The organism is Coleofasciculus sp. D1-CHI-01 (assembly GCF_040218875.1).
GTDB lineage: Bacteria > Cyanobacteriota > Cyanobacteriia > Cyanobacteriales > Coleofasciculaceae > Coleofasciculus.
The window spans coordinates 1-57,671 of sequence record NZ_JAVJQP010000116.1; the positions used below are offsets into that span (position 1 = coordinate 1).

Genomic DNA, 57,671 nt, shown 5'->3' on the forward strand with positions numbered 1-57,671 from the left:
AACAAAAAACCAAGTAGCCATCTTTGAAGATTGGTTAGAGCAAAACCGCCGTGTATACAACTATGCGCTAGTAGAGCGGAGAGATTGGTTTAGATCCCGTAGCTGTCAAATTAACGCTTGCTCACTCCGATCTGAATACATTATCCCGGCTGATGCTCCTAGACCAACATTTGCCAATCAGTGTAAAGCTTTAACCGCATACCGGAAAACGAGTCCCAACCTAAAGCGGGTACACTCACAGGTACTCCAGCAAACACTTAGACGGCTAGAAAAAGCGTTTGTCAGTATGTGGGAGCAAGGACACGGGTTCCCAAGGTTTAAGAAAGCTGGCAGGATGCGGTCATTCGTCTTTCCACAGTTGGGGGTTGAACCAATCCAAGGCACGGCGGTTAAATTGCCAATGATCGGGCTGGTAAAATTCAACCAATCGCGCCCAATACCTGATGGGGCAACCATCAAACAAGCCCGTGTTGTCAGGAGGGCATCAGGTTGGTACATCATGCTAACCCTACAGTGGGATCTAGATGTGCCTCAGCCAATGCCTCACGGGGAAGCCATAGGAATAGATGTAGGAATCAGTCACTTTGTAGCGGTGTCAAACGGTAGGTTATTCCCTAACCCTAAGCCATTCCGGAAGCTAGAACGCAAGATTAAATTACTGCAAAAGCTAGTATCTAGGAAGCGCCCAGGGAGTAACAACCGGAAAAAGGCACAAGCCAAAGTTAGTAAATTGCACGAACGGATAGCCAACATTAGGAAAAACTACCACTGGGAGTTAGCTCATAATCTCTGTGATTGGGCGGGTATGGTATTTGCTGAATCGCTCAACCTCAAAGCACTAGCCAAAGGAATGCTAGGCAAGCACTGCCTAGACGCTGGTTGGGGTCAGTTTCTCCAGATACTAGAGCAATGCTGCTTTAAGCGGGGAGTCTACTTCCAAAAAGTAGAGGCTAAAAAGACTAACTACTTTTGCCCGGAATGCCTAACGGAAACGGGTAAGAAACTCCTATCTGAGCGAGTCCATTCATGTCACCATTGTGGCTACACAACCAATAGGGATGTAGCAGCCGCTCAAATAGTCTGTATTAGAGGACTTGCAGCCGTGGGACACACGGTCAAGATGCTTTCCGAGGGTAAATTCATTGGAATCCCTACGACGAAAGAATCACCCCTCTTATAGGGGGGTGAGTGTCAAACCTTGACAGATTGAGCGACTTGTGATCTCGCTTTAAAGTGATTGATTAAGCCGCCACAAAGCATAATTTCTACCTGACGGGGACTCAAGCTATGAGTCATGGGATATACGATGTCCTTGGTGAGGTTCTTTACAGGAATTGAACGCCCTGCCTCTAACGCATCCCGTAAACCAATAATTTCCAGTTCATCCCCTTCGCTGATACTGTCGTAATCCTGAGGATTGACAAACTCCAAGGGCATAATTCCAAAATTCACCAGATTTTGCCAACCAATCCGGGCATAAGATTTAGCTAAGACAGCCACTTGTCCCAAATAACGGGGTGCGATCGCGGCGTGTTCCCGGCTAGAACCCTGAGCATAGTTACTTCCGCCAACAATAACATGACCCCCAGATTTTTCTTTCGCTGCTTCTGCCCGTTGCCAAAAGGTGTCATCCTTCATGTAATAGACAAACTGGCTAATGCCAGGGATATTACTGCGGTAGGGTAGCACCCGCGCACCAGCAGGTAAAATTTCATCGGTGGAAATATTATCCTCCACTTTCATCAGCACAGGCACAGAAATGTCATTGGGTAAAGCGGCAAATTCGGGGAAAGATTTAATATTGGGTCCCTTTTCCAGTTCCACTGTCCTGCCATCCGCTGCTGGAGCCACTAACATATCGGTATTAATGATTTCAGTTTCTGGGGCAATGAATTGGGGATAGGTGATACCAAAACGCTGTTCCAACTCACGCGGATCAGTTATTTCTCCGGTGATAGCCGCCGCTACAGCCGTTTCTGGACTACACAAATAGACTTGATCATCAGCAGTTCCAGAACGCCCAGGGAAGTTACGCGGCATAGTCCGTAAAGAGATTTGATCAGAAGCAGGTGCTTGTCCCATGCCGATACAGCCTAAACATCCTGCCTGATGAAATCGTACCCCAGCATGGATTAAATTCATAAAGGCATCATCCATTGCCGCTAGATTCTCAATCACCTGGCGGGAGGTTGGGTTAACATCAAAGGATACGCGATCGTGAACAATTTGTCCTTTCACAATTTGGCTAACTATCCAGAAATCACGCAACCCTGGATTTGCTGAGGAACCAATCACCACCTGATTCACAGGGCGTCCCTGCACTTCGGCAACCGGAACAACATTTCCCGGACTACTGGGACAGGCAATTAAGGGAACCAGTTCCGACAAATTAATCATGTCATAGACATTGTATTCAGCGTCCTCATCGGCGACAAGTTCTACCCAATCCTGTCCTCGCCCTTGAGCCTCTAAAAATCGCTTAATTTCAGTATCAGAGGGAAAAACAGTCGTCGTGGCTCCCATTTCCGTTCCCATATTGGCGATAACGTGGCGATCCATGGCACTGAGTTGGGCAAGTCCAGGTCCATAATATTCAATAATCATGCCCCGACAGCCGTGGACATCGTAGCGGCGCAACATTTCCAGGACAACATCTTTGGCACTAACCCAATCGGGTAATTTCCCTAAAAGTTTCACACCCAAGACTCTGGGCATTTTCACAAACATGGGTTCCCCCGCCATTGCCATTGCCACATCAATTCCGCCAGCACCAAATGCTAGCATTCCCAGGGAACCTGCGGCTGGCGTGTGACTATCGGAACCGATTAAGGTTTTGCCGGGAATGCAAAACCGTTCCATCTGAACGGGATGGCTAACACCATTGCCAGGACGACTATACCAAACGCCAAACCGTTGACAGGCGGATCGCAAAAACAGATGATCGTCGGCATTCTTATAGTCGGTTTGCAGGAGATTGTGATCGACGTATTGTGCTGAAAGTTCAGTTTTAACCCGATCAATACCCATGGCTTCTAACTCCAGCATGACCATGGTTCCTGTGGCATCCTGGGTCAAAGACTGATCGATTCGGAGGGCTATTTCTGCACCAGGTTCCATCGTACCGGAAACCAGATGGGATTGAATCAGTTTTTGGGTGACATTCAAGGGCATGAGTTGATCTCCTGCTATTTATACTGAGTCGTTGGTTAGACAATAGCAGGTTAAGGTTTAGGTAAATCTCTATCCAAAGAGTAGTTCAAAGCCTTCTATGCCAAATCATAGATTATGGCTGGGTTGCTGATCGCAGGACGAGGTAAAAACTATAATCCAAAATTGGAGGGATGATAGATAATTAAGATAATCAGGGATAACTCACCACCAGGACAGCCATGACCCAACGCCACTGGCTCGATATTACCGAATATGTTTGTATCGGGGGTTCATTTTTGGGAACCGCGATCGCAGCCGCGACTCAGCAAGTTATCTACGCCGCTACCCCCCTAACCTTGACGCTGGGGGTGAATGTTCTGAATCGTCAACGGTTGCATCAACTCAACCGTCAGCACCAGGATACTGCGATCGCGCAGGTGTATGAAAATCTAGAGCCGATTCACGAGCAATTCTCTCAACTGGATATCCAGACTCAGGAGCGTATCGATCACCTTAAGGATGTTAATGCTCAACAGTATAAGGCAGCGATCGCGAAAATTCATCAGCTAATCGAACCCCTGAATCAACAACTGATTCAACTGGATAGCCGTAGCCAAAATCAACTGAAACAATTCAATACCGAGAATCAGCAACAACACACGGAAATTATCGCCCACATCTATCAACTCATCCATCCTCTACAGCTGCATCTGACTCAACTCGACGAGACAACCCAACAGCGCGATCGCCAAACCCAAGCCCAACTGGATCAATTACACGCATTACAACACCTGCAAGCCGAAGGTATTCTGGCGTACATTAACCCCCTCATCGACACCCTCAACCAGGAACTAATTCGCCTGGATAGCCAAACTCAACAGCGATTTGCTGAATTTAGCGTCGCTAACCAGCAACAGCATGATGCGATTATTGTCCAGGTTCAGCAACAGCTTGAACCTCTCAAAACTCAACTCGACACCTTAACACCACAGGTTACGAATCAAGGATTACAGCTTGGACAATTAAAAGACGCGATCGCGAAATGGTATGACTACCTTGAACCCCTGAACCAGCAAGTCTCTCACCTAGAAACCAACGCGCAACAGGTAAATTCCCAGCGACACCAACAGATTGAACAACTCAAGGAGACAATTGTTCAACTTCAGACGACAATCTATAAACTGCAAGACATTAAAGATAAAAATCGATTACCCTCACCGCCCAAAAACGCCCCAGAAACACCAGAACCCTCATCCCTTTCCCTGGCAATGTTAAGACATGAACTCGACGCCGGACTTCAGGGAGTGGGCAAAACGATGCATCAAATTGGTAATTCTCTGCAAGATGTATGGACGGGGCTAACGACACTGGAAACTCGCACCGAGTCTGGTTTAATTACCCAAAAATGGCATTGCGTGCAAACCTTAACTGCCCATTCGGGTAAAGTTAATACTGTGGCGATTAGTCCCCAGGGAGAGATTTGTGCCAGTGGAAGTGATGACCAAACCCTGCGACTCTGGCAATTAAAAACGGGTCAGGAGATGGGGATTCTGGCTAAAAATTTTGCCTGGTTTAATGGCGTAAAATCAATTGCGTTTAGCCCCGATGGGAAATGGCTTGCCTGTGGGAATGATGATTATACGATTAAGGTATGGGCGACAAAAACGGGACAGGAACTCTATACCCTCATGGGACATTCGAGTTCGGTTAAATCCATTGTCTTTAGTCGAGATGGGCAACGTTTAATTAGTGGGAGTGATGATCGAACGATTAAACTGTGGAACCTGGAAATTGGTAAAGAAATTCCCTTATCGATTCAGCATTCCGATTGGCTAGGGCGAGTTAACGCTGTGGCGATTAGTCCTAATAGTCAGATTCTTGTCAGTGGAAGTGATGATAAGACGATTAAGGTTTGGGATTTAACCACTGGTCAATTGATGATGACATTGAGTGGGCATAAAGCGGCGGTTAAGTCAGTGGTATTTAGTCCTGATGGTAAAATAATTGCTAGTGGTAGTGCCGATCAAACGATTAAGCTTTGGTATTTGGGAACGGGTAAAGAAATGAGTACCTTGTCGGGGAATTTTGGTTCGGTTAATTCACTTGCTATGAGTCGGGATGGAAAGGTTCTGGTGAGTGGGAGTTCGGATGAGACGGTTCAGCTTTGGCAATTAAGTACAGGGAAAATTATTGATATTCTTAAAGGGCATAACAGTGCGGTGTATTCTGTGGCGATAAGTCCGGATCGAAAGACTGTGGTGAGTGGAAGTTCGGATAAGACGATTAGGATTTGGCGGTGTTGATCAGGTTGGTATCGGGGTTATATTTTAACGCAGAGGAACGCAGAGGTACGCGCAGAGGGACGCAGAGAATTGGAGGTATTTGAAGTGAAATGTTATGAAATTGGAGAAATAATCGGAAATGATATAGCTGGATAGCAGGTGAGTTGAGCGATTAGTTATTCATAATGATACCTACACCCTTGGCTTACTCTGTTCAGATTCAGTTTTCTTTTTCTTTTTCTTGCTCAATCCCTAACTCCTGCTCAAGTTCTTCAATTGTTTGAGGTTTAATTTTTCCGGTTTTAGATTCCTCTATAGCATCCAATAACCGACGAGCATTGGTAGGTGATCTAAATAGATAAACAGTTTCAACTAAACTGGTTAAATCAGACTCTGAAATCAAAGCAACATTTTCACCATCACGGCGGTTTATGATATAGATCTGATGGTTTTGTACCACCTGTTCTAATAACTGGAAAAAACCATTTCGTGCCTCTGTTGGGGATGTGATTTCGTAGGGAAGCATAAGCTGATGTACATAGTTATGTTCATTTATTATAAGCAATGCGCCCTGATCAAGCCAAAATAGAGACGAAGGCTTTATATCCCTTGGCTGATGAGCTATTGTCTCAATCCTAACTGCGATCGCCCCCAAAACCCGGATGGGATGCGCTTTTGCCGACGTTGTGGTTCTAAACTGTTGCTGCGAGAACGTTACCGCAGTCTGGGATTGATTGGACAAGGGGGGTTTGGCAAAACGTTTTTGGCGGTGGATGAGGATAAACCCTCGAAACCCCAATGTGTGATTAAACAGTTTTTCCCTCTCTACCAGGGGACAAGCGATGTCCAGAAAGCGACAGAATTATTTGAACGAGAAGCTGTGCGCTTGGATGAGTTAGGGAAACATTCCCAGATTCCGGAATTGCTGGCTCATTTTACCCAGGATAATCGCCAATATTTAGTCCAAGAATTTATTGATGGGCAAAATTTAGCCCAAATCTTGGCAAAGGAAGGGGTATTTAACGAACAGCAGATTCGGGAGATGCTGCGAGATTTGCTAGCTATCCTTGAGTTTATCCACTCGCGTTCTGTGATTCATCGCGATATTAAGCCAGAAAATATTATTCGTCGCAGGCATATTTATACTGGGGATACAGGGGAAACTGAAGCAGGTATGATCAAGGGGAATTTAGTTTTAGTTGATTTTGGTGCGGCTAAACATGCCATTGGTACAGTAAAAACGGGAACGACTGTGGGGACACCGGACTATATCGCCCCAGAACAAGCGAAAGGAAAAGCAATTTTTGCCAGTGATTTGTATAGTTTAGGTGTTAGTTGTATTCATTTACTCACGCAAATATCTCCTGAACAACTGTTTGATACAGGCGAGGATACCTGGGTATGGCGGCGTTACTTAAAAACTAATCCGATTAGTGATGAATTAGGCTATATTTTAGATAAACTACTGAAACGAGCCACCAATTACCGTTATCAATCTGTCGCTGAAGTTCTGCGGGATTTAAATCAACTCCCCTCGATTTCGTTAGCTCAACGTTCTACCTCATCGCTATCGCCTCAATCGATTAGCCTGTCAGGGTTTCAGGGGACAGGGCGTCAAAGTGCGGCATCAACTCCGGCGCATTCCCTCATCCTCCAGCCTCCCTCTAATCCTCCCTTAACTAACTGGCAAGTGGTGCAAACCTTAGATGGACATTGGGGTTCGGTGGAAGCGGTAGCGATTAGTTCCGATGGCTTAATTTTGGCTAGTGGTAGTGCAGACGCCACAGCGATGTTATGGCAGTTACCCGAAGGACAAGAGTATCATACTTTAAATGGTCATCTTGAACGAGTCTGTGCTGTCGCCTTTACACCGGATAGTCAATATTTAGCCACAGGAAGTTATGACCAAACGATCAAACTTTGGCAGGTACAGAATGGACAACTTATTTTAACCCTAACGGGTCATAAAAAATGGATTAGTTCTCTCGCCATTAGTCCCGATGGAGAGATAGTAGCCAGTGGTAGCAATGATGGCACAATTAAGTTATGGCATATCCAACAGGGTAGGGAATTACAAACGCTCACCGGACATACTTCCTATATTAATGATGTTGCCATCAGTCCCGATGGAGAAAGGATTGCTAGTGTTAGTGGGGATGGAACGGTGAAATTATGGCAAATAAGTACAGGCGAAGAACAGGATAGTTTTGGTGATAGCCAGTTACGTTTCGGCTTTTTCTATTCTGTCGCCTTTAGTCCCGATGGGCAACTCCTCGCCACCGGAAAAAGCGATGGCACCATTACATTATGGCAGGTAGGAGAAAGACGGGAACTCGGTACTCTCAGGGGTCATACTCAACGAGTACGGACATTAGCATTTAGTCCCGATGGTTACACGTTAGTCAGTGGTAGTATGGATAAAACGATTAAGATCTGGCAACTGTATGATAGGCAAAGTCTGGCTACTTTGAATGGGCATACTTGGGAAGTTTATGCTGTTGCATTCAGCCCCGATGGTGAGACACTTGTGAGTGGCAGTATGGATAAGACGATGAAAGTTTGGCGTTGTGATAAAGGTAGTTAAACCAGGGCAGAATAATTGACCATAAATAGTATAGGTTTGAGGGGAGAATGTCGCTAACTTAAGCCCTCAACTAAAGTTGGGGCTAAAAGCTGAAACCCGTTGAAACGGGTTCAAAGAGTTAATTCATTTATTTCCAGGTTATGCGAGTCAGCGCCATTTAGTTTAAGTCCAATGGTACTGATTTAAAGGTGGTGGGCAATGCCCACCCTACGCCATACTTTTCGGATCAGCTCTAAATTTAATTTGGGCTTGCTGTAGAAAGCCCAAACCCTTAGCTATCAACACTTGGAGCCGTAGAGAAAGTTGTTCATCTTCAAGGAAATTTGAGACTATCTATCAATACCTCGACCCTTCGACACGCTCAGGACATCGCTTACCTCGACTTACCAGTAACACGCTCGGTGTTGAAAACTATGGCGATAGAATCACGGAAAATGTACCATTGCTCCCTCTGCTCCCTTTGCTTCCTCTGCTTCCCCTGCTCTCTAACCCCACCACAAAACTTATTCAGCAGACCCTAATTTTTCCTCCCCCCGGCTTTCCCGGCTTACCCGACTTGAACCCGTTTAAACGGGTTTCAGCTTTGAGCCAGAACTTTAGTTCTAGGCTAAAGCTTACCACTTCAGCAAATTAAATTGCTCCATATCAATCGTGTCGCGATTGCGATAAATCGAAAGCACAATTGCCAACCCAACCGCCGCTTCAGCCGCAGCTACTGTAATCACAAACACAGTAAATACCTGACCTTTAATTCCCACAGGGTCAATAAAATTAGAAAACCCCATTAAATTCAAATTGACCGCATTCAACAGCAGTTCAATGGACATTAACACGCGCACAGCATTGCGGCTGGTAATTAAGCCATAAATACCAATGCAAAACAGAGCCGCCGCTAGCAGTAAAAAATATTGAAGTTGTAGTTCCATGAATTGACGTTTAATGTTTGATGTTTGACAATCGGGCGGGTTTTGTTGCTCACTTATCAGTCACAAAGTCTATTGAAAGGCTAAACCCGTCCCTACACCCGCCCCTACACCCGCCCCTATTACTGCCCCTACCATAATACGTTTTATCGAGTGCTTTTTTGAGACTCTCCACCGACAGATGCCAACTGACGCTGACGTTCGGGTAAGGTTGAAAACTCGGTTTCTGATGTATCGCGAGGCACCAAACTCTCTGGAATAAAATCGCGACGTGCCAAAATAATCGCACCCACCATCGCCATCAATAACAGTACTGAGGCGAGTTCAAAGGGTAGTAAAAAGTCAGTGAAGAAATGCTTCCCAATCGCCACCACTGACTCTTCACCGAGAACCGCTGTACCTGAATAAATCGACCAAGGTGTCGCTAATACCATCGTCCCCAGCAGCGCAAATAACCCCAAACAAACCAGCGCGGTTGCACCTTGACGAATCCAAAGATTTGTGATCGGCGTAAAATCTTCTCGCTTGTTCACCAACATAATGGCAAACAAAATTAGCACATTCACCGCACCCACATAAACCAAAATTTGCGCGGCGGCGACAAAATCAGCATTGAGCAACAGGTAAAATCCCGCCATACTGATGAAGACACCACCGAGTAAAAATGCTGAATAAACGATATTACTGAGTAGGACAACGCCTAAGGCTGACCCAATCATCATCACCGACAAAATCGCAAATGAAACAAACTGAACCCCATGGGCTAGATCCACTGTACCTTCACTCCTTGCACTCTAGTTAAAATGACACATTAATCCCACGGAAATAGACTCCGTGGGATCAGCTTTAAGCATTCTTCGCTGTTTCTTCTTCTTTTTCTGCTTCAGCCGGTTCCATTTGCTCGACAATTTCTTCCGGACGCAAACCAGCACGTCGAGAACCTGGCGGTAAATCGTGGGGATCTGTGACTCCCTTGGGTAGGTAAGCCAGTTCCCGTAATGGCGTAACCATCGGATCTTGTGTCACCTTGTACGGCAGGCGTCCCATCGCCACATTATCATAGTTGAGTTCGTGGCGATCGTAGGTAGACATCTCATACTCTTCTGTCGCCGACAGACAGTTGGTGGGACAGTATTCAATGCAGTTCGCGCAGAAAATACAAACCCCGAAGTCAATACTATAGTGCTTGAGATTCTTTTTCTTACTGGCTTTATCGAACTCGTAGTCTACCACGGGCAGATTAATCGGGCAAACTCGCACACAGACTTCGCAAGAAATACACTTGTCAAATTCAAAGTGAATCCGACCCCGATACCGTTCAGAAGGAATCAGTTTTTCATACGGATACTGGACGGTAACGGGACGGCGCTGCATGTGGTCGAAGGTTACAGATAAACCTTGACCAATATAACGGGCAGCTTGAGCTGTTTCTTTGGCGTAATCGCCAACTTGTTTGAGGAACTTGAGCATAATTTGTTATTCGTCATTTGTCATTCGTCATTGTTCATTGGTCATTCGTTTTTAACTATGACCAATGAACAATGACCAATCAGCAATCAACCCCCGAATGCAACCGGAAAGGTGAGTTTAAGAGCAGCAGTGAGCAACAGGTTCACTAATCCAATTGGTAAAAGGAACTTCCAGCCCAGATTTAGGAGTTGGTCAATCCGTACACGGGGAACTGTCCAGCGCAGCAGAACCGCAATAAAGAGGAGAAAGTAAGCCTTGAGTAAGGTCATGGTAATTCCCAGAGAAGCGGTAATTACCTGTAACCAGGAACTGGTTTCACTTACACCTAACCAAGTGGCTAATCGGTCAAGGGGAATCGGGAATTCCCAGCCGCCTAAGTACAGCACCGCTACTAATATGGCAGAAAGGATTAGGTTAACGTAAGATCCGATATAAAACAAACCAAATTTCATGCCGGCATATTCGGTTTGATAGCCAGCCACCAATTCCTCCTCGGCTTCGGGTAGGTCAAAGGGAAGTCGCTCACATTCGGCTAAGGCGGCAATCCAAAAAATCAAAAAGCCAACGGGTTGACGCCAAATATTCCAGCCTAAGATGCCATAACCGGATTGCTGTTCCACAATATCGATGGTACTTAGGCTATTGGACATCATCACCACTGCCAATACCGCCAGCGCCAGGGGAATTTCGTAACTAATCGACTGTGCCGCTGCTCTTAACCCCCCAAGTAGGGAATACTTGTTGTTGGAGGCATACCCTGACATCAGCAAACCAATAGGCTGAATACTCGACAGGGCAATCCAGAGAAATATCCCCAGTCCTACGTTAGTAATAATCAGGTTCTGTCCAAAGGGGACAATCAGGTACGACAAAAAGACGGGGATGACGACGAGTATGGGTCCGAGAGTAAATAGCCATCGATCTGCTTTGGCAGGGACGATATCTTCCTTAAACACCAACTTGAGACCATCGGCGACGGCTTGCAGAACACCCAGAGGTCCAGCATATTCCGGACCAATCCGCTGTTGAGCCGCAGCAGAAATTTTTCGTTCCAGCCAGACTATGACAAGGACACCCACGGTTGCACCGATAATCATCAGGAACATCGGCAGGGGCATCCACATCGCCTTGGCAGCACCACTGGGGATGCCAAAATCTTTAAGCGATTCAATAAAACTTCCTTGAAGGTCAATTCCTGCGTTCATCTTGGCAGCTACGTGATATTTACTGAGGTAATTTGACACTTACTGTATCAAATTATGCTATCGGTTTGATTTGTGAAGTTTTTTTGACAGCCTCACTGCCTAGTATATCGTTCGACGTGATCCCCTTAGCCAAGACAAGCGAGAATTTAAGTTGATTGCAGCGAATAGGCGATAACAATTAAATTAGATCCTTACTGAACCCTGATCGCGAAGCAACGATGGTACAATCCCCCAGCGAAATGGAAACCCTATCTCTTGAACTCCCTCGTGCGATCGCACTGCACGTCAGACCCGAACAGTGTAGTGTTATTCGCCAACCCTAAGTAGGGGTAAAGGTAGCGAAGATACGGTGTTTATCTGTCAAGCAAGTGTAGGTAATACGGAACAGATTCCTCGTTCTCAGGTCAGTAAGACAATCGCACTATGAGGCTAAGTCAACTATGCTAGATCTTCTGGCTGTATCGGTAGTAACCATCGCTACTTCTGCTGACACCCCAGTGAAAACACAGCCGCCTCATGTGAACGCTACCACTTCAATTGATATTGTCGATCCAGGATTTTTTGCGCCATACCCTCCAATCTCTCATCCTGTTGCTACATGCCCCCCTGGTGAATTTGCTTCAGCCTTTTCAGATGTGTATCCCACCGATTGGGCTTATCAAGCAGTAAGTCAGCTGGCTAGTACGCCAACTCAATGTTTTGATTTACCGAATAAAGAATCTGGCGAATTTCCTAGAGACTGGGCATTTTGAAGCGGAAGTTCCCCCCGTTCAAATGTACTAAAATAGCCAAAAGGCTTAAACTGAAGGGGTGTCAAGCTTTTGATCTGCTTGTCACCCCTTCAGCACGAAGACTTAGGAGAAGCCTTTGACTCCTCCACAGGGTTTAAACTACCCAATGACACCAACCGTTCCCCTGATGCATTCGGGGTGAGGCGGGAACCTGAGGTGTCGGCTGAGGGTGTACTCCCTAGATTTGTTCTCCATCTCAGGCGAGTGTGGCGGTGACAACAGGCAAGTGACGGCTTAATTTCTGCGATCGCCTTCTATGGTCTTCATCATTATTTTTGATGATTGTTGCTTCTCCCACTGCTTCTAGACGTAGCCAGCTAAGTCTTTATAGTGTTCCCCTTGCTCAATTGGGGCAAACAAGGCATCTTAGAAGACAATATAAAAAATATTAAATTTTTAGTGTTTCACTCCAAAGGGTGGTTATGACCAAAGAAAATCTTCTGGAATTAGCGAAACAGGGTAATGATGCAGCGATTCTCTCGGTGATGAATTATGTGCTACAAGATCGCAATATTACCGCCCAAGCTGCACTCAAAGGGAATTGCCTGTTGTTACTCCTGAAAGCCGTTCAAGTCCCTGACCAAAAGTTATCGGTGACAATTGTCCGCAAACTGATGGCACACTTACGAGTCCCATCGATCGCCTCTGTGCAAATGTATGGTAAACAGGTTGGACAACCCGCCCCCTCTTGGATGGAAGTCATCGATTTGCGGGATGAGATAGAACCCTTGAAACCCAAAACTAACGTTTTCAAGGTATTGGCTCAATGGGGGGCAAAACCCCTGATGTTCCTAGCGTTGATTCCTTTAGGGGCGATCAGTATTTATGCTTATTTATCACTGCCCCTGGGAAAATCGATTGTACCTGTACAAGCTGAGTCAATATCCTTCAGTGTCAAGGAAATAGAATTGTCTGACATAGAACCCTTAGATAAGTCCCCCGATCCGTCTCTCTCCTCTGCAGTGAATCAAACTCAACCCTTTCAGAACGCGGTAAATCAAGCCATGTATGCGGCGACATTGACTCAATCGGCGCAAACCCCAAAAGAATGGGACATCGTGGTGAGTCATTGGCAAGACGCGATCGCACTCATGGATATTGTACCTCTGTCCCATCCTCAACATAGCCTTGCCCAGCAAAAAATAGCCGAGTATCAAGAGAATCTCAATTATGCCCAGAAAAATTCAACCATTAGTCAGTAGTAAATTATGGTTAATTTCGGTTTGAACTCGGCAACACTTTTAGGACTTCTGGACATATTTTTATCTATAGCCTACTTAGCTATATCTGTTGCTCTACCCATCGCTAGGAGAAGAGATATCGGGGTTACGGGAATAGTTCTTTATATCATTCAAGCAATCATTGCCCCTTTGTTTCTGCTAATGACGGGTTTTATTCTCTTTTTCCAAGGATGGCGACTTGACCCTATATTGCAGTTTAGCTATGTTTTATTGAATTTCCTGGTTATTTATCTGGGAGTGAAAGATATCATCCTCTTCCGTTTACTGTCTCCACCAAATCATCGCTAGTAACAAGTGATCGCCCCTCCTTTCACTTTAGTTTTTGGGAGAAGCGATCGACCGGTTTTACACTAAGGGGATTTGTGATGTCCGTTCCTGGATGGGAACGTAAGAGACACCGTGATTGCCAGTATAAATCTGGGTAGGTCGGAAAATCCGATTTTCTCCGAGCTGTTCCTTCCAGTGCGCCAGCCAACCCGCTACCCGTGCGATCGCGAATATAGGGGTAAACAAGTCGGTGGGAATACCCAGTTTTCGATAAACCAAACCGGAATAGAAATCTACATTCGCGTAAATCCCTTTATGTCCCAGTTTTTCCTCAACCGCCTGTTCTAACTCCAAGGCAATTTCGTAGTATTTATCGGAACCAAACTTATCAAACAATTGTTCGGCTAAATGCTGGAGAATCGTGGCGCGTGGATCTTTAACCTTATAGACGCGGTGACCAAATCCCATGATTTTTGCCTTGCGCTGTAAGCAATCCTCTAGATAGGGACGCACATTTTCCACCGAACCAATTTCTTCGAGCATGGAAATCACTTCTTCATTCGCCCCCCCATGCAAGGGACCAGCAAGGGTACCGACAGCTGATGCGATCACCCCATAGGGGTCAGTTAGCGTCGAAGCCGTTACCATGGCTGAGAACGTAGACGCATTGATGGTATGTTCAGCATGGAGGGTTAAGCAAACATCAAAGACGTGAGCCTCTAGGGGATCGGGTTCTTGCTCGGTGAGCATATACAGAAAATTAGCGGAATAGTCTAAATCATCGTTTGGCTTCACCGGGTCATTCCCCTTCCGCATCAGCTTAAATGCGGCTACCATTGTCGGGATTTTCGCCAACAGGCGCACAACGGCTTCCCGGATATAATTGGGATTTGGCAGAGCGCGTTTTGAGTAAAAAAGCCCCAATGCTGCTGCAGAGGCTTGCAGTGCATCCATCGGATGTCCGGTTTCTGGGAAACATTTCATCATGTCCCGAATCCGATATTTAATCCGTCGATGGTAACGAATTTCCGTCTCAAACTTTTCTAGCTCGTCCTTGGTTGGTAGCTCACCCCATATCAGAAGATAGGCGGTTTCTAGGAACGTGCTTTTTGTAGCGAGTTCTTCAATCCGAATACCTCGATACTCTAATATTCCCTGTTTTCCATCAACATAGCTGATACTGGATTGGGCAGCGGGAATGCCTTCTAAACCTGGTTTATACTCGCAGACAGTCATAGAACTACTAAATACGTTTGAAGTGTTCTCAGGCTAACTTACCAGAAACTGGGGAATTAGTAGTGTGTGTTACAAAATTTCTTAAAGATCAGATTAGATCAGCCATTTTGGTGACGTTAGTAAAAATAGCTCACTTCGTCCAAGGGGGACTCCCGTTTCTTTCAGGTTTAACCCGATCACGCCCGCTTTCTTGAGGACAAGTTTTTCCTGTGCTTCTCCCCAAACCAACAATTCTGCCCAATTGCCTAAATCCGGTTGATGACCGATTAACGCTAAACAGCTTTCCCTGTTTCGGTTTTGACGCCATTCCTGTAGCCAGTTAACCCAGGTATGGATATCCCCATCAGGCGCAAGGCTGGGAAATTCGTCGAGTTGCTCACTTAAACCTACGTCTTGCAGAATCGCGGCGGTTTCTCGCGCTCGGACTAAGGGACTGGTTAATATAGGGTCAAACTGCAAACCGCGATCGCGCAGTTGCTTGGCGACTTTGGTGGTTCTTTTGCGTCCTTTGCGGGTTAGGGGGCGATCTTCATCGTTGGGATAGTCTTCGCGATCGGCAGCGATGCCATGACGGATTAAGTACAGTTTTATTGTCATCTGTTTTTTTGACTCTTCTGTACCTATAGTGTTTTCAGATGATTCGCGTACAGCACAAGCACTGAAAGCCTTACTGGAAAAGGGTTAATTGTTTTCATCTCAAATGCAAACGCTATAGTATTTTTATTTGATTCGTGTACAGCCAAAGCACTGAAAGCCTTACTGGGCAAGGTTTGCTTGTTTACATCTCAAATAAAAATGCTATAGCACAGGCTCAGGACAATGGTCTGAAAAACTGCTCAAATGCCAATGCAGAGGTGGTTTCAGTTGAGTCCGTCAATGAGGCTATTTTCATAAGGCAAGTTTCCGGCTCAGTTGAATTAGTCTAAACTCCAGTTACTTACGAATAATATGTAAACGAGACTTGCGAATGAATTCATAACGGCTCTGTTTATCGCTAAAGTAGTCATCCACTGCCTTGCGGCAACCTGACCACCCATAATAATCATCAATTACTAGAACACCTTCCTGTTCTAGGTAGGGTTCGATACGCTGCAAGCAAGTCATCACTGAGTTGTACCAATCACCGTCTATGTGAGCTAATGCTACAGGTTGATTGACGTGTAATACATTTTCAAAAAGTCCCTTGACTAGATAAACCTTATTTTCGTCAACAGGAACACCGTATTTTCTAAAATTTTCGTTCACTTTCTCAAAAAGATTCTCTTCATACCCATAATATTTGTTACCGCCGAACCCTTTAGCTTGACCACTTCTTATTACTTCATACCGCTTATGACAATCCTCGCCATCTTTTTCTGAAGGTGGAGGAATCATTTCAAACGCATCATAAACATAAAAAGGACGTGCCTTAGACTTAGCTTTTGCCATGACTATAGCTGAACCACCTAATGCACATCCAGCTTCAATTATAATACCATTTCTCTTATTGTTCTTTTCTAATTGCTTTACCTGCGTGAATAAATCATTGAGAGCGGTAATATCAAGAAAGGTTAATAAGTTTTTACGGACTGAACGATTAACCGAGGGAGAGAATGGTTCAATGAATATTTTTGTAGTAATTTTCTTAGGAAATCTCCTGATTATTTTTCGAGAATATTTATGGATTTGAATAGACATTTTGCTAGCTCCTGTGTTTTAATGATCTGTATTCTGACATTCTACATGACAATATCATAGATTAATCGGCATGAATCACATTATCTTTGGGATTAACTAAGCGCCAGAGTTTTTGCTTGATTTGAATATCAAAGACTTCCCATTTAAGCTTGGTGAATTCGGTATTGTCATTAAAGCCACCTAAGAAACCAATGGGGATTTCAAAGCCACCGGCGGTCATGCGCCCGCCACCAAAGAATCGTCCTTGATTGTCTTGACCAAAGGCTTCTTTAATAAATTCGTCGGGATCAAGGGTGATTTTACTGGTTCTCAAGGAACCAATCACGACTTCGACTTCTTCGTCTTCGTTGTGAACAATCCCATAAACCACCGCCGTGTGGACATTTTCTTCAGTCACCAAAAAGTCAGCGGCTTGAGGAATTGCATCCCGGTCATCGTACCGTAAATAGCCTACCCCCGCCATCGAAAAATTATTCTGAACAATGCGGTTTTTCAGCGATCGCTCAATCACATCCATGACTCGTCGCGATCGCGCGGTTTGCAGGACAGCATTGAGTAACTGTACGTCATAGAAACGACTCAAGTACGCCGCCGCTAGGAAATCCTCTTCCGTCGCCCGCATCAAGCGATCGGTATCGGCACGTAGACCGTGCATTAGTGCTGTAGCACACTTAACATGGGTACTAATGCTACTATCAAGCTTGAGTAACCCGGTTTGTAGGTATTGACTGAGGATAGTGGCAGTCGCCCTTGTCTGAGGTCGCAAATCGGTAAATTCTGCCTCCAGATTATCCTGAGGGTTGTGATGGTCAATCAGGACGACAATGGGGACACCTGCTTTTTTGACAAAGGGCATTAATTGGGTTGTGGTTCCCTGATTATCCACCAGCACACAACCTTGATACACGGAGAAATCCCGATCCTTCAATGTCTGAATTCCCCAGCGCTTAGCAGGTAAGTTTGTCAACTTGACCAAGGCAATGTTTTCCTGATGAGACAAAGTTCCTGCATATACAATGTCACATTGAATATTGTACTGTTGGGCAATTAACTGGTAAGCCCAAGCACTCGATAGAGCATCAGGATCAGGGAAATCTTGAATGACAATAAGCTGGCGTTCTGAACTGTGACGATCTAAAACCTGTTGCAGTTCTCCTATTTTGGCTTGGGATGCATCAAAACGCCGCCGACGTTCACCGGTATTGTTACTGCGGTTCTTGGGATTTTTTGGGGAAGTTTTCTGTTGGTGTGAAGCCGCCGCACTCCCATCCGAAGGTGATGCTTTAGGGGGGAGAGCGTTATTATTGACAGATTTAAGTGAGTTGGATTCCATCGCGGACAAGGTATTCAGCCATCATAGTTTTACACCAATCGCCCCTGGAATAGGGGCTGGTGATTGCATGGGCATTGGAACCCACTCTTATATTGTGTAATATATCCCTTGTTCAGTTACGCAAGAATAAGCTCATAAGAGCATATAGTACCAGATCAGCTATCTGTTATTAACCTTATAGCCCAATATCTTAAATTCAATTTTTTCAGGGATCTTAAACACCAATCACATACTTTCGCCACTCCTGATGGACTCCACCTTTAACCTGTTTAGCCACCTCAAAGTGCAAACTGCTATAGGGTCTGCGGGGTTGATGTCGCAACATCATGTTGGCTTCCTTCGGGGTTCGGCTCCCTTTTTTGACATTACACCGTACACAGGCGGTGACAATGTTTTCCCAAGAATCTCCCCCGTGTCGAGAACGCGGAATCACATGATCGAGGGTTAAATCATCACCCGTGTATCCACAGTATTGACAAGAATGACTATCACGGTAGAGGATATTGCGGCGGGTTAAGGGAATTTCTTTGTAAGGAACCCGAACGTAATGGCGCAAGCGAATAACTGTGGGAAGCGGTAACTCTGGATAGACATATTTGCCGTTATGTTCAATCTGTTCCGCTTTGCCTTTGAGCATCAAAACAACCGCTCGTCGCCAATTGGTGACATTGAGCGGTTCGTAGGAGGCGTTTAACACCAGAACCTTGCTCATTAGGAGATCGAAATAAAGTGAATATTATTCCAGATATTAGCACAGGTTGATGGAGCTGGGTCATATTTTCATGATCACTTATCAAAGCGAAACATCAGCGCGATCGCGGATTTGTCATTCTCCAACGCCGAAATTTTTTCGCCTAGCTTGCGGGTTCAGTCTAAGATTTAAGTTAGGTGTATCCTATATCTAGTGTTTTCCGTTTTGATCTTAATCATTTCAACACTAAATATAGGATCGGTCTACTGAATTTTTTTACCCCGCAGCCAATAGGTTGTCATTTCTCCCTTACCTTTAATCTGAATCACACCGCGTTCCTCAAACTCGTATTCGTCTTTGAGCAATCCATAAGTCGCCTGTGTTACCTGAATGCGACCGGGTAAGCCATGAGACTCCATCCGGCTAGCCGTATTCACCGTGTCACCCCACAAATCGTAGCTAAACTTTTTAATGCCAATCACACCCGCGACAACAGGACCACTATTGATACCAATCCTGAGGCGAAAATTTTCTCCGGTTTCGTGGTTAAATTCATCAATGGCTCGCTGCATCTCTAACGCCATCTGCGCGATCGCCTGAGCATGATCTAGACGCCGCCGAGGGAGTCCCGCCGCTACCATATACGCATCGCCAATGGTTTTAATTTTTTCTACGCCATGTTCCTCGACGAGTCGGTCAAATTTGGAGAAAATCTGATTCAGCAGTTCAACCAGTTGAGTTGGTGAGGTTTGCGTAGAAAACTTGGTAAAATTTACCAGATCGGCAAACATAATCGTCACCCCTTTAAAACTCTCCGCGATCGTGCGTTGACCCCGCTTCAACATCTCTGCTACGGGTTGAGGTAAGATATTCAACAGCAGGAGTTCGGAACGTTTACGGGCGCGAGTCAGGGCAACTTCAGCTTGTTTTTGTTCGGTAATATCCGATACCGTTCCTTCGTAGTAGAGGAGTTTACCCGCTTCATCTTTAACCGTATCAATATTTTCCACAATCCAAATAATGCTCCCATCTTTCCGATAAACCTGAGACTGAAAGTCGGATAAGGTATTGTAGCGCTGGATTAAAGCGGCTAACTCTTCCTGGCGTGTGGGTTCAACATAAAGTTGTTGTCCAATATTCCTCACCTGTTCCATGAGGTCTTCGGGGGAGGTATAGCCTAAAATTTTAGCTAGGGCTGGATTCGCGGTGATATAGCGTCCCTCAGGCGTGGCTTGGAAAATGCCCTCGGTGGCTCGTTCAAAGATACTGCGATATTTCTCTTCCGCTTGACGTAGGGAAGCTTCTGCTCGTTGTCGTTCTTGAATTTCGGCTTGGAGTTGCAGATTTTGCTCCTCTAGCCGCTTTTGCAGGTTCCGGAGCGCCAGATGGGTTGTCACTCTGGCTTTAACTTCTTCCTGCTGTACGGGTTTGGTGATGAAATCTACGGCTCCCAGATTCAAGCCTTTGACTTTATCCACAGCATCAGACAGCGCACTGAGAAAAAGCACCGGGATATCCCGTGTGGCTGGATTCGCTTTCAGGCGACGACAGGTTTCAAAGCCATCAATCCCTGGCATCATCACATCCAGTAAGATGAGATCAGGTTTGGCATACTCGACTTTTTGCAGAGCGCTTTGCCCATCCTGCGCCACCAAAACTTTGAAGCCAGAATCGGTTAAAAAGTCAAAGAGGACACCGAGATTATGAGGAGTATCATCGACAATAACGATGACGCCTTGATTAGAATGTTCATCATTCATCGGGGCTAATGTAGTTTGGTTCATAGTTCATCGTTCATCGTTCAGGGTTCATTACCTGATGAAGTTGCCATGAACGGTAGATAAATAATAGATGATAAGCCTGGGATGGAAGATACACCAACTTCAAAATCAAGCCAGAGCAGATATACGGGTATTGTTGCCAATCTGTTACGAATACTCTTGCGATCGCAGCTATTTTATTGTCTCCCGTTAGAAGATTAACTATTGTCCTATTCCTCTGCTCCCAGACGTGCCATGGCACGTCTCTACATAGCTTCCCCAGGCAATCACTGGGGTGAGGAACGAGAGGGTGAAGGTATAGAGCATACACTCTGAGAGTGAGGATCGTCCAGTGGCAGAAAAATTGCGCGATCGCGTCCCGTTTCTTTTGCCTGATACAATGCTTGATCCGCCGCCGCTATTAGCGCTTCCGGAGAGGTTTGATGACAAGGAACAGTGCTAGATACCCCCACACTTAAGGTGACAGAATTTTTTATCGGCGATCGCGGATGCGTCAAACCTAACTGAGTCAGCTTCGACTGAATAAATTTGGCAACTTGTAACGCTCCTGGGGCTGGAGTATTCGGTAGAATCACCGCAAATTCTTCTCCTCCATAGCGGGCGACTAAATCGGCGGGACGCTTTACCACCTGTTTCATCGCTTGCGCCACCTTATACAAACATTCATCCCCAGCTTGATGCCCCTTAGTATCATTGTAGAGTTTAAAATAATCCACATCGCATAAAAGTAACGACAACACCCATTGTTCTCGTCGCGAAATCCGCCACACTTGGTTAAAATATTCATCAAATCGATGCCGATTTGCCAGCTGAGTTAAACTATCTAACGTGGCTAAACGCTTTAGTTTAGCATTTGCTTTTTGCAGTTTTGCCTCAGCCTCCTGACGCTGCTGAATCTCCTGTTGGAGTTGCTGATTTTGGGTTTGCAGATTTTGGCGTAGCTTTTGAATCGTCAGATGAGTATTCACCCGTGCTAACACAATTTCCTGCTGAGTGGGCTTAATAATATAATCAACTGCGCCTAATTCAAATCCTTTGATGATAACCGCCGTTTGAGACAGGGCGGTAAGAAAAATTACTGGGATATCTTGGGTAGCCGGATTAGCTTTCAGACGCCGACAGGTTTCAAACCCATCAATTCCCGGCATAATCACATCCAGCAAAATGATATCGGGATGCTCAACTTCAGCTTTTTTAATGGCACTGTCACCATCCCTTGCCACGATAACCTGAAACCCTGCCTCACTCACAAAATCTAACAGCACTTCTGAGTTGGTGAGATTATCATCAACAATGAGAATTGTTTCTTTGTCATTCGTCATTTGTTATTCGTGATTTATTAGTCGTCATTAGTCCTTCGTCATTAGTCCTTCGTTATGCACTCAATTGGGGCGGGTTTAATTACATCTAGATGAAGTAAAACACGATAGTAGTAAAACCTGCCCCTAAAAACCAAACTAAATTAAACAATTTTAATCTCCTCTATCGTTCATGTATTTTTTCACAAATTCTAGAATTTGTTTTTCCTGAAAACCATTGGCTAAACGGCGCAGCTTCTTGGCAAATAGAACCCATCGTGAATCAAGTTGTTCAAGTTTATCGGCTTGCTCACTAATCCCTTTAATATCACCCATCATAGCTAATTCATAAAGAACATTCATTTCCTTTTGGGGCGGTGCAACAATCTTTGAGGTAGTAATCGAAACCTCGGCATTTTGATCAGGTAATTTTTCTGAAGGGTAAGCACTACTTGGTGCATCGTCGGATTCATAAATCCACTCTAAATCGAGATGCTTTTGCAGAGTAGCAAAGAGAGTTTTAGCTTGTATAGGTTGTCCAATAAAATCATCACAACCTGCGGCGAGAGATTGCTGTTGTTTTTCTCCAAAAACGCTGGCTGAAATCGCTAAGACAATGGTATCTCGTAACGATGGAATTTCTCGTATCCGCCGAGTTGCTTCTAATCCATCGAGTTTTGGCATGATCAAATCCATTAAAATTGCGTCAGGGTGTTCTTGTTGCGCTTGCTGGAGACAGTCTTCACCATTGATCGCTTCGAGTACCTCAAATCCTAAGGGTAACAACAAGTTGACTAAAATTGAACGATTTTGCCATTGATCATCAGCAATCAAAATTTTGCGCGGATAACCGCGAAACCCACTAATAATTCTGTCTTCCACCACATCGATTGCCTGATCAGGAGAAACGGCGGGTAACTCTAAATCAACATAAAAAGTACTTCCTTGACCAACATTACTTTCGACATGCAGTTCACCGCCAAGGAGTTGAACTAATCGCTGACTAATCGCTAATCCTAATCCCGTTCCTTCCACCTGTCGATTTCGATCGCCAATTTGATGGAAGGGTAAAAATATATCGTTTAATTGTTCAGCCGCGATGCCAATTCCGGTATCTTCAATTTGAAAGCGCATAGTGCTAGATGCTTCTGTCGCTGGTGCTTGGGCTGAAGTATAGCCCACTTTAAATGTGATACTCCCCTGATCCGTAAATTTAATCGCATTTCCCAACAAATTAATTAGCACTTGTCGCAATCGTTTTTCATCACCCCGGACAATTTTAGGTAAAAGAGAGAGAGGTTGATAGTGAAACGCAATGGCTTTTTCGTCCGCCCGAATACGAACCATTTCGATAATGCCTTCTAGAAAATGGGGAAACTGAAATTCGCTTAAACATAAGTCCATTTTCCGGGCTTCGATTTTAGACAGGTCTAAAATATCGTTGAGTAGGGTTAACAGGTGTTCCCCACACTGTTGAATAATACTCAGTCCCTGCTGTTGCTTGGCGGTGGGATGAGGTTCACGTTTGAGAACTTGAACATAGCCTAAAATACCGTTGAGGGGAGTGCGGAGTTCATGACTCATATTCGCCAAGAATTCGCTTTTAGCATGATTGGCAGTTTCGGCTTCTTGGCGGGCTTGTTCCAGGTGTAAATTCTTTTCGGCTAATTGTTGACTAATTCGGGTTTGTTCTTCTAACAGTTGACTCTGGGCGAGGGCAATTCCTACCTGATCCGCTAGTTGACTCAACAGTTCAATTTCAAACATTTCCCACTGTCGCGGACCACTACATTGATGGGCAATTAATAGACCCCAGAGGTTCTCTCGTTGTAGAATTGGGACGACTAAATTCGCTCTCACGCCAAAGGGTTGTAAAAGTTCGATATGGCAGGGTTCTAAGTCGGCTTGGTAGAGATCCTCGATCGCGCGAATTCGTCCTTGGCGGTATTGATCCAGGTAGCCTTCCCGAAAACAGGGATCATAAATCTCCTGTCCTTGAATTGGTGTCCAGCCAGGAACTACAGCTTCCGTCATAATCACACCGGTTCCATCATCATTGAGTTGGTAGATCACCACTCGATCCACTTGCAAAATTCGGCGCACTTCTGTTACCGTTGTTTGCAGGATGGCATCGAGTTTTAAGGATTGGCGAATCTTCAGCGTAATTTCGGCAAAGAGTTGCCGTTGTAGGGTTTGACGCCGCAGTTCGGCTTCGGAATATTTGCGTTCGGTGATATCTTCGGCAATCCCAGCGATACGGGTCATTTTACCCTTGTCGTCAAATACCCGAAACGTCCGCACCCAAACCCAGCGTTCACTCCCGTCGGGACGTAAAATGCGGTATTCTTGTTCAAAGTCTTGTTCGCCTTGCAGTTGTTTCCCTAACGCCTCCGCCACGCGATCGCGATCATAAGGATGAATATTATCTAACCAGGTCATCGGCTGACCGTAAAGACTTTCGCGGGATCGTCCCCAAACTTCCTCATAAGCGGGACTCAGATAAAACATGCGGCTTAAATCGGGTGTGGTTAAAAAGAACACTTCCCGGATATTTTCAGCCAGTTGACGGAATTGTTCCTCTCTCTCTAGTAAGGCGGCTTCTGCTTGTTTGCGATCGCTAATATCCGTATGTGTCCCGACAATTCGCGTCACCTTACCCTTGTCATCCCGCAGAACCAATCCGCGCGATAAAAACCAAGGGGTTGAACCATCGGTGTATACCATGCGAAACTCTAATTTCCACTGCGAGAGTTCACTAATGAAAAGTTGATCGATGCTGATTTTCACCATCGACTGATCCTCTGGATGAACCCGCGCCATCAACTCATCAAAGCTGGGGGTATCTCGGTCTTCAGGATAACCAATCAGATGCAGAAATTGGGGCGAATAATAGTAGGTTTTTGTTTTGAAATTAATATCAAACAGTCCGCTATCATTGGCTTGAATCGCTAGGGCAAACCGTTCCTCACTCTCCCGTAATGCCGTTTGCGTTTGCTGGCGTTGAGTAATATCTAATGCCATGGACGCAATACCAAGAAGATTCCCTTGGCTATCAATTAGCGGAGTATTATACCATTCACAAATAATGATTCTGCCATCTTTTGTGATATTCTGATTACAGGAACGGGCAACTTGTTTGTCATACCAAAGTTTAGCTTTAATCTGTTTAATTTGAGCTTGGGCAGCCGCAGGTACAATTAGAGTAGACGGATGACCCAATGCTTCGTCTCGACGATAGCCAAAAATGGTTTCCGCCGCCGGATTCCAATCAACAATATGCCCATCAGTATTCCATTCAATCACCGCCAGGGGCGTTTGTTGAACCAATAGGGCGAAACGTTGATCATTTTTCCGCAACGCTTTCTCCATCTGCTTCTGTTCTACCACTTCGGCTAAGAGTTGGCGATTGGCGGCTTTCAGGGCGGCGGTTCGTTCCTGAAACTGTTGATCCAGATGTGCAACGATATAGCAAGACTGGGTGTCGCGATCGCATAATTCTTGGTAAGCTGTAGCGCGATCGCTGACAATAGCAGCGACAATCAGGGCGGTGATGGCGAAGATGGCGATAAACACATCTTGGGAAACGATAACCCGATTAAATGACTCAAACCTCTCAGCCTGTTGCCAAAAGGCAATACTCGCGACTACACCAATACCCAATGTTGTAATCCGTTGACCCCATTGTAGGGCTGACCCTAAAATAAACGGAAATAGCAAATACTTTAAGTCAACCTGAAAGAAAGGCTGATTTAACAACTCGCTTAACTGAGTAGCAATTTGTTGATGAAACTGGACTCCGATTGGATTAGAAGCCGTTATACTATCACCTGTTACCATAACCGAGGAACTAGCGGGAATCGAGAAAACACCAAACACCAACCCACTCACGATTCCCAATCCAATCAGCCAGACTCCAACTTGCCAGATGATTGTTGATGTTGTAGTGGCGGGTTTCACTACCCTTGTTTCTGACTTAACCCAGATGTGCCTAAACCCGCCCTTACCCAAATTTTGAATGAACTGCATAACTTCCCTATCGTCGCCATTTCCCCCATCTTCCCCCTCTCCCTCATTCCCCTCATCCCCCGACTGCATCACAGAATAACTCTGAGTCAACAGTATAGGCGTAACAATTAAAAGTCCCATGGCGTTACTCAACCACCACCGCAGCCAATCTCCTGCACCCCATTCCCCCACCAAGACTTCACCCAGCAGACGAATTGTGGGACTCACCAGGGAGGATAATAGAACCATACCCACCAGAAATTTGACCACATCCCGGCGATGATTTAACCCTGGATGCATCTCCCAGGATTGAACCAACGTCACACCCCACCAAGCTTGTAGCGTACAGCCTAAACACGACGAGATCGCAACCGTTCCCGGAATTCCCAAAAATAGTGCCCTAGATAACTCAGCCAAAGCCACACCCAGCCACAGATTGCGCCCCAGTAACAAGAGGGCGGCTTGACTAATTCCAGCGGGAATCCAGATCAAGGGGATAATAGTCTGACGGCTAAAAATTTGGGCAGTGGCGATATAAATTAGCGTCAGGGCTAAAAGGTTGAGAAAATATCGTCCTAACGGAGAAAGATTCCAGGTTTTGTTCATCGGACTTTCTGACGTTTAAATGATCCAGGATGAATGATTTGGTACGCTTTGAAATAAACCCATCAAGCGCTTACTTGGGGCAGATTTATGGGGGCAATCGAGATAGCACCAATACCATTCCCACAAAACCTATCCTTTCCCCATCCGCCAAGCGGTTACAATCTCAACTCTAGAATCGGATCACCATCGGGGGGAATAGGGAGAGCGAACCTCCTTAGAGTCTAACATTTTAACTCAAAGCAATACTTTCAATCAGACGGTTAAACCTTACAATCATTGCCAGTCCACTTAAGTTAGTGCTTAAGGCAGTTTCGTAGTCTGCACTTTAGTGTTATTATCGACTGTGATCTTTATCATTGGCTTTTAGGATAATCATCACAGTTTACTTTCAACTACCTCACCATTTGTTTTTCTGAAGATCACCGGGCTTCAAGACATGTAACACAGAGTACATTGGGACAGTTTAGGATAATTTCAATAGTGCAAACCGATCAGATATCTCTCATAATCTAAACTCTGATCTACCTGTTTTCGTCTACATCTGGGATCTTGCTATGAACCTTTGGCTTTTAAGTCTATACGCGCTTGTTTCGTTTTATTTATTAGGGGCTTGGTTACGCTTTTTCAAACAAGGAAGAGGAATGTCAGATCAACAAAAATTTTTATCGTTACTCACTATTGGTATCGCCACAGTATTGTGGCCCCTTGTCCTCCCCATTGCTTACGTCAGGTTATTGAACGCTACCGTATCACAGTCGTAGAGATGTTCTGCTGAACCCGATTAAAAAGTTAATAGACGTCTGCTATAATACCATAGACGTTGATGAATTGTATTTATTTATATCTGGAGATTGAAGATGACACTTTTGCTTATTAGTGTTTACGGGTTGGTTGGACTTTATTTATTCGCCACTTGGTTACGGTTTCTCAAAAAAGAAGCAGGACTATCACCTCAGCAAAAAGTCTTATCGTTTCTCACTGTTGGCATCACCACGCTATGTTGGCCCCTTGTCCTTCCTATTGCTTACGTGAAATTATTAAATGCTACAGTAGCACAATCGTAGAGACGTTCCGGTGGAACATCTTTACAAGACTTAAACAAATCACGCAAACGTTTAATTGAATCCTGAAATCAGAGGGGCTTATTACTTTACAGGTGGGTAAGCCCTTTTCTCAACCCTCTGGTAAAGTAGTCAGTAAGAGTCTTTCTGGAAAACTCAGCGTCCGATAAGCCGATGAAACCATTGACAATCACCAGACAAACGGAGTCGGAGAGAATTGGTCATGTCACAACTTGTTAAAGCCCAACTGATTTCTACAGATGGTGGGGGAACAATTAATTTCATGTTCAACCCCAACCAATTGGCATTTAGCCAGCAAATTAACTTAACAAAAAGTAGCGGAGCGCGAACGGGTCGAGGATTACCCAAGGTCAACTTTGCCTATCCTGAACCTGTTACCCTCTCGATTAACGACATTATTTTTGATACCTATGAAACAGGTGAGAACGTCCTCCGCCATCTGAAACCCTTTGAGAAAGCAGTAAATTTTGCCGAGTCGGGGGAAGGAAAGGAAAAACGTCCTCCCACTTATGTGTTTACCTGGGGATCTCAGGAGTATATTCGCTGTTTTGTTACAAAAGTTGATTATAACCTGACCATGTTTCTGCCCGATGGGACTCCAGTCCGAGTGTCGGTTAATTTGACGTTGGAAGAGATTGATGAGTCTGTGTCTCAACCAGGGATGGGAACGCCACAACCCGGTGCTAGCCAGCGTCAGAGTGGTGGGCGCTAGTGTAGAACGGTGCAGGTGGCGAGTATGGATAAGGGAGATGAGGGAGATATTAGCTGTTCAAAGTCGCGATCGCACTCCTTAACCCATCTCTATCCATCATCGACCCGACAATAGTATACGACAATAGTATAGTTTAGTTGACTCAGACCTTTTATAATAGTGACCTGTTGAATTTGGCAGATGAATGCTACATTCATCTTAAATATGCTATTGAGATTAGTTTACAAAACGTAAAACTAAGGCAGCAGAAACAGGTCAGCCATCAACGAGAAACTCAATCTCCCAACTCCCTGTTTTCTACTTAAATCATCTCTGTCTGACATCAACTCCCCTCTGGGTAAATTCCCAGTTAGTACCACAACTCAGTGCCAAGTCTTGATTCTAGAGGTCGCCATGGCTGTTACTTATGTAGCTGAACCGATTTTAGAAATTGATGGTCAGTTAGCGTCCAAAGCATTAATGGACGACATTATTGAAATCGCGGTGGAAGAAAGCCTCCATCTTCCCGGAATGTTCACCCTAGTGATTAAGAATGATTACTTTCCTGGGCGCAGCGAGGATGAAACCTGGCGACATGCAGGCTTATTTGAAATCGGCAAAACGATTAAGATAGGGTTCGGTTCTAGTACCACCGAAGCCCAAGAGTTTGAAGAGGAAGACAGAGATTATGTTCTAGAAGGGGAAATCACGGCGATGGAGTGTAACTTTACTCGTGACTCTGAAGCGCCGATGATGATTCGCGGCTACGATATTTCTCATCGACTGTGGCGGGGGCGGTATAATCGTTCATTCCAGAATATGACCGATACCGATATTGTCAAAAAAATTGCTGGGGAAGTCGGGATACCCACAGGTACGATTGATGAAACTGGGGGACCTTATGGATACGGGGATATCAATGGGTCGAATGGTTATGTGTTTCAAGAAAATCAGACCAATCTGGAATTCTTACGCGAACGCGCCGCCCGCAATGGCTTTGAATTTTTTGTCCAGGATGGAAAATTAAACTTCCGCCAACCCAAAGTTGATGAATCCCTAGAACTGAAATGGTTAAAAGATGTCCATAGTTTTCAGGTTAGAGTCAGTAGCGCCGAACAGGTGAGTGAAGTTGAGGTAAGGGGTTGGGACTACAGTCAAAAACGTTCAATTGTAGAAACAGCGAATCGAGGACAGGTACATACCAAAAACGATTATGGGGACGGTGCGAAAACCAGTACCAGTTTTAAAGGAAAGCCACCCACACCCAAGATGATTTTGGTAGACCAACCCGTTTTCAACGCACCCGAAGCCAGAACCCTAGCCCAAGCCGTATGTGATGAGTTAGGGGGAGAATTTGTTCACGCTGATGCTAAAGCGGAAGGAAACCCCAAAATTCGCCCTGGGCGGGTGATCAAACTAAGCGATTTAGGTAAGTACAGTGGGGAGTATTACGTTACAGAAACCCGTCACCTGTTCGACGAACGTATTTACACCACAGAGTTCACGATACGCGGATTACGTGGGGATAATCTTCCGTCACTGTTATCCCACGAAGCGCCGTTTCAACCGGGACAAACATTACTCGTGGGCATTGTTACGGATAATAATGACCCTAATGGTTGGGGTCGAGTTAGAGTCAAGTTTCCTACCCTGACCGAAGATCATGCTAGCTACTGGGCGCGAATCGCGGCGGCTGGCGTAGGACCCGGACGCGGGTTTGACTGTATTCCAGAGGTGAATGATGAGGTGTTAGTCGGGTTTGAACATGGCGATATTCATCATCCTTATGTGATTGGTGGGGTTTGGAATGGCAAGGATAAACCGCCCGAAGCGGTGACTGATAGTGTTATGGATGGCAAGGTTCGACTGCGGACATTGAAAACTCGCACGGGTCATACGTTACAGTTTGTAGAGGAGGATAAAGGAGGGAGTAAAAAAGGGGTTTATTTGGATACGGTATATGGTCATCATTTGCACCTGAATGACACCGAAAGATTTATTGAAGCTAAAACCAAAGATGGTCATCAAGTACGTCTAGATGATCAGAATAAGAAGATTGTTATAAAAACTCAAGGAGGACATACCTATGAAATGAAAGACCAAGGGCGTAATATTACAATGAAATCAACAGGAACAATTAATGTAGAAGCTCCACTGAATATCACCTTAAAAGTAGGGGGCAGCACGATAGAAATTTCAACGACTAGTATTACCCTTAAGCAAGGTTTTAATAGAATAGATCTAGGTCCATCAGGGATTACTATTGATTCTCAAGCCATGACTACCTTGAGTGGTCTGACCACATCAGTACGGGGTAAAGCAGCGATTACAGTTTCAGCTCCAACTGTTAGCTTAGGCTAATAAATCTGAGATCGATACCTGATAAAAGAAAGTAAAAAAGGAGTCAAAAGAGATAACAAATGCCGTTGCAAACTTGTATGGGTGCAACCCTCCAATGTATTCCGTTTGGAGTAGCACCTAGTTCATTAATTGTGATTCCAAAAGGTCCACCTGTATCGGTGAAAGGAATGTTAGCCGCTACAATTATGGACTTTGTACCCATTACCAATATTCCGCCTTTTGGTATGTGTACATCTATAGCTAATCCAGCCGTAGCCTCAGCCACAGCAGCCGCTTTAGGGGTATTAACTCCGATGCCCTGTCTCCCTGTTCCCGTCGGTCCATGGAAGCCTGGAGCAATTAAAACAAAGATTAATAAACTTCCGGCACTCCCTGATTTTGCTGTTTGTAACTGCATGTGGGGCGGTGTAATCAAAATTATGAATCCAGGACAATTTCAAGTTAGTGTTCTCTAAATTGATTATTCTTTTAAAGGAATAAATACATTCCGGTTCATCCATTGGGGAATTTTGTTAGCACTCATCACCCGCAATTCAACACTAATTCGATCCTGAGTCATGGCTTCAGTAACATAAGTTTTGTGAAGCGTGCCATTCAGAAAAATAAGAACATCTCCCACAGTCATTTCTGGAGACCAAAACTCATTGGGTGCAAAAGGTTGTCTAAGTTTAACCTCGTTTAGACAGTCATAATGGAGAAGCTGATCGAGATTTCGCCGGATAAACTGAAGCCCCGGTCGATCTCGCCCACAATCCGTGAGCGGTATCCAGCAGGTAATCAGGGGTGTTAAAGGTTCACGGATATAGTAATTACTGCTATTCGACAAAGGGTTAAACGTAACTCCCAATGCCCCATCTTGATGCCAGGTATGGGGAGTATGCAAGGGATGATAGTGTGAAAGAGCATATTGTTTCCTGACCCAAGATTGAGAAAGGTTAAATAAAAGGGAGCTATCCATAATCTTGGCTAAAACCTGATAAACTAAAGAATTAATTACAATAGATATCATTTGGTGCGAAATCTTCTCGAAAGCATGGGTTATTTGATAATCATCAAGGGCAAAAAGACTAACGGAGGTGACTCTAAGATTAAAGAAATAGTAGCAAGGGAGATAATCACTGACCTGTTCGATTCCCTGTTCATGAATAATCTGTTCTATGTAAGAAAAACATTGAGTAGCGGATCGAGCAACAAGGGAAAGTTGAGCAGGATCGAGGATTCCTTTGAGCAGAACAACTCCATGATTCTTGAGTAAAACTTCTGCCTCTATGACTGAATTATGAACTTCCATATCTTTAACGAGACTCAGGTTTTGGTAAATCGGCTAAATTCTTGAGATTCTGGTAAGAACGTACTGATTCTAACTCACTAAATTTATAGAAATGGCAGACATTACAAATAATCAGCCACGAGATTATCTGGGTAGGGGACTATCATTTCCCTTACGAGGAAACTTGCAAGGAAGCCTGCAACTCAGCGCCGACATCCGGAACATCGAAGAATCGATCGCGCTAATTCTGGGAACTAAGGTGGGTGAGAGAGTCTACCGACAAAATTTTGGGTCGCGCCTGTCTGAACTCGCCTTTGCGCCAATGAATACCCAAACGCTTTTGCTGATCCGAATCTATGTTGAGGAAGCCCTGAAAATGTGGGAACCTCGGATTGTACTGGATGGCGTTTATACAGAACCTGATCCGATTCGCGGTCGGGTCAATATTATTATTGAATATCATCCCAAAGATTCCCATGATACTCGGAGTTTAGTGTATCCGTTCTATCTCCAGCCATCTGGAGAGTAGTTGGTCATAGTTCATGATTCATGATTCATGGGGATAAATGACAAATGATAAATGACATAAGACATAAGACAAATGACATAAGACGAATGACATAAGACATAAGACATAAGACGAATGACAAATTATGGAATTTGATTTTTTACCCAAGTTACCAAAATCTGATTTAGACGATCGCGCGTTTCAGGATTTGGTGGAAGAGTGTATCCTCCGCATTCCCCGCTACTGTCCCGAGTGGACGAATTATAACCCCAGTGACCCCGGAATCACGCTGATTGAACTGTTCGCCTGGTTAACTGACCAAATGTTGCTGCGGTTCAATCAAGTCCCCCGGCGTAACTATGTTACCTTTCTGGAATTACTGGGGATTCGCCTACAAGCGCCAACCCCGGCGCAAACCCAACAAACATTTTATTTGAGTTCGTCTCTCCCCGAAGCCTACACGATTCCCAGGGGAACCGAAGTGGCGACAGTACGCACTCAAACCGATGATGCGATTATTTTTAGCACCGATCGCCCCCTAGTGATTGCGAAACCCAGTATCCGCCATTTTCTCACCTCCGAAACCGCTGACGACCAACCGGAAGTCCTGCGCGATCGCTTCGTGGGAACGTGGAGTCAGCAACCCAGTGGGGAGTGGGAAGGCTTGGAGTTATCGATTTTTAATGAACAACCTGAAGCGGGAAATTGCTTTTATCTCGTCTTTGAAGCCGATCAACCCATCGAAGGCAATGTTATCGCCCTGCGAATTAAAGGTGAAGCCGCTACCTCCACTGGGATTAATCCCGAAGATCCCCCCCGCCTTTGGCAAGCCTGGAATGGTATGTTTTGGCAACCCATCCTCCTCCAAGAAGCGGATGATAGCACCAAAGGATTTAGTTTCAGTGAACTGATCCGTCAAGGGGGTGATCCGTTACAAGGGGCGGATGTTGTCCTCCATTTACCCCTGCGTTTACCCGTTACCCAATTTGTTACCTATCAGGGACGTTGGCTACGCTGTGTTTACAGCGAACCTCAGTTCAATCAACCCGGTTATATGCGTTCCCCGCGCATCGTTGGTTTAGATGTTCGGTCGATTGGCGGTACCGTGGAAGTCACCCAATGTACCACGATTCGTAATGAAATCCTGGGCGAAAGTGATGGAAATCCCGGTCAAACCTTTCAACTGCAAGGACGGGGAATTTTGCCGCGCCGGGAAGAGGAACATCTTCTGGTGATTCCACCTGGAGGATTACCTCAAATCTGGCAAGAAGTCAATGATTTTGCTGACTCAGGTCCAGAAGACCTGCACTATACCATTGATGCGATTACTGGCATCATTCAATTTGGTCCCCTATTACGAGAACCCTCTCAACTGCGAGAACAAACGCGGTGGCGTTCTCGTTCCCAGAGAGTACCCTCAGAAATGCTCAGTTTAGTCAACGGGAGAACTGGCGCGTTAGAACGACGGGAGGGCGCAGCGATGCAGTCGATGGAACGTCAATATGGCGCAGTTCCCCCTAGAGGTGCGGTGATCCAAATGGCTGCCTATCGCATTGGGGGTGGTCAACAGGGTAACGTACAACGGGGCGCGATTCAAGTCCTCAAATCCGCTGTTCCTTATGTGGCGAACGTAATTAACTATTCTCCCGCCCGGAATGGCGCTGATGCGGAATCTTTAGAACAAGCCGTGATCCGGGTACCGCGACTCCTAAGAACCCGCGATCGCGCTGTTACTCGCGAAGACTTTGAATACCTAGCCATGGAAGCCGGAGGCGGCTCTATTTCTCGCGTGTTATGCTTATCACCCATTCGCCAAGAAGACGCCGGACGAGTACGTCTGCTGCTTGTACCCAACGCCAATACGGATGGGATTGAGCGCGGTGAAGGCATTGATCCAGATGTATTAACGCTAACCCCGCAACTCACCGAACGAGTGCTAAGTTATCTCGATGAACGACGGTTACTCGGTGTAGAAATCCTCTGTAGCCAACCCGATTACGTTGGGGTTGCGGTACAAACAGAAGTTGCTCTGGATGCAGCTTATAATAATCCCCGTGCCCAACAAGAAATACTATTGAAACTACAAACCGCACTCTATCGTTTTCTCAATCCTTTAACTGGGGGTTCAGAGGGGAACGGGTGGTCTTTCGGTCGCCCAGTTTATTCATCGGATATTGTTACCTTATTGCAAAGCGTTGCTGGGGTACAGTATTTAGGGGCGGTACAGCTATTTGAATTACGACGTCAGGGACAAAATTGGGTGCGAAGCTCACCCCTAGCTCTCATTGACCCCGGTGCTTTGGGTCTAATCTGTTCTTGGCATAGTAATCGATCACGCTCTGGTCATGTGATTAATTTGATTACATAAGTGTGAATGGAGAAGCGCGATCGCACTTCTATTTTTACTCTTTTATACGATAAAGGCTTGACTTTGGCTAATTTTTTATGTACTATTTCATCATGGGAAAATATGCCAGCCTATAGACTCTAGACTGATCACTTCAAAAACACAGATTACACTGATTGAATGACACTAAAGAGAAGATTCAATCGTGAAGGACACAGATTGACACAGAGGACTTAATAATTTCCCGACAATTCTTACATACTCTGGCAATTGAGAACTAACACCTCAGTGAAATCAGTGTGACTAACCTCTCACTCCTCACCCTTAACGTTTCTATAAATCAGTGAAATCAGTGTTACGGCGATTACCTCCGATATTTGGTTACAATTAAAGGGGTATGTACTTCAACACTATAGATGCCTGCTAAGGATATTTAGCGATTACACAAGGAACCTATAAACGTTATTTTCAACGCCAGTTAGCTCAGATGATTATCAATCGGAATCAAGTGAAATTGTTAATCGTTGATCCAGAAAGTGAGGGTATTGTGGAATGGATAGATTAAAGCATTATCGGCAAATTATCCAAGAAATTTTAATGGAATATCATCAACTCAATAAAAAATCGGGTTCGACAACTGAAAGTGCTATTGGCGTTAGGGTAGCAAACCCGTTGGTATCGCCTAAGGGTTGACTTGTAAGGAAAGTGGGTGCGATCGCACTCTGTTTATCCTCATTTCGACCGACAGGCGATCGCACTCTCTCCCATCAATCCAACCCAAACAGCGATCGTACTCTTTTTATCCTTAATTCGACTGACAGGCGATCGCACTTCTATTTTTTTTTACCCATTTCTACGATAGCGGCTTGACTTTGGCTAATTTTTTAGGTACTATTTCATCATGGAAAAATGTGTCCGCCTATAGACTCTGTACTCGTCACTTCAAATTCTGTTTATGTCAACGTCTCACTCGAATAAAAAAAAGTCAGTTCAACCTAGGCAACAATCCGATTCTCAATTGCAAGCGATCGCTTACAGCTTAGATAGTCTCGTTCCAGGATTTTATCTTTGGCTAGGTGATCTGAAAATTAGGTTAGGTGGGAGTGAAGCGGAAGAAACCTATCCTGGAATTATTCATAGTTGGTGGGGTATAGCACTGGTTCTACCGGGGTATCGGATCTATAGTACCTATCAAGGTAGCTATGACCCTTGATCAGCATGATCTGGATGGCATTGCCAAAATCACGGTTAAAATTCTGCCAACTCCTGAATTTGAAGCGCTTTTAATTGCTGCCGGATATAGTAAGATGGGTACGGCTCCAGCTAAAGGAAATCGGATTAAGGTTTGGTGGGTTCATACAAGTTTCAGGCGAATAGAAGCAATTTATAGTCCAGATGGCGCAGTTGCTATTACGGCTTATCATGTCACTTGATCGGCGATCGCACTCTCTCCCATCAATCCAATCCTAACGCGATCGCGCTCTGTTTATCCTCAATTCGACCCACAGGCGATCGCACTTCTATTTTTACCCATTTCTACGATACAGGCTTGACTTAGGCAACGATTTTAGGTATTGTTTCATCATGGAAAAATGTGCCAGCCTATAGACTCTTTCCTCATCACTTCCAAAACACAGATTACACGGATTGAGTGACACTAAAGAGAAGACACAAAGCGTGAAGGACACCGATTGACACAGAGGACTTAATAATTTCCCGACAAATCTTACATCTTCTGGCAATTGAGGACTAACGCCTCAGTGAAATCAGTGGGGCAAACCTCTCACTTCCAACCGCTACCGTCTCTATAAATCAGCGAAATCAGTGTTACGCGATCGCAAAAGCTAGGTTAGAATTGTTGTAGCCTAGGCAGGGAGAGAGGTAATGATTGCGTTATAGCTTTGATTGGGACTCGACCAAAGACCAGCAAAACATTCGTAAACACCGGGTTTCTTTTCGTCAAGCTGCGACAATCTTTCGCGATCCCAATCAGCTATCTATTTATGATCAGGAACATAGTCAGAATGAGGAACGCTGGATTACGATGGGAATAGACAGCACAGGTGTGGTTCGTGTTGTCGTACATACTTACGAACAGATTAACGATGAATTGTGCCAAATTCGGATAATTTCGGCACGTAAAGTAACAAATCGAGAAATGAGCCAGTATAGCGAGGGAAATCAATGAAAGCAGACTATGATTTTTCTAAGGGTAAACGTGGCAAGTTTTATCATCCTGATGCCGTTTTTAACTTTCCCATTTATCTTGAACCTGATGTTAATGAGGTCATGAACAAGCTTGCCAATGAGAAGGGTGTTGAAGTTGAGACATTGGTGAATGAATGGCTCAGAGCGAATATAAAGCTAATTGAAAGTGTTCGGCAAACCAAGTGATGTAGCGATCGCACGACTTTTATAGTATACTTTTATAATGAAAATATGTATTCGATTGTAAAGAAAACTTCTTGGATAACAACGTGACAAAAATTACCCTTGAAGTATCTGACGAGTTAAGAGAACAACTGGCACAGGTTGGTGATCGGTTGCCGGAACTCCTGGCACTTAGTCTCCAGCAGCCACCACTTCCAGCTCGTATTTATCACTATATTCTTAACTTCCTGGCAAGCCAACCCACGCCAGAAGAAATTCTCGCGTTCCGTCCGACTCCGGAAATGCAAATAAGACTGCAAACTTTGCTAGCACGCAGCCAAGCCGGAGAAATCACACTCCCAGAACAACAAGAACTTGATGAGTATGAACGTATCGAACATCTAATCGTGATGCTCAAAGCGGGTAGTCTAAGTTATTTGATGGGGACGGCATGAGTCGTACCTATATTCCAGCTGCACTACGTCGCCTGGTGGAAGAACGAGCCAATTACAGATGCGAGTATTGCTTGGTTCCTAATTCCGTTTCCTTTTTTCCCACGAAATTGACCATGTAATTCCTGAAAAACATGGGGGTAAAACCGATGCAGATAATTTGGCATTGACCTGTTGGCGTTGTAATCGTCATAAAGGAACTGACCTTGGCTCTTATGACCCAGAAACTGGAGAATTTAGTTTTTTATTTAATCCCCGTAAACAGAAATGGTCTGAACATTTTGTGAGTGAGGAGGCGGATATTGATGGATTAACACCCGAAGGAAGGACAACGGTGAAATTACTGCAATTGAATGGTGATGAGCGGTTATCTGAACGAAAACGATTCCGTGATCGCTATTTTGAACTTAATAATTTGTCATATTCAGCGTGGGTTCCGATCCAGAACCAAACTAGATCATTATCCTGTTCGACTGCAATTGCTTGCTAAGTGTAAACCTATTCTAACCGACCAAAACCGACTGACTTTCTTCAAATGTAGTGAGGGATATCGAGGATCTTGCTTGAGCAACTCGTAACATCTATCGGCAAGTTCTTGGATGTCAGAGGGTAGCTGTCGATAATAATACCAAAAATCAGGAGTGGCTCGATGTTTCACAAATTAGTACATCTTCCTTGTCGTAAATCGTTTAAGGCTTTGTTAGCTAGTGCATCGAGTCTACCCGCCGCAACATCGGTCTCAAATTGCCGATCCCAATTGGCTGCATCAAATTCAGCAAACCAAGTCCTAAATTTTGCCAGATCTTCATCGGAAAGTTGACTGACTGCACGTTCAATTTCCCTTAAGTCACTCTTAGTCATAAGCGCTCATTTTTTTACAGATCATTTTAAATTATATAGCTTTTGGCTTTGCTTGGCTCCACGACTCAATCTAACCCTAATGTGATCGCAACTTCTATTTTTACTCATTTCTACGATTGAGGTCTTGACTTTGGCTATTTTTTCAGGTATTATTTCATCATGGGAAAATGTGCCAGCCTATAGACTCTTTCCTCATCACTTCAAAAACACAGATTACACCGATTGAATGACACTCTAAAGAAGACACAATAGTAAAGCACAAAGATGGACACAAAGGACTTAACTATTTCCCAACAATTTTTACATCTTGCTATTGAGAACTAACACCTCAGTGAAATCAGTGGGGTTAACCTCTCACCGCCCACCGCTACCGTTTCCATAAATCCGTGAAATCAGTGTTACGATCGCACTTGTCTAAACCGTTAAGTAATATCAGAAGATGTTAATAATGGCAGCTAAAGATTTTTAAGTGATTCGCCACTCACCGATTACCATGCTGCGTTAGGACAGTTTTTGAATTATCGGCTGGCTTTAGAAATCAGTGACCCAAATCGGATTCTCTATTTGGCAGTGCCTATCGGTATTTATGAATCTTTTTTTAAGCGAGAATTTGCCCAAATATCTGTAGAGAGATATCAGATTAAACAAATTGTTTATGACCCAATTCAAGAGGTAATTTTACAATGGATACCCTAGAGTCTTATCGCCAGATTATTCAGTCGGTGTTGACGGATTATGCGGCTATCCCAATCGCGAATGGTAAGATTGATTGTTATACGGTTTTGGATACAAAACAAGACCATTACATGGTTATGAATGTGGGATGGGATGGTCATCGGCGAGTTTATGGTTGTGTTTTACATTTGGATATTAAGGAGGGAAAAATTTGGATTGAGCAGAATATGACGGAAATGAGAGTGGGTCAAGAGCTTGTAGAGCGAGGGGTGCCAAAAGATGATATTATTCTCGGATTTCAGGCTCCCCAAATGCGAGAATATACGGGCTATGGAGTGGTTTAACAACAAGATGGCGATCGCACTCTCTCCCCTCATCCCAACTCAAAGAGCGATCGCACTCTGTTTATCCTCATTTCGACCGACAGGCGATCGCACTTCTATTTTTACCCTTTTATACGATAAAGGCTTGACTTTGGCTAATTTTTTAGGTACTATTTTACCGTGGGAAAATGTGCCAGCCTATAGACTCTGTACTTATCACTTCAAAAACACAGATTACACCGATTGAATGCCACTACAAAGAAGACTCAAAGCGTGAAGGACACAGATTGACACAGAGGACTGAATAATTTCCCGACAAGTCTTACATCTTGCTATTGAGGACTAACGCCTCCGTGAAATCAGTGGGGTAAACCTCTCACCCCCCACCCTTAACGTTTCCATAAATCAGTGAAATCAGTGTTACGATCGCACTCCGATTGATGATACGATCAATACAATATTCTCGTTACCCCAGACAGAAAAATGCCTCTTCAATCCATAAGTACAGAACATATCGCCATTGATCCTGGCTATTGTTTCGGTAAACCCCGCATTGCGGGTACAAGAATGCCAGTGGCGACGATCGCTAAACTGTATCTGGAGATGGGAGAATCCCTGAAGGATATTGCTACTGAGTATGATTTATCCTTGGCTTCGGTTTATGCGGCAATGGCTTATTATTATGATCATCGCCAAGACATTGACCGTTATACGGCTGAAAGTGAGGCTTATGTGGAACAAATAAGGCGTAATAGTTCTACCTCCCTTCTTCAGGAAAAGTTGAGAGAAAGTCGGGGTGAGTAATCGGATTCGGTTTCACTTAGATGAGCAGGTAAAATCTGTGATTGCTCGTGAGTTACGCCGTCGGGGTATTGATGTGACAACAACTGTTGAAGCTGGGTTGCGTACTCAAAGTGATGATGCACAGTTGACATTTATTTGTCAAGAGAAACGAGTGCTTTTTACTCAGGATGATGATTTTCTTAGAATGGCTAGTTTGACTAATGATCATCCGGGTATTGCATATTGTCAACAAGGCAGTCGTTCGATTGGACAAATCATTGAAAGTCTGGTTCTGATTTATGAAGTTTGTACGCCAGAGGAAATGGTTGGACGTGTCGAGTTTCTGTAGAGGCGATCGCACTCTCTCCGATTAACCCAATCCTAACGAGATCGCACTCTGTTTATCCTCAATTCGACCGACAGGCGATCGCACTTCTAGTTTTACTCATTTCTACGATAGAGGGTTGACTTTGGCTAATTTTTTAGGTATTATTTCATCATGGAAAAATATGTCCGCCTATAGACTCTTTACTTATCACTTCCAAAACACAGATTACACCGATTGAGTGACACTAAAAAGAAGACTCAAAGCGTGAAGGACACAGATTGACACAGAGGACTTAATGATTTCCCGACAATTCTTACATCTTCTGGCAATTGAGGACTAACGCCTCCGTGAAATCAGTGGGATTAACCTCTCACTTCCCACCGCTACCGTTTCTCTAAAATCCGTGAAATCAGTGTTACGGCGATCGCACTGTGAAATATCTGATCGGCTGATCATTAAGATTGCTATAATCGACTAGATTCTAAGGGTTGGAGTCTCTCAATGACATCACTATCAAACCAGCGTCAGATCCGTATTACTAAGGTGGAGATGAGATCGCCTAAATCGGATGCAGTCTATTGGCATACTCAACCCTATACGGCGCGTCTGGCGGCATTAGAGTCCATTCGCCAAGAGTTTGTGAGTTGGAAATACGGTGCTAAACCAAGATTTCAAAGAGTTTATACAATCGTTAAACGATAATCAGGTTCGTTATCTGGTGATTGGGGGATATGCGGTGGCGCTGCATGGCTATCCTCGCTACACGAAAGATATTGATATTTGGATTGAGATGTCGCTGGATAATGCTAATCGTATGATACAGGCGTTGCAGGAATTTGGATTTGCCTCTGTTGATTTACAGCCTCAGGATTTTATGGTATCCGATCAGGTGATTCAGTTAGGATATCCGCCAAACCGAATTGACTTGTTAACCACACCGGATGGGGTGGATTTTGCCACCTGTTATGCAGCAAGGCTTGAGATTGAGATTGCGGGTGTATTGGTGAACTTCATTGATTTAGAAAATTTGCGCGTCAATAAGCGGGCGTCGGGACGATTGCAAGATCTGGCGGATTTGGAAAATTTAGAAGCTTCTCCTCAGGACGAATAGAGCAGATTGAGTTCGTTTAGGTTTCAACCTTTGCTGACCATAAGAAATGATCTGACCATAATTTTCGTGCCGCAGGAACACCGTTTACCGTTTTATGTTGGGATGGTGCGTTACACTTGCGTTTTCGCACCCTACAAGTTCTGCTATTCATGTTCTTTGAGTACAAAATTAGTCTTCTTGGTATCGCTGTTGTAGTTCATTAGACAACTTATTTGGAACTTTTGTATCAACCACAGTCTCTTCTTTACTATTCAGCCTGCCAACCGTTAGTTTAACGTTAAGAGCAAGGGGAACAATTTTATCCTCCAAGTCCCATAGTTTGGCATTAGACTGCATTCGAGAAAATGTTCCTGTTGGATATAATTCCTCTTGTTCCTTAGAAGATGATGCTACAGCGAAAACAGCATCAGCAACGTTATTCCAAGCAGGATTGTTATCTTTATGCATTTTTTCGAGATATTTCTTTGTGCTTAACGAGCTTCGATCCTTTTCACTTAAGGCATTGATAAAAGTAGATGGTGTGGTTTGGATAAATGAGGTATTTGTCCGTTGATGATCGCCATATATTGCCTCGACTTGGTAAGTCGCTCTCTCTACTGTGCTTGGTGGCAAGCGCTCTTCAGAATCCCGCAATGCTAGTATGTTATCGACAACATTTTTCACCTGAGTTTCAACAATACTAAGATGAATACTGTTGGCATCTTGACTTCCCAAATAATGACTCTTTCCAATTAATGGCACTAGATTGTAGGCTGCGCTTGGTCCTCCTACGTGATCGTTGAGTAAGTGTCCCTTTACATACAGTGTTTTCGAGCCATTGCTAACTTTTCTCTTGTGTAAAAACTTTCCTAGCCAGGGCAACTCTTGTTGGGTTCCCCCTGCTGCTGAACCATGGGGGAAAGTACCAACTGTAGAAAATGTAGCAGTTACTCGAGTCCCTGCACCCCAGTTAGTAAGTTGTCCCCAGACAGGAATCTGCGGTTGGTGAATATTTTTTTCATCACCGATCTTTTGTCTATACAATGTCCAAAGCTTATCGATATAATCAGCAAGTTCCTTATGTTCAAATATTTCATTATTTTCTACCTTAAAGTTTATTTCATTTGGATTATCTAGTTTTTGGGCTAACTCAAGGGCTTTGTTGTAAGTTTCTAAGAATCCTCCTCCTCCTGTTGTGTTTTGTGCGGCAAAAGGGGCAAATTCATTTTGATTACTACCCGCCAAACGCATCATTGCATGATACTGATTTATTACATAATCAGTAAACTGGGTTGAATGGTATTTGGTTTTTTCTTCTACTTCAGGAAAGCCTTGTTCGTTACTTATTTTTTTTCTTTTTTGATCAATTTTCTGTTCTTCTGCTTTTCTCTTCTGCCTAAATTCTTTCTCAGGTAGTAGATAACCCAACTTCCCGACTGTTCTCAATCTTTTTAAAACGTATTCCTTAGCATTGTACTCATGTTGATTCTTTTTCTTAATACCGTTAAGTTGATTATATATAGAGTTAAGTTGATCAATATCAGTGATAGAATCTATCCATGAGTTAAAAGTAACTGGGTCTTGAGTGTCGTGTCCATTGATAACCTCGCGTTGAATAGACATTATGTTTCTACTGATCTGATCATGCTTTAAGTCTAGTTCAGCAGTTTTTGGATTCATTGTAGTGGCTTCATTCACTTGCCCCTGGATGGACTCTCCGACCTGCTGCACCACATGAGTCAACTCATGCGCCAACAACTCCTGTCCCCCCCGACTCCCCGGATTGTATGCCCCAGAGCGAAAGAACACATCTTGCCCGGTGGTAAACGCCTTCGCCTGAATCGACTGATTCAACTGATCCGACGTCCCATCTGTATGCACCCTTACCCGACTAAAATCCGCCCCAAACGCCCCTTCCATCCGTTCCCGAATCCCATCATCTAAGGGTTGTCCCCCTCCCCTTGCCCGTTGAATCGAGGATTCCAAATCCGGCGACGCCTCCATCTCTCCCCCAGTCGCCTGACGCTGCACCTTCATCACCGGGTGATCATCCAATGGAGAGGGCTTCCTCGCCCCCACAGATTGCATCGGGTTGCGTGGTGCCTTAGCTTGAATCTTCGGCGGCGCATTAATCTGATCCACCACCTGACGCGCTACCCTATCCGCTTCCTGTTCATACTTATCCCCCGGTTGCCCAATCGTGAGTTTTGGTTGCAGGGGTGGCGGTTTGTGGGGAACAGATTCCGGGGTTAATAAGGTGGAACCCAAGCGTTCAGAGGCTTCTCGATTTGCCCGTATCTGTGCCAATTGTTCCTCATTGCTGAGGGTTGACTCTATTTTCGGTTGGGCGATAACCGGATGGGGTTTGGATTGCGCTGGAATTGGCAGGATATCCGATTTTTTCTTGGCGTTTGCGGGTTTGGGGAGGGATTGATGGGTGGACATAACACTGATTACACTGATTTATAGAGAGGTTAGAGGTTGGAGGTGAGAGATTAGTAGCACTGATTTCACAGAAGGGTTAGGGGTAGGTGGCACAGGTTGCACGAATTTTTTGGAGAGATTGGGGTGGGGAGGTGGGAGGTTCGTCCCACTGATGACATAAAGAGGTTGATGAGTTTCCATAACACTGATTTCTCTGATTTATAGAGAGGTTATGGGTTGGAGGTGAGAGATTAGTAGCACTGATTTCACTGATTTAGAGGGAGGTTAGAGGTAGGTGGGGGAATCTGGAGGTATGGGGCATAACCATTGACCCCTGAGTCTAATCCGCTAATTTTTCCATAAACGAATAAACATCAATATCAATCCCCGCATTTAAATCACTAATTTTTTTAATTTGCTCTTTATTGAAATGAATCGCGGGGATATCGGTATAGGCGTAAATGACACCACAGACTAACGCCTCGTAATGCAAACATACTTGGACTAACGACTCCCAGCCCGTTTCGAGTTGGCTAAACACTGACTCCAAGTGTAAATCTAACGCTTGTGTCGGGTCAAGTTCGGCGGCTGGATTCAGTTGAGATCTCACTTCCCACACACTAAACTTGCGGGTACGGGTAGTTGTCCTGCCATTCGGATAAACCACCACATCACCTGTTTTCCACGTCTTGGTGGGTTTGATACCTACCTGAGTCGTAATTTGGTCAGGATCAAGTTCAACCCCTGACAATTGGAAATAGGCATATACTTTATTCGTCTTTGTCATTATCTCCATCCCCTCATGGATTGGATTTTAGCTCAAAAATCATTAATATTAAGTCCTGTAAAATCTCCGGGCCCTAGTCCCCCTTTCGGTTTCACATAGATATTTCCGTCTCTATCCTTGTATAAATCACATTTAGACGCCCCACCCTCACAATCTCGTTTCAGTTCATGAATATCTTCCCCAGCATCCTTAAGTCGTTGAATCTCTCCATTCGACAGTTTTCTATCACGCGAACCATCGCGTTCAGGATCATTCGGATCAATGTCTTGGGTTTCGGCTCTAAAAACGCCTCGAATAAAATCTTCTAAAGCCTCGATCTGGTTCTGTGTCATCTCCCCAGCTTGCTGAAGGATTGCTTTGGCTGTCTCAAGCGTATTATCAATACCCTGATCTATAGCATTAGGAATCCTACCAATCACCTCCCAGCCACCATTATTCAGCCAAATTGTGATTACGACTCCAGTCGTAACGGTCAATGCCACGCCGATTCCTATCGGGCCAAAAACCGCTAAGGGTGCCGCAGCAGAAGCAATAAGTTGCTTTTGTAAAGATTGATCAGATCGGTGAGTGTTGACTCGGGAAAAATCGGATTTAGCCTGAATCTGATAACCACCTAGCTGTACCCAATGAGTCAAGGCATCCCTTGGCTGCACCATCTGCGCTTTGACTTGAATCTGCGGTGGCGCATTCTTATGATTCACCCCCTGACGCGCTACCCTATCCGCTTCCTGTTCATACATATCCCCCGATTGCCCAATGGTGAGTTTCGGTTGCAGGGGTGGCGGGGTGTGGGGAACGGATTTGGGGGTTAATAACGTCGAACCCAAGCGTTCAGATGCTTCTCGTTTTGCCCGTATCTGTGCCAATTGTTCCTCATTACTGAGGGTTGACTCTATTTTCGGTTGGGCGATAACCGGATGGGGTTTAGATTGCGCCGGAATGGGTAGGATATCGGATTTTTTCTTGGCGTTTGCGGGTTTGGGGATGGATTGATGAGTCGCCATAACACTGATTTCGCTGATTTTTTTTGATGGTAGGGGTGGGTGGCTAAGGGTGGTAGCACTGATTCCACAGAGGAGTTAGGGGTGGGTGGCTAAGGTTGGTAAGGATGATTCCTGGGTGGTAGCACTGATTTCAAAACACTGATTACACTGATTTTTTTGATGTTAGGGGTGGGTGGCTAAGGTTGGTAGCACTGATTTCACAGAGGAGTTAGGGGTGGGTGGCTAAGGTTGGTAAGGATGATTCTAGGGTTGGCAGGCGAATTTAGTTTTCTGTGTACTCTGTGTACCTCACTATTAGCGTCTTCTGTCTGTGCCAAAGTTAATCAGTAACCCCAGGCGCAGTTTCGTGGCTTTGAGGTAATTCAGGGTTTGGGCTTCAAATTCCTTCACTAACATCCTTACCGCCTTCGTCTCCACGATGATCTGGTCAAAGCATAAAAAATCCGCATTGTAGGTTCGATTTAACCGCACCCCCTTATAAAAAATCGGTAAGGGACATTCCCGATGATTGGGAATCTGCTGCAGTTGAAACTCTAACTCCAACGAATCCTGATACACCACCTCCAAAAACCCTGCCCCTAACTCCCGATGCACCTCCTGTGCCGCGCCAATTATTTGATAGGTCTTCTCCTCATACAAATAACCCATCCCCAACCTCCTGCCTCAAACACTGATTACACCGATTTTCTTAGATTTTACCAGCAGCCTCACGATTGAATAACACAGATTTCACAGAGAGGATGGCACAGACAGAAGACTCAAATAGTCTGGTACACAGATTACACAGAACACGCTTATAGTCCTCCCAACCATCAAATCATCCGTACATCCTTTGCCGCCACTCACTACTAACCCCTCTGTGTAATCAGTGCTTCTAACATAAGCCACCCATCACTAACCCCTAAAAAAATCAGAGAAATCAGTGTTACCACCCACCACTCACCCCTCTGTGTAATCAGTGCTTCTAACATAAGCCACCCATTACTAACCCCTAAAAAAATCAGAGAAATCAGTGTTACCACCCGTACCATCAAATCATCCTTACCAACCTTTGCCACTCACCACTCACCCCTCTGTGAAATCAGTGCTACCAACCTGTGCTACCCACCCCCAACCCATAAAAAAATCAGCGAAATCAGTGTTACCAGCCTTGCAACTCCCCTTGACCCATCGGACGTTCCAGCTTCAGACATTCCTGAATCGCCGCCTGCTTAATATGCTTCATCTGCACCGCTTCCCCAGCACCCGCTGCTAAAAACGCCGCATTCATAGCAATCGTCTTAATATTCCCCCCTGCCATGTGCAGTTTTCCCAACTTCTTAAAATCCAACCCCTCCGTCGGCGTCGCTTCGGGAAACACCCGCCGCCAGATTTCCTCTCGTTCTTTCGCACCCGGATAGGGAAACTTAACAATAAACCGAATCCGACGAATAAACGCCTGATCCAACCCCGTCTGAATATTAGTCGTCAAAATCGCCAATCCCCGATAGGTTTCCATCCGTTGCAACAAATAACTCACCTCAATATTGGCATGACGGTCATGGGAATCCTTCACCTCCGATCGCTTACCAAATAACGCATCCGCCTCATCAAACAGTAAAATCGCCCCACACCCTTCCGCGCCATCAAAAATGCGCCGCAAATTCTTCTCCGTCTCGCCAATATACTTACTCACCACCGCACTCAAATCAATGCGATAGACATCCAACCGCAGAGTATTCCCCAATACCTCCGCCGCCAGGGTTTTCCCGGTTCCCGACATCCCAGAAAATAGGGCATTTATTCCCAATCCCCGCTGATTTTTCTGGGCAAATCCCCAGGTTTCATAGACCCTTCCCCGTTGCTGTACCTGTACCACCATCTCCCGCAGCATCCCCTTCTCTCTCTCCGGTAAAATTAAATCCTCCCATTCTGCCCTTGTCTCAATCCGTACTGCCAAGTCCTCTAACTGGGGACGGGCTTGCTTGCGGCATATTTCCCACAGGGGACTCTTTGCCACGTCCAAGGTGACAGGTTTCGGGGGTGGGGTTTTGGTTTCCGTGTTGCGAGTGGTTCGGCGTTTGCGCTTGGGTTTGGTTTCCTCGACGGGTTCAGGTGCAGGAGTGGCTTGGGCGGCTGCTTTTTTGGCAATCTCTTCCTCCAGACTCCTTTGTGCCTGGATACACACCGTATAAATATCCCGGACACTCAGTTGAAATTGAGACACGATTGCTTCAATCTCCGCCTCCAGATGCAGAGACCTTCCTCCTAACGCCCCTTGCCAAATCGCCTTCTGTTCCTCGGCGGTGGGTGGCTGCACTTCCCAGGTAATCCGCGATCGCATTCGTTGTCGCCCACGTTCGGGACTACTGACAATTAAGGGCAGATTAATCGTATCAATGAATTCCGATAACCCAGCGGTCATCCCCTCCTCCATCTCATCCCCTTCCAGGAATAGCACCGCATGACTCAAGAACCATTCCCGTTCACACAACTGCTTGACTAAACTCAGACTCCCAACCTGAGGCGTCAACGCCGCCACGGATAAGCGATGCAGGTTCAAATTCAACTGACGACAAACCGCCGCCGCGATCGCGCTTTTACTCAATCCATCCACCCCCGATAACCCAATCACAGGCAACACTGTCCGAGATGACTCCACCCAAGTTGCTGCAATTTGCGCCACTATCTGCTGATGAGAGGGCGGTAAAACAGCATAATCCTCTGCCTCCACGGATAACGGCTGCACGATTCCCCGCAATCGCGAATCAATATAATCGTCCCCCCACAGATAATCAAAAATCCGCTCATCGATCCGCAAGGGACACTTCAGCCGACTCATCCCCTCTCCCACCTCAATCAACCGCCATCCGCGCAAAGGCGCATCTGGACGCAAGGCGGCTAAATTCGGCTCTGCTGAAAGCGCCCAAGCTAAACCAAACGTGGGATAGGTCTGCTGCGCCTCCCCCTGGGCTTCTGCACATAACGCCCCCCACTGATCATCTAATTCCATCCCGGCACAGAGGAGCAACACATCCCGCTCAAACCCCGATAACCGGAATATCTGACAGAGTTGAGTCAACGCCGAGGGTGGAGCATCCTCTTCCTCCTCTGGCAGTGCGATCGCGATCGGTTCCGTCTCCTTTCCCTGACGCTGCTCAATCCGACCCATCAGCGCCTGTCGTACCTGTGCGATCGCATTCATCAGATCACGACGACTATTGACTACATACCAATTTATAGTTGTTGTATCCTTTGCTACAGACATGGTTTTGGCTTTCCTCAAGATTATTTAGGCTAAACCTGTCAAGTTCTGATAATTCAAACTATTCTTTCCCAAAGAAAAAGTTTGAATATTTAAATCTGTTTGATGTCTTAACACAACATCATAATTGTTCGTTTTTTACTCTGTTTCCGGAATAATCTACGAATTTTCAGGGAATTCAGCCATTGTGAGAAAGATGTGCGATGTTCTGGTATATTATCTATGGTGGATATTTTATGGACAAAAATAATTTCGATATAGCTAAACCCCTTGAATCTTGCTAACACTTTGTATAATATCGGGTTTTCATCTCCCGCCCACCGTATCCTTGGACGTATGTATTTTTTTTAAGTTACGATACAAATTAATACGAGGTCTTGACAAAAACACAGATTACACAGACAAGGAAATGGCACAGAGAAAACATTTAATAGTCAAGCACACAGATTGACACAGAGAACTTAATCGGACTTGCTAAATCCGGGTTGAAACTGTGCTTGATCCTAATTTTTAAGCAAGTTGATCAACAGATTAACCCTGGCACTTGCGCAGATAGAAATGAGAAGTCGGTAAGTCCTAATAAAAGTTAACAGTAGAGCGCGTCCTACTCACTTCTGCTAAGGAACAAGCTATTTCTTATGTAAGGGTTTAGGAGATATTTACACAACTTAATAGGGTTGAGTTTATTTTCGCTAATCTACGGAGTTGAACCGTCGTTATTCACTGCTATAATCACTTCATGGCATAAGCAATTAGATACACCGACCGAACGATGTAGAGTCGCTCGGATTAAATAGAGTAGACTACCTAATTTGAATGTGTAGGGGCGGGTTTAGGGAATGTAGGGGCGGATTTAGGGAATGTAGGGGCGGGTTTAGGGACTAAAGACAGCTATCCACCAATAACGGAACAACAAAACCCGCCCTATCCACCAATAACGGAACAACAAAACCCGCCCTATCCACCAATAACGGAACAACAAAACCCGCCCTATCCACCAATAACGGAACAACAAAACCCGCCCTATCCACCAATAACGGAACAACAAAACCCGCCCTGACCATAAGACATAAGACAAATGACGATCCCCACCATTAACGTTAATTGTCCCCACCAACTTACCAAAACAGGGGGAGTTAACCCGGATTTAGTATGACACAAGCTCGCGATATATTACCCTTACGTTTACAACTAACCTCCATGCAGTTGCCAGAGGTTACCCCTCAGCCGATTGCGGGGTCAAGCGAGTCAGCCGCACCTTTACTCAACCAAGCCACGCGGGACACAGAACGTCGCGGTTGTTACCTCACTCTCTATCCGGGAGAACCGAGTGAACTGCTGCTAGAACTGGAAAACCTCAGCAACCAAACCTTACACTTAGATATTCAAATCCAGGGAGATTTTCCCTCCCAATGGTATCGTTTGGGAATGGAAGGGCGGGAACTTCTTGCTGGGGGGCGCATGGAAGTGGTGATTCGCTTTTATATGTCAGCGGATTTCTTTGAATCTAATCAGGATTGGGATACTAAACCCGCTCACCGTCTCGATTATCGCGGTCAGATTTATGTCTATTCCAGCCAATCGGGAACGGGGAGCAAACATGTTGAATCGGCGAGCTTTAATCTTTATGTTCGTCCTCGTAGCTTATATCTAAACTTTGTACCCGAAATTTATCAAGAAGTCGATTTTATCGGTCGCTTTCTGAAAATTTTCGAGCAAGCCTTTGAACCTACCTTACAATCCTTAGAGGCTTTATGGGCGTATCTCGACCCCTTAATGACACCAGAAACCCTCCTACCCTTTCTGGCACATTGGGTAGGTTGGCAACTCAACCCCGCTTTAAGCCTACAGCGACAGCGCTATCTGATTCGTCAGGCGATGGAGATTTATCGCTGGCGGGGTACACGTCGGGGATTACGATTTTACCTGCATTTATTTACGGACTTACCCTTAGATGACCATCTTCCCGAACATGAAAAGCATATTTGTATTCAAGAAGTGTTTGGTCAGGGATTTATGATGGGAAACACCCGCCTCAATCAAGACTCCCTGATTGGCGGTGGACAACCCTATCATTTCATTGTCCGACTGCGCCCTGAACCCCCGACTAAAATTGACGAACTATTAGTGCATCAAATTATCCGCCAAGAAAAACCCGCCTTTTGTACGTATGAACTCTATATTGAATGACAAATGACGAATAACAAATAACATAAGACAAATGACATAAGACAAATGACATAAGACAAATGACATAAGACAAATGACTAACCATTTCCCTCCCCCATTTCTCCAACAATTTGAACGTCTCCATGTCACAGACGGCTTACTCATTGATGCCCAACGTTGGCAGTTAGCTCACCACTATCATCGCCAGTATCATAGTACCTTTTACCAATCTCTACATCAGCCCGGAATTGTGTTTGGGTTGGGGGTACATGTCGTTTCCGCCCCCGCTGATGTTGTGGCGAAATACCGAGATGAACGTTGGGTCGAAATTCAACCGGGACTTGCTATTGATTTATTTGGCAATTTTATCGTAGTGCCAGAACCCATGTCCTATCGGATTTCTTCAGAAGCGACTTCAGAAGAACCCTTGATGGTGTATTTGGTAGTTAAATTTAGAGATCCCGCCGAATTACGTACCCGTAGAGTTACCGATCGCATCGTCGAAACATTTCGGATTGATGAAAAGGCAAATCCACCCACAGAAGGGGATGTTGAACTGTGCCGGATTCTTCTCAAAACCGGACTCGTTAAACTGGAAGCGCCCGTCAATAGTTTCTCCCCTAGCTATAACCAGTTGGACTTGCGCTACCGTCTTCAGCCCCAAGCTAGACCTCTGGCGATCGTTCACGTTGCCATGTACAAAGGGTTAGCGGTGGATAACCATGAACAAGAAAGTATTTTATCAAATCTTTCCTATCTTTTGCAATCAACCCCTGGACTTTACCCTGCCCTTCAGGGGAGTGATAAAATTGGAGAATTTAGTTTACAATCGGCAGAACTACAAGCTATTTTAGAGTATGATTTATTTTTTATGACGGATCGCCAAGTTCAGGTATTAGGAGAATCAGAATTTGAGGTACTGCGAAAGTATTTAAACGCAGGAGGTACAGTTTTAGTCGAAGCGTCGGCAGGATTGAAACATTGGATTCAAGGCAATGCGATTAAAGACCTGAGCAAGGTTTACCAAGAACTCGAACAGGCGCTAACCCAAATCGATGATAACCCCAATATTGATACGGATACAAGATTAAAGCAATGCCGACAAGATATTGTTAGTGAACGAGAGATGATTGCTACAGAGTTAGCCAGACGAAAGAATTCGATCGCGGGTCGATTCCAAGAGTTTGCTCAAAGTATAGGAACCCAGTTAACGCCACTGGAAAAATTAGACCGTCACGACTTACTGCGGACTCAACCCTTTCTCTTTGCCACAGCACCTCGTATCAATAGAAAACCGATTCAACTCTTAAGTGGTGGCGGAATTATTGTCGCGATCGGTAACTTATCGGAGGCGTGGGGAATTAATGAAAAACGACTGATTCCCCGTGAAGTAATGCGTACAGCCCAGGAATTAGGGATTAACATTTTGCATTTAGCTTGGCGTCGCCGACAACTAACCCGTGGACAGCAGCCACCACCAACGGTGATGGCGTCATCCCCTTCCCACCCCTCCAATCCATCAAACCCATCAGCACCATCGCGTCGAGATGAGCTATTTGATAGGTTAATATAGAGTGTTAGTTATTCGTCATTTGTAATGTGTCAAGGAACAGGGAAACTGAGGGAGTTTAGGACGTAAGGGAAAAAATAAATGGTAGATAATTTAATTGATACAACGGTTTCCCCAAAACAACTTCGATTTAAGCCTGGAGGTCTACCCGCTTCGTTTGAAGTTAAGGTCGTTAATGATAGCGATCGCTTTGCCAGTTTCCAGGTGGAAGTGACGGCGGCTGGAGTTGATGCTGATCGGCTTCCAGATTGGTACAAGATCTCCCCAGAAGTGAGTACCAAAAAGCCTCCAGGTGACGTTACTCATTTTCAGGTGGCGATTGTCGATAATCCTGTACCGGGGTTTGTCGGATTGATGAACCTAACAGTGCGTGTCTTCTCCATGGAACTCCCAGATGAAGACCGAGAAGTGCTGCGGTTGATTCTAGAACAGGGTACGGGTTCAATTCCGTTAAAATTGGATCTGCCAGTGCGGGAGTTTCAAGAATATCCGGCAAATGAAGATGAAATTCCGGTACGAGTTTATAATCCCAGTCAAATAGAAACCCATGTTACGTTAAAATTTTCTGGCATAGATCCAACCTGGATTGTCGATGGAACAGAACGCCAGTTGTATCTCCCTCCAAACGGACAAGTCACTGAAACATTTATTTGCCAAATTCCTGACATTTCCCAAGCCCCCAGCCGGATTTATCCCTTTGCGATCGCGGCGACTCATCGCCATGGTTCCCCCGCCCAAGTGGAAGGTACGCTAGAAGTTTTACCTATGGGGTTGGTTGAGTTTAGCGCCACTCCCAAACAGCAGCAAATTCCCACCAAACGCGCTTGGATACCCAACTGGCGGAATTCACCCGTTCCCTACACCTTGGAATTTGAGAATCATAGCAATCTTCAGCAACAGGTTACTGTTAATATTCAGGGTGAAGACCAACAGGAATGTACCTTAGAATTGCCGGATAAACCCGCCGAATTAAATCCGGGTCAAATAGCTCAAGCGTCGCTGAGAGTTCAAGCCCGACGCCATTTATGGGGTCGAAAAAAGGAACTTTCTTTAGAAGCATTGGCGACGTTATCGGATCAGCGTCTAGGGAATACTAATCCCACGAGTCAATTTTTGAAACTAGATGTTTATCCGATTATTCCGACTTGGTTACTTCTGGGTGGAGGACTGCTACTTTTATATTTCATCTGGTGGTTGTCTTGGCTCAATCCCAATAATAAGTTTTTTGGACACCAAGATGCGGTTAATTCGGTACAATTTAATGGCATGAGCCAGAATGTTGTCAGTGGGTCTAATGACGAAACTTTAATTAAATGGCGAGTCGATGGCTTTTTTAATCCCTTTGCTAATCCAGAAGTGGAGAAGATTGCTGATACAGATAAAGCTGTGCGGGTTATTCGTTATAAACCAGTCGATAATAACGTGGTGGCTGCTGGGTTAGAAAATGGTGAGATTCAACTGTTAAATTTATTGGCAGAAACCCCAAAATTAATGATGTCTTTTTCCCAGGAAAAAGATGATCGAGTGTTGGCATTAGAGTTTACAGATGACTCACGCTCGCTTTTTAGTGGTCATGGCAGTGGTTGGGTATTTAGGTGGGATATTCAACAAAACTTAAACGAAGCCGAGACTGGACTGAATGGGAACGTTGAACCCATACGTAGTGGAAGATTCAAATTTGCCATATATGCCTTAAAATTTGTGGGACAAGGTAATCAAAATTTAGCGGTTGCTGGACGGTTTAATACCTTAGCTATTTGGAATGTACCCAACCCAGATAATGTGGCAATTCCCATACCCTATCGTGAAGGGGGTCAGGATGATTATATTGAGAGTATCGATGTTGCAGATATGAAACCTTATCTGATGGCAACGGCTGACAATCAAGGCTATATTACCTTGTGGAATATGGAATCCTGCCTGATTGAAGGTGAATCTTGTGAAATTATTGACCAATGGCAAAATGGTCATGGCGGTCAACCTGTGCGATCTGTGGCATTGAGTAACGGGGGGTGTTACTTAGCCAGTGGGGGCGATGACGGACGAATGATGCTTTGGCCCCTAACTAATCAGGGTGAACGAGCAGAAAATTATTTAAGTGGTATTGAAGTGGGTCAGTCATTGAGAAACCAAAGATTCAACAGTGTTGATATAAATGTTTTAAAGAGAAATATCCTAATCGCCAGTGGTAGTGATGATACCCAGGTGCGGGTGAAACGAGCAAAACGACTGCAAGTGTTAGGGTGCGATCGCGATGAGTGAGGAGGCTTAATGAAGCTCAAACGCCTAATTATAGCAAGTAGTATCACCACCCTGCTCACCACTTTACCGGCTGCAGCTGACCAGTGGGTATTTGTTGCCCGTGATCACAATGACATTGACTACTACGTTGACCCCGAATTTGTCGAACGTCGCCATAATACGGTCTGGTTCTGGCAGATGTCTGTCTTTCCAGAACCGGATGAACAAGGACTATTAGCGCGAAAGACTTACAGTGCGATGATTTGTCCACTGCGGGCTTGGCGTCCTGTGGCGATCGCTCGCTTCAATGTTCAAGGCGAATTGATCAATCGTACCCAGTTGAGCGACGATGAACCGTTACAATTTTTTACCTCCGGTAGCGTTGGCGAGGCGATATGGAAATTAGTTTGCCAAACTGAGGATTTTTCCTGATCGGATCAAGTCCATGCTGTAGGAAAAAACGGTAGATGCACCCTGGTTATAGACCTCAGCCTTGCGGCTGAGGTTTTTTTTCGACGAAATACCAACTTTTCTGGATAGGGAATCACTTGTAGGGGCGGGTTTAGGGACTCAATTGCGCTATTCACCGATAACTGAGCAACAAAACCCGCCCTGATTCAATTGTGGGGGCGGGTGTAGGGGCGGGTTTAGGGACTCAATTGTGCTATTCACCGATAACTGAGCAACAAAACCCGCCCTGATTCAATTGTGGGGGCGGGTTTCATCACATTCGGGTGGTAAAAAACGATAATTGTCGGTTAAAGCTGCTTCACCTCAGCCACAAGCTTCCCCACAACATCCTTGGCGCTACCAAACAGCATCATCGTCTTATCGCCGTAGAACAGCTCATTTTCAATACCAGCAAAGCCCGCATTCATACTTCGCTTAATCACGATCGCGTGCTTCGCCTTATCCACATCGAGAATTGGCATCCCATAAATCGGACTACTGCTATTGCTACGAGCGGCGGGATTCACCACATCATTGGCACCAATGACGAGGGCAACATCAGTATTATCAAACTGAGGATTGATGTCATCCATATCGTAGAGATAGTCATAAGAGACATTAGCTTCCGCTAAGAGTACGTTCATGTGTCCCGGCATCCGACCGGCAACCGGGTGAATGGCGTATTTGACCTCAACGCCCAGTTTTTCAAGCTGATCGGCTAATTCACGCACTGTATGTTGTGCCTGAGCCACTGCCATACCATAACCCGGAACAACGACCACAGAGCGGGCATAGCCCAACATCATTGCCCCTTCTTCGGCATCAATACTATGGACAACTTTGTCACCGACACCACCTGCGCCACCTGCACCGCCTTTGACTTCACCGCTACCAAAGGCACTAAATAGCACGTTAGGTAAGGAACGGTTCATCGCCTTACACATAATATTGGTCAGGATCAAACCGGAAGCCCCAACTAACGCCCCAGCCACAATCAGCATATCGTTCATCACGACAAAACCTGCCGCGCTCGCCGCTAACCCGGAAAACGAGTTCAGCAGTGAGATCACCACAGGCATATCGCCGCCGCCAATGGGGAGGACAAAGAAAATCCCTAACACTGAGGAGATACCCACCATTGCCAGAAAGATGCTCGTATTGTCCGGTGTGACTAATAGGTAGCCACTACAGACCAAAAAGCTAATCAGGAGTAAGGCATTAAATACTTGCTGCAAGGGAAACTTTACCGGTTTACCCGTAATCAATCCCTGTAACTTGCCAAATGCCACAAAGCTCCCGGTGAGTGTAACCCCACCAATTAGCACACCCAGAATCACGGTAATCGTAGATCCTAAGGGTACACCTTGACCCGCATTCAGCAAGCGCCAAAATTCCCCGATCGCGACTAACGCTGAGGCGGCACCACCCAACCCATTCAGCAAGCCTACCATCTGAGGCATGGCAGTCATCGCCACTTTATAGGCTGCCGTCACACCAATGACAGCACCGATGGCGATCCCCACCAAAATCATTTGATAATTTAAGACCTGTTGGTTCAGCAGAGTTGACACCACAGCTAGCAGCATCCCAACGGAAGCCCACACATTTCCTTGGCGTGCTGTCGCTGGTGATCCCAGCTTTTTCAGCCCAAAGATAAATAATCCGGTTGCGACTAAATACGTCAGTTCAATCCCAGTCGGTAGAAAGTCGGTCATGCGCTCACCTCTCTTATTTCTTAAACATTTGCAACATGCGATCCGTAACCAGGAAACCGCCCACCACGTTAACCGTGGCTAGCACGACAGCCACTAAACCCAAAATGACGGTGACATTCCATTCCTTTGATCCGGAGATGAGCAATGCGCCGATGACGGCAATCCCGGAAATGGCATTTGCCCCAGACATCAAGGGAGTATGCAGGGTGGGTGGCACTTTGTTGATCACTTCAAAACCAACAAAGGCGGCTAAGACAAAGACAAATAAACTGGCAATGAATGTGGTGGTCATTTTTTTCTCCTTTTTCGCGGTTCATGGTACTTGCTTCTCTGCCAGTAGGCTACAGGGTAGCGAGATGGGGACAAACCCTTAACCCTGACTTTTT

General features: G+C 45.1%; 54 protein-coding genes and 4 pseudogenes. 33 read left to right on the forward strand and 25 right to left on the reverse strand.

The genetic code is table 11. The features are described from left to right. Positions 1-1,180 (forward strand): RNA-guided endonuclease InsQ/TnpB family protein (locus RIB93_RS20805; RefSeq protein WP_446375191.1); only part of this gene is annotated, 1,180 nt, incomplete at its 5' end. Between the two features lie 11 nt (positions 1,181-1,191). On the opposite strand, the gene RIB93_RS20810 is transcribed toward RIB93_RS20805, so the two are convergent. Beyond that, a complete protein-coding gene (locus RIB93_RS20810) occupies positions 1,192-3,171 on the reverse strand; it encodes an aconitate hydratase (protein ID WP_446375193.1) in 1,980 nt (659 codons plus the stop codon). 218 nt (positions 3,172-3,389) lie between these two features. Between RIB93_RS20810 and RIB93_RS20815 the strand changes: the two genes are divergently transcribed. After that, entirely contained in the window at positions 3,390-5,453 is a 2,064-nt protein-coding gene (locus RIB93_RS20815) for a hypothetical protein (RefSeq protein ID WP_446375195.1), read from the forward strand. Between the two features lie 199 nt (positions 5,454-5,652). Here the strand turns inward: RIB93_RS20815 and RIB93_RS20820 are convergent, their stop codons facing one another. Beyond that, entirely contained in the window at positions 5,653-5,958 is a 306-nt protein-coding gene (locus RIB93_RS20820) for a type II toxin-antitoxin system Phd/YefM family antitoxin (RefSeq protein WP_446355633.1), read from the reverse strand. A 90-nt stretch (positions 5,959-6,048) separates the two neighbouring features. Between RIB93_RS20820 and RIB93_RS20825 the strand changes: the two genes are divergently transcribed. Next, complete coding sequence (locus RIB93_RS20825) at positions 6,049-8,016, forward strand: protein kinase domain-containing protein (protein WP_446375197.1); 1,968 nt, start codon at positions 6,049-6,051, stop codon at positions 8,014-8,016. Positions 8,017-8,630: 614 nt separating this feature from the next. On the opposite strand, the gene nuoK is transcribed toward RIB93_RS20825, so the two are convergent. The 4 genes from nuoK to nuoH all read right to left on the reverse strand — a co-directional run bounded on the left by nuoK (position 8,631) and on the right by nuoH (position 11,614). Beyond that, complete coding sequence (nuoK, locus tag RIB93_RS20830; protein ID WP_446375199.1) at positions 8,631-8,942, reverse strand: NADH-quinone oxidoreductase subunit NuoK; 312 nt, start codon at positions 8,940-8,942, stop codon at positions 8,631-8,633. 143 nt (positions 8,943-9,085) lie between these two features. After that, positions 9,086-9,712 (reverse strand): NADH-quinone oxidoreductase subunit J, encoded by a 627-nt coding sequence (locus tag RIB93_RS20835; protein ID WP_446375201.1) that lies wholly within the window; start codon positions 9,710-9,712, stop codon positions 9,086-9,088. 73 nt (positions 9,713-9,785) lie between these two features. Beyond that, the gene (gene ndhI / locus RIB93_RS20840; protein WP_446375203.1) at positions 9,786-10,409 is read right to left on the reverse strand and encodes an NAD(P)H-quinone oxidoreductase subunit I; all 624 of its coding nucleotides are present in this window, start codon (positions 10,407-10,409) and stop codon (positions 9,786-9,788) included. A gap of 86 nt (positions 10,410-10,495) precedes the next feature. Then, positions 10,496-11,614, reverse strand: a complete 1,119-nt coding sequence (gene nuoH, locus RIB93_RS20845) for an NADH-quinone oxidoreductase subunit NuoH (RefSeq protein ID WP_446342438.1) — start codon at positions 11,612-11,614, stop codon at positions 10,496-10,498. A 440-nt stretch (positions 11,615-12,054) separates the two neighbouring features. Between nuoH and RIB93_RS20850 the strand changes: the two genes are divergently transcribed. The 3 genes and pseudogenes from RIB93_RS20850 to RIB93_RS20860 all read left to right on the forward strand — a co-directional run bounded on the left by RIB93_RS20850 (position 12,055) and on the right by RIB93_RS20860 (position 13,607). Then, the gene (locus tag RIB93_RS20850) at positions 12,055-12,366 is read left to right on the forward strand and encodes a hypothetical protein (protein WP_446375205.1); all 312 of its coding nucleotides are present in this window, start codon (positions 12,055-12,057) and stop codon (positions 12,364-12,366) included. 90 nt (positions 12,367-12,456) lie between these two features. Then, positions 12,457-12,555, forward strand: a pseudogene (locus RIB93_RS20855) (Uma2 family endonuclease); the annotation flags it as partial. Between the two features lie 272 nt (positions 12,556-12,827). After that, a complete protein-coding gene (locus RIB93_RS20860) occupies positions 12,828-13,607 on the forward strand; it encodes a hypothetical protein (RefSeq protein WP_446375207.1) in 780 nt (259 codons plus the stop codon). A gap of 384 nt (positions 13,608-13,991) precedes the next feature. On the opposite strand, the gene RIB93_RS20865 is transcribed toward RIB93_RS20860, so the two are convergent. The 8 genes from RIB93_RS20865 to RIB93_RS20900 form a co-directional block, all read right to left on the reverse strand. Next, positions 13,992-15,149: a citrate synthase gene (locus RIB93_RS20865; RefSeq protein ID WP_446375209.1), complete on the reverse strand. Its 1,158-nt coding sequence runs from the start codon at positions 15,147-15,149 to the stop codon at positions 13,992-13,994. A 93-nt stretch (positions 15,150-15,242) separates the two neighbouring features. Further along, positions 15,243-15,746 carry a phosphohistidine phosphatase SixA gene (gene sixA / locus RIB93_RS20870; RefSeq protein WP_446375211.1) on the reverse strand — a complete coding sequence of 168 codons (504 nt, stop codon included), beginning with the start codon at positions 15,744-15,746 and terminating at the stop codon, positions 15,243-15,245. A gap of 336 nt (positions 15,747-16,082) precedes the next feature. Then, complete coding sequence (locus RIB93_RS20875) at positions 16,083-16,826, reverse strand: TylF/MycF/NovP-related O-methyltransferase (RefSeq protein ID WP_446375213.1); 744 nt, start codon at positions 16,824-16,826, stop codon at positions 16,083-16,085. A gap of 61 nt (positions 16,827-16,887) precedes the next feature. Continuing rightward, on the reverse strand, positions 16,888-18,159 hold the full coding sequence (locus RIB93_RS20880) for a DHH family phosphoesterase (RefSeq protein WP_446375215.1): 1,272 nt from the start codon (positions 18,157-18,159) through the stop codon (positions 16,888-16,890). 214 nt (positions 18,160-18,373) lie between these two features. Next, positions 18,374-18,871 carry an HNH endonuclease gene (locus RIB93_RS20885; protein ID WP_446375217.1) on the reverse strand — a complete coding sequence of 166 codons (498 nt, stop codon included), beginning with the start codon at positions 18,869-18,871 and terminating at the stop codon, positions 18,374-18,376. 242 nt (positions 18,872-19,113) lie between these two features. Further along, a complete protein-coding gene (locus RIB93_RS20890; RefSeq protein ID WP_446375219.1) occupies positions 19,114-20,634 on the reverse strand; it encodes an adenylate/guanylate cyclase domain-containing protein in 1,521 nt (506 codons plus the stop codon). A 263-nt stretch (positions 20,635-20,897) separates the two neighbouring features. Continuing rightward, on the reverse strand, positions 20,898-21,953 hold the full coding sequence (locus RIB93_RS20895; protein WP_446375221.1) for a diguanylate cyclase domain-containing protein: 1,056 nt from the start codon (positions 21,951-21,953) through the stop codon (positions 20,898-20,900). 150 nt (positions 21,954-22,103) lie between these two features. Next, entirely contained in the window at positions 22,104-26,540 is a 4,437-nt protein-coding gene (locus RIB93_RS20900; protein WP_446375223.1) for a PAS domain S-box protein, read from the reverse strand. Positions 26,541-26,569: 29 nt separating this feature from the next. Between RIB93_RS20900 and RIB93_RS20905 the strand changes: the two genes are divergently transcribed. From RIB93_RS20905 to RIB93_RS20925, 5 genes are all read left to right on the forward strand, one after another. Beyond that, on the forward strand, positions 26,570-26,713 hold the full coding sequence (locus tag RIB93_RS20905) for a hypothetical protein (RefSeq protein WP_446375225.1): 144 nt from the start codon (positions 26,570-26,572) through the stop codon (positions 26,711-26,713). 684 nt (positions 26,714-27,397) lie between these two features. Continuing rightward, on the forward strand, positions 27,398-27,604 hold the full coding sequence (locus RIB93_RS20910; RefSeq protein WP_446375227.1) for a hypothetical protein: 207 nt from the start codon (positions 27,398-27,400) through the stop codon (positions 27,602-27,604). A gap of 220 nt (positions 27,605-27,824) precedes the next feature. Beyond that, positions 27,825-28,334: a CIS tube protein gene (locus RIB93_RS20915; RefSeq protein ID WP_446375229.1), complete on the forward strand. Its 510-nt coding sequence runs from the start codon at positions 27,825-27,827 to the stop codon at positions 28,332-28,334. A gap of 393 nt (positions 28,335-28,727) precedes the next feature. Then, positions 28,728-30,674: a VgrG-related protein gene (locus tag RIB93_RS20920; protein ID WP_446375231.1), complete on the forward strand. Its 1,947-nt coding sequence runs from the start codon at positions 28,728-28,730 to the stop codon at positions 30,672-30,674. A 59-nt stretch (positions 30,675-30,733) separates the two neighbouring features. After that, on the forward strand, positions 30,734-31,129 hold the full coding sequence (locus tag RIB93_RS20925; protein WP_446375233.1) for a DUF4280 domain-containing protein: 396 nt from the start codon (positions 30,734-30,736) through the stop codon (positions 31,127-31,129). A 5-nt stretch (positions 31,130-31,134) separates the two neighbouring features. On the opposite strand, the gene RIB93_RS20930 is transcribed toward RIB93_RS20925, so the two are convergent. After that, complete coding sequence (locus RIB93_RS20930) at positions 31,135-31,965, reverse strand: hypothetical protein (protein ID WP_446375235.1); 831 nt, start codon at positions 31,963-31,965, stop codon at positions 31,135-31,137. A 91-nt stretch (positions 31,966-32,056) separates the two neighbouring features. On the opposite strand from RIB93_RS20930, the gene RIB93_RS20935 reads away from it, so the two are divergent. The 11 genes and pseudogenes from RIB93_RS20935 to RIB93_RS20985 all read left to right on the forward strand — a co-directional run. Then, positions 32,057-32,473, forward strand: a complete 417-nt coding sequence (locus RIB93_RS20935; RefSeq protein WP_446375237.1) for a GPW/gp25 family protein — start codon at positions 32,057-32,059, stop codon at positions 32,471-32,473. A 124-nt stretch (positions 32,474-32,597) separates the two neighbouring features. After that, positions 32,598-34,820, forward strand: a complete 2,223-nt coding sequence (locus RIB93_RS20940) for a putative baseplate assembly protein (protein ID WP_446375239.1) — start codon at positions 32,598-32,600, stop codon at positions 34,818-34,820. Between the two features lie 418 nt (positions 34,821-35,238). Beyond that, on the forward strand, positions 35,239-35,364 hold the full coding sequence (locus RIB93_RS20945; protein WP_446375322.1) for an element excision factor XisH family protein: 126 nt from the start codon (positions 35,239-35,241) through the stop codon (positions 35,362-35,364). Further along, positions 35,352-35,492 carry a hypothetical protein gene (locus tag RIB93_RS20950; RefSeq protein ID WP_446375241.1) on the forward strand — a complete coding sequence of 47 codons (141 nt, stop codon included), beginning with the start codon at positions 35,352-35,354 and terminating at the stop codon, positions 35,490-35,492. The genes RIB93_RS20945 and RIB93_RS20950 overlap by 13 nt, the downstream gene beginning before the upstream one ends. Before the next feature lie 16 nt (positions 35,493-35,508). Further along, positions 35,509-35,661, forward strand: a complete 153-nt coding sequence (locus RIB93_RS20955; RefSeq protein WP_446375243.1) for a hypothetical protein — start codon at positions 35,509-35,511, stop codon at positions 35,659-35,661. Positions 35,662-35,754: 93 nt separating this feature from the next. Further along, positions 35,755-36,012: a hypothetical protein gene (locus RIB93_RS20960; protein WP_446375245.1), complete on the forward strand. Its 258-nt coding sequence runs from the start codon at positions 35,755-35,757 to the stop codon at positions 36,010-36,012. Further along, positions 36,002-36,232, forward strand: a complete 231-nt coding sequence (locus RIB93_RS20965; RefSeq protein WP_006105092.1) for a hypothetical protein — start codon at positions 36,002-36,004, stop codon at positions 36,230-36,232. The genes RIB93_RS20960 and RIB93_RS20965 overlap by 11 nt, the downstream gene beginning before the upstream one ends. Before the next feature lie 455 nt (positions 36,233-36,687). After that, positions 36,688-36,987, forward strand: coding sequence for a BrnT family toxin (locus RIB93_RS20970; protein WP_446375248.1), 300 nt, complete (start codon positions 36,688-36,690; stop codon positions 36,985-36,987). Then, positions 36,984-37,193, forward strand: a complete 210-nt coding sequence (locus RIB93_RS20975) for a hypothetical protein (RefSeq protein WP_446375250.1) — start codon at positions 36,984-36,986, stop codon at positions 37,191-37,193. The genes RIB93_RS20970 and RIB93_RS20975 overlap by 4 nt, the downstream gene beginning before the upstream one ends. Positions 37,194-37,276: 83 nt before the next feature. Next, entirely contained in the window at positions 37,277-37,624 is a 348-nt protein-coding gene (locus tag RIB93_RS20980) for a hypothetical protein (RefSeq protein ID WP_446375252.1), read from the forward strand. After that, positions 37,621-38,006: pseudogene (locus RIB93_RS20985) on the forward strand (HNH endonuclease); the annotation flags it as partial. The gene RIB93_RS20980 and the pseudogene RIB93_RS20985, both read left to right, overlap by 4 nt. Before the next feature lie 11 nt (positions 38,007-38,017). On the opposite strand, the pseudogene RIB93_RS20990 reads toward RIB93_RS20985, so the two are convergent. Continuing rightward, a pseudogene (locus RIB93_RS20990) lies at positions 38,018-38,279 on the reverse strand (hypothetical protein). Continuing rightward, on the reverse strand, positions 38,276-38,482 hold the full coding sequence (locus RIB93_RS20995; protein WP_446375254.1) for a hypothetical protein: 207 nt from the start codon (positions 38,480-38,482) through the stop codon (positions 38,276-38,278). Before RIB93_RS20995 ends, RIB93_RS20990 begins: the two are co-directional and overlap by 4 nt. Positions 38,483-38,944: 462 nt before the next feature. Here RIB93_RS20995 and RIB93_RS21000 point away from each other — a divergent pair. The 7 genes and pseudogenes from RIB93_RS21000 to RIB93_RS21030 form a co-directional block, all read left to right on the forward strand. Next, positions 38,945-39,178: pseudogene (locus RIB93_RS21000) on the forward strand (element excision factor XisH family protein); the annotation flags it as partial. Then, complete coding sequence (locus RIB93_RS21005; RefSeq protein ID WP_446375256.1) at positions 39,166-39,501, forward strand: element excision factor XisI family protein; 336 nt, start codon at positions 39,166-39,168, stop codon at positions 39,499-39,501. The pseudogene RIB93_RS21000 and the gene RIB93_RS21005, both read left to right, overlap by 13 nt. Next, the gene (locus RIB93_RS21010; protein WP_446375258.1) at positions 39,488-39,727 is read left to right on the forward strand and encodes a hypothetical protein; all 240 of its coding nucleotides are present in this window, start codon (positions 39,488-39,490) and stop codon (positions 39,725-39,727) included. Before RIB93_RS21005 ends, RIB93_RS21010 begins: the two co-directional genes overlap by 14 nt. A gap of 236 nt (positions 39,728-39,963) precedes the next feature. Next, a complete protein-coding gene (locus RIB93_RS21015; protein WP_446375260.1) occupies positions 39,964-40,284 on the forward strand; it encodes a DUF433 domain-containing protein in 321 nt (106 codons plus the stop codon). After that, a complete protein-coding gene (locus RIB93_RS21020) occupies positions 40,277-40,612 on the forward strand; it encodes a DUF5615 family PIN-like protein (protein WP_446375262.1) in 336 nt (111 codons plus the stop codon). Before RIB93_RS21015 ends, RIB93_RS21020 begins: the two co-directional genes overlap by 8 nt. Positions 40,613-41,092: 480 nt before the next feature. Then, positions 41,093-41,293 carry a hypothetical protein gene (locus RIB93_RS21025; protein ID WP_446375265.1) on the forward strand — a complete coding sequence of 67 codons (201 nt, stop codon included), beginning with the start codon at positions 41,093-41,095 and terminating at the stop codon, positions 41,291-41,293. Continuing rightward, positions 41,247-41,702 carry a DUF6036 family nucleotidyltransferase gene (locus tag RIB93_RS21030; RefSeq protein ID WP_446375268.1) on the forward strand — a complete coding sequence of 152 codons (456 nt, stop codon included), beginning with the start codon at positions 41,247-41,249 and terminating at the stop codon, positions 41,700-41,702. Before RIB93_RS21025 ends, RIB93_RS21030 begins: the two co-directional genes overlap by 47 nt. Before the next feature lie 168 nt (positions 41,703-41,870). Here RIB93_RS21030 and RIB93_RS21035 read toward each other — a convergent pair whose 3' ends face one another. From RIB93_RS21035 to RIB93_RS21060, 6 genes are all read right to left on the reverse strand, one after another. Beyond that, positions 41,871-44,126 carry an eCIS core domain-containing protein gene (locus RIB93_RS21035; protein ID WP_446375270.1) on the reverse strand — a complete coding sequence of 752 codons (2,256 nt, stop codon included), beginning with the start codon at positions 44,124-44,126 and terminating at the stop codon, positions 41,871-41,873. Between the two features lie 319 nt (positions 44,127-44,445). Continuing rightward, positions 44,446-44,892, reverse strand: coding sequence for a DUF4279 domain-containing protein (locus RIB93_RS21040; RefSeq protein ID WP_446375272.1), 447 nt, complete (start codon positions 44,890-44,892; stop codon positions 44,446-44,448). Between the two features lie 32 nt (positions 44,893-44,924). Further along, positions 44,925-45,896 (reverse strand): polymorphic toxin type 33 domain-containing protein, encoded by a 972-nt coding sequence (locus tag RIB93_RS21045; protein WP_446375274.1) that lies wholly within the window; start codon positions 45,894-45,896, stop codon positions 44,925-44,927. A 294-nt stretch (positions 45,897-46,190) separates the two neighbouring features. Continuing rightward, positions 46,191-46,544 (reverse strand): GxxExxY protein, encoded by a 354-nt coding sequence (locus RIB93_RS21050; RefSeq protein WP_446375276.1) that lies wholly within the window; start codon positions 46,542-46,544, stop codon positions 46,191-46,193. 493 nt (positions 46,545-47,037) lie between these two features. Beyond that, positions 47,038-49,143 carry an ATP-binding protein gene (locus tag RIB93_RS21055; protein WP_446375278.1) on the reverse strand — a complete coding sequence of 702 codons (2,106 nt, stop codon included), beginning with the start codon at positions 49,141-49,143 and terminating at the stop codon, positions 47,038-47,040. Between the two features lie 878 nt (positions 49,144-50,021). Continuing rightward, positions 50,022-50,204, reverse strand: coding sequence for a hypothetical protein (locus RIB93_RS21060; protein ID WP_446375280.1), 183 nt, complete (start codon positions 50,202-50,204; stop codon positions 50,022-50,024). Positions 50,205-50,292: 88 nt separating this feature from the next. On the opposite strand from RIB93_RS21060, the gene RIB93_RS21065 reads away from it, so the two are divergent. The 4 genes from RIB93_RS21065 to RIB93_RS21080 all read left to right on the forward strand — a co-directional run bounded on the left by RIB93_RS21065 (position 50,293) and on the right by RIB93_RS21080 (position 55,552). Further along, entirely contained in the window at positions 50,293-51,330 is a 1,038-nt protein-coding gene (locus RIB93_RS21065) for a phage tail protein (RefSeq protein WP_446375282.1), read from the forward strand. 73 nt (positions 51,331-51,403) lie between these two features. Continuing rightward, positions 51,404-52,882 (forward strand): hypothetical protein, encoded by a 1,479-nt coding sequence (locus RIB93_RS21070; protein ID WP_446375284.1) that lies wholly within the window; start codon positions 51,404-51,406, stop codon positions 52,880-52,882. 78 nt (positions 52,883-52,960) lie between these two features. After that, positions 52,961-55,141 (forward strand): hypothetical protein, encoded by a 2,181-nt coding sequence (locus RIB93_RS21075; protein ID WP_446375286.1) that lies wholly within the window; start codon positions 52,961-52,963, stop codon positions 55,139-55,141. 9 nt (positions 55,142-55,150) lie between these two features. Next, positions 55,151-55,552 carry a surface-adhesin E family protein gene (locus RIB93_RS21080; RefSeq protein WP_446375288.1) on the forward strand — a complete coding sequence of 134 codons (402 nt, stop codon included), beginning with the start codon at positions 55,151-55,153 and terminating at the stop codon, positions 55,550-55,552. 326 nt (positions 55,553-55,878) lie between these two features. On the opposite strand, the gene RIB93_RS21085 is transcribed toward RIB93_RS21080, so the two are convergent. Together RIB93_RS21085 and RIB93_RS21090 are read right to left on the reverse strand one after the other, a co-directional pair. Continuing rightward, positions 55,879-57,285 (reverse strand): NAD(P)(+) transhydrogenase (Re/Si-specific) subunit beta, encoded by a 1,407-nt coding sequence (locus RIB93_RS21085; protein ID WP_446375290.1) that lies wholly within the window; start codon positions 57,283-57,285, stop codon positions 55,879-55,881. Positions 57,286-57,298: 13 nt separating this feature from the next. Continuing rightward, a complete protein-coding gene (locus RIB93_RS21090; RefSeq protein WP_006105018.1) occupies positions 57,299-57,577 on the reverse strand; it encodes an NAD(P) transhydrogenase subunit alpha in 279 nt (92 codons plus the stop codon). Positions 57,578-57,671 lie beyond the last annotated feature (94 nt).

Coding starts and splice junctions, on each gene's coding strand:
- RIB93_RS21055 (WP_446375278.1), bottom strand. CDS start 49,143: ATGTCTGTAGCAAAGGATACAACAACTATAAATTGGTATGTAGTCAAT.
- RIB93_RS20810 (WP_446375193.1), bottom strand. CDS start 3,171: ATGCCCTTGAATGTCACCCAAAAACTGATTCAATCCCATCTGGTTTCC.
- RIB93_RS20885 (WP_446375217.1), bottom strand. CDS start 18,871: ATGAGCAAGGTTCTGGTGTTAAACGCCTCCTACGAACCGCTCAATGTC.
- nuoH (WP_446342438.1), bottom strand. CDS start 11,614: ATGAACGCAGGAATTGACCTTCAAGGAAGTTTTATTGAATCGCTTAAA.
- RIB93_RS21025 (WP_446375265.1), top strand. CDS start 41,093: ATGACATCACTATCAAACCAGCGTCAGATCCGTATTACTAAGGTGGAG.
- RIB93_RS21005 (WP_446375256.1), top strand. CDS start 39,166: ATGGATACCCTAGAGTCTTATCGCCAGATTATTCAGTCGGTGTTGACG.
- RIB93_RS21065 (WP_446375282.1), top strand. CDS start 50,293: ATGACACAAGCTCGCGATATATTACCCTTACGTTTACAACTAACCTCC.
- RIB93_RS21045 (WP_446375274.1), bottom strand. CDS start 45,896: ATGGCGACTCATCAATCCATCCCCAAACCCGCAAACGCCAAGAAAAAA.
- RIB93_RS21010 (WP_446375258.1), top strand. CDS start 39,488: ATGGAGTGGTTTAACAACAAGATGGCGATCGCACTCTCTCCCCTCATC.
- RIB93_RS20915 (WP_446375229.1), top strand. CDS start 27,825: ATGTCACAACTTGTTAAAGCCCAACTGATTTCTACAGATGGTGGGGGA.
- RIB93_RS20965 (WP_006105092.1), top strand. CDS start 36,002: ATGACCCTTGATCAGCATGATCTGGATGGCATTGCCAAAATCACGGTT.
- RIB93_RS21060 (WP_446375280.1), bottom strand. CDS start 50,204: ATGGTCAGGGCGGGTTTTGTTGTTCCGTTATTGGTGGATAGGGCGGGT.
- RIB93_RS21085 (WP_446375290.1), bottom strand. CDS start 57,285: ATGACCGACTTTCTACCGACTGGGATTGAACTGACGTATTTAGTCGCA.
- RIB93_RS21050 (WP_446375276.1), bottom strand. CDS start 46,544: ATGGGTTATTTGTATGAGGAGAAGACCTATCAAATAATTGGCGCGGCA.
- RIB93_RS20905 (WP_446375225.1), top strand. CDS start 26,570: ATGAATGATTTGGTACGCTTTGAAATAAACCCATCAAGCGCTTACTTG.
- RIB93_RS20895 (WP_446375221.1), bottom strand. CDS start 21,953: ATGACGAATGACAAAGAAACAATTCTCATTGTTGATGATAATCTCACC.
- ndhI (WP_446375203.1), bottom strand. CDS start 10,409: ATGCTCAAGTTCCTCAAACAAGTTGGCGATTACGCCAAAGAAACAGCT.
- RIB93_RS20850 (WP_446375205.1), top strand. CDS start 12,055: ATGCTAGATCTTCTGGCTGTATCGGTAGTAACCATCGCTACTTCTGCT.
- RIB93_RS21015 (WP_446375260.1), top strand. CDS start 39,964: ATGCCTCTTCAATCCATAAGTACAGAACATATCGCCATTGATCCTGGC.
- nuoK (WP_446375199.1), bottom strand. CDS start 8,942: ATGGAACTACAACTTCAATATTTTTTACTGCTAGCGGCGGCTCTGTTT.
- RIB93_RS20880 (WP_446375215.1), bottom strand. CDS start 18,159: ATGGAATCCAACTCACTTAAATCTGTCAATAATAACGCTCTCCCCCCT.
- RIB93_RS20815 (WP_446375195.1), top strand. CDS start 3,390: ATGACCCAACGCCACTGGCTCGATATTACCGAATATGTTTGTATCGGG.
- RIB93_RS20920 (WP_446375231.1), top strand. CDS start 28,728: ATGGCTGTTACTTATGTAGCTGAACCGATTTTAGAAATTGATGGTCAG.
- RIB93_RS21035 (WP_446375270.1), bottom strand. CDS start 44,126: ATGTCCACCCATCAATCCCTCCCCAAACCCGCAAACGCCAAGAAAAAA.
- RIB93_RS21070 (WP_446375284.1), top strand. CDS start 51,404: ATGACTAACCATTTCCCTCCCCCATTTCTCCAACAATTTGAACGTCTC.
- RIB93_RS21090 (WP_006105018.1), bottom strand. CDS start 57,577: ATGACCACCACATTCATTGCCAGTTTATTTGTCTTTGTCTTAGCCGCC.
- RIB93_RS20935 (WP_446375237.1), top strand. CDS start 32,057: ATGGCAGACATTACAAATAATCAGCCACGAGATTATCTGGGTAGGGGA.
- RIB93_RS20860 (WP_446375207.1), top strand. CDS start 12,828: ATGACCAAAGAAAATCTTCTGGAATTAGCGAAACAGGGTAATGATGCA.
- RIB93_RS20910 (WP_446375227.1), top strand. CDS start 27,398: ATGACACTTTTGCTTATTAGTGTTTACGGGTTGGTTGGACTTTATTTA.
- RIB93_RS20960 (WP_446375245.1), top strand. CDS start 35,755: ATGTCAACGTCTCACTCGAATAAAAAAAAGTCAGTTCAACCTAGGCAA.
- RIB93_RS20975 (WP_446375250.1), top strand. CDS start 36,984: ATGAAAGCAGACTATGATTTTTCTAAGGGTAAACGTGGCAAGTTTTAT.
- RIB93_RS21080 (WP_446375288.1), top strand. CDS start 55,151: ATGAAGCTCAAACGCCTAATTATAGCAAGTAGTATCACCACCCTGCTC.
- RIB93_RS20890 (WP_446375219.1), bottom strand. CDS start 20,634: ATGAACCAAACTACATTAGCCCCGATGAATGATGAACATTCTAATCAA.
- RIB93_RS21040 (WP_446375272.1), bottom strand. CDS start 44,892: ATGACAAAGACGAATAAAGTATATGCCTATTTCCAATTGTCAGGGGTT.
- RIB93_RS21075 (WP_446375286.1), top strand. CDS start 52,961: ATGGTAGATAATTTAATTGATACAACGGTTTCCCCAAAACAACTTCGA.
- RIB93_RS20865 (WP_446375209.1), bottom strand. CDS start 15,149: ATGACTGTCTGCGAGTATAAACCAGGTTTAGAAGGCATTCCCGCTGCC.
- RIB93_RS20950 (WP_446375241.1), top strand. CDS start 35,352: ATGGATAGATTAAAGCATTATCGGCAAATTATCCAAGAAATTTTAATG.
- RIB93_RS20820 (WP_446355633.1), bottom strand. CDS start 5,958: ATGCTTCCCTACGAAATCACATCCCCAACAGAGGCACGAAATGGTTTT.
- sixA (WP_446375211.1), bottom strand. CDS start 15,746: ATGACAATAAAACTGTACTTAATCCGTCATGGCATCGCTGCCGATCGC.
- RIB93_RS20825 (WP_446375197.1), top strand. CDS start 6,049: ATGAGCTATTGTCTCAATCCTAACTGCGATCGCCCCCAAAACCCGGAT.
- RIB93_RS20900 (WP_446375223.1), bottom strand. CDS start 26,540: ATGAACAAAACCTGGAATCTTTCTCCGTTAGGACGATATTTTCTCAAC.
- RIB93_RS20930 (WP_446375235.1), bottom strand. CDS start 31,965: ATGGAAGTTCATAATTCAGTCATAGAGGCAGAAGTTTTACTCAAGAAT.
- RIB93_RS20925 (WP_446375233.1), top strand. CDS start 30,734: ATGCCGTTGCAAACTTGTATGGGTGCAACCCTCCAATGTATTCCGTTT.
- RIB93_RS20995 (WP_446375254.1), bottom strand. CDS start 38,482: ATGACTAAGAGTGACTTAAGGGAAATTGAACGTGCAGTCAGTCAACTT.
- RIB93_RS20875 (WP_446375213.1), bottom strand. CDS start 16,826: ATGTCTATTCAAATCCATAAATATTCTCGAAAAATAATCAGGAGATTT.
- RIB93_RS20940 (WP_446375239.1), top strand. CDS start 32,598: ATGGAATTTGATTTTTTACCCAAGTTACCAAAATCTGATTTAGACGAT.